The sequence below is a fragment of the Thalassospira sp. HJ genome (genome assembly GCF_000948415.1).
Classification (GTDB): domain Bacteria; phylum Pseudomonadota; class Alphaproteobacteria; order Rhodospirillales; family Thalassospiraceae; genus Thalassospira.
On sequence record NZ_JYII01000003.1, the window covers coordinates 1 to 57,671 of the forward strand.

The 57,671-nt window shown below is 55.4% G+C and carries 55 protein-coding genes; 19 read left to right on the plus strand and 36 right to left on the minus strand.

Going from position 1 to position 57,671, the window contains the following annotated elements:
- Positions 1-185 precede the first annotated feature (185 nt).
- Positions 186-668, minus strand: coding sequence for a flavin reductase family protein (locus UF64_RS00685; RefSeq protein ID WP_044826709.1), 483 nt, complete (start codon positions 666-668; stop codon positions 186-188).
- A gap of 257 nt (positions 669-925) precedes the next feature.
- Between UF64_RS00685 and motA the strand changes: the two genes are divergently transcribed.
- From motA to UF64_RS00705, 4 genes are all read left to right on the plus strand, one after another.
- Positions 926-1,780 carry a flagellar motor stator protein MotA gene (motA, locus tag UF64_RS00690; RefSeq protein WP_044826710.1) on the plus strand — a complete coding sequence of 285 codons (855 nt, stop codon included), beginning with the start codon at positions 926-928 and terminating at the stop codon, positions 1,778-1,780.
- Between the two features lie 40 nt (positions 1,781-1,820).
- Positions 1,821-2,777 (plus strand): flagellar motor protein MotB, encoded by a 957-nt coding sequence (locus UF64_RS00695; protein ID WP_044826711.1) that lies wholly within the window; start codon positions 1,821-1,823, stop codon positions 2,775-2,777.
- A 119-nt stretch (positions 2,778-2,896) separates the two neighbouring features.
- A complete protein-coding gene (locus UF64_RS00700; RefSeq protein ID WP_044826712.1) occupies positions 2,897-3,643 on the plus strand; it encodes an arginyltransferase in 747 nt (248 codons plus the stop codon).
- Between the two features lie 178 nt (positions 3,644-3,821).
- Positions 3,822-4,916: a TRAP transporter substrate-binding protein gene (locus tag UF64_RS00705; protein WP_044826713.1), complete on the plus strand. Its 1,095-nt coding sequence runs from the start codon at positions 3,822-3,824 to the stop codon at positions 4,914-4,916.
- 146 nt (positions 4,917-5,062) lie between these two features.
- On the opposite strand, the gene UF64_RS00710 is transcribed toward UF64_RS00705, so the two are convergent.
- The 15 genes from UF64_RS00710 to folK form a co-directional block, all read right to left on the minus strand.
- Complete coding sequence (locus tag UF64_RS00710) at positions 5,063-6,436, minus strand: TRAP transporter large permease subunit (protein WP_044826714.1); 1,374 nt, start codon at positions 6,434-6,436, stop codon at positions 5,063-5,065.
- The gene (locus UF64_RS00715; RefSeq protein ID WP_044826715.1) at positions 6,436-6,981 is read right to left on the minus strand and encodes a TRAP transporter small permease subunit; all 546 of its coding nucleotides are present in this window, start codon (positions 6,979-6,981) and stop codon (positions 6,436-6,438) included. The genes UF64_RS00710 and UF64_RS00715 overlap by 1 nt, the downstream gene beginning before the upstream one ends.
- A 236-nt stretch (positions 6,982-7,217) precedes the next feature.
- Positions 7,218-9,461, minus strand: coding sequence for a DNA topoisomerase IV subunit A (gene parC / locus UF64_RS00720; protein WP_044826716.1), 2,244 nt, complete (start codon positions 9,459-9,461; stop codon positions 7,218-7,220).
- 136 nt (positions 9,462-9,597) lie between these two features.
- A complete protein-coding gene (recO, locus tag UF64_RS00725; protein WP_044826717.1) occupies positions 9,598-10,347 on the minus strand; it encodes a DNA repair protein RecO in 750 nt (249 codons plus the stop codon).
- A gap of 272 nt (positions 10,348-10,619) precedes the next feature.
- Positions 10,620-10,787: a hypothetical protein gene (locus UF64_RS20480; RefSeq protein ID WP_161794587.1), complete on the minus strand. Its 168-nt coding sequence runs from the start codon at positions 10,785-10,787 to the stop codon at positions 10,620-10,622.
- Positions 10,787-11,017: a hypothetical protein gene (locus UF64_RS00730; RefSeq protein WP_044826718.1), complete on the minus strand. Its 231-nt coding sequence runs from the start codon at positions 11,015-11,017 to the stop codon at positions 10,787-10,789. Before UF64_RS00730 ends, UF64_RS20480 begins: the two co-directional genes overlap by 1 nt.
- A 48-nt stretch (positions 11,018-11,065) precedes the next feature.
- Positions 11,066-12,004 carry a GTPase Era gene (gene era / locus UF64_RS00735; protein ID WP_044826719.1) on the minus strand — a complete coding sequence of 313 codons (939 nt, stop codon included), beginning with the start codon at positions 12,002-12,004 and terminating at the stop codon, positions 11,066-11,068.
- The gene (rnc, locus tag UF64_RS00740) at positions 11,997-12,680 is read right to left on the minus strand and encodes a ribonuclease III (protein WP_044826720.1); all 684 of its coding nucleotides are present in this window, start codon (positions 12,678-12,680) and stop codon (positions 11,997-11,999) included. The genes era and rnc overlap by 8 nt, the downstream gene beginning before the upstream one ends.
- The gene (gene lepB / locus UF64_RS00745; protein ID WP_044826721.1) at positions 12,680-13,426 is read right to left on the minus strand and encodes a signal peptidase I; all 747 of its coding nucleotides are present in this window, start codon (positions 13,424-13,426) and stop codon (positions 12,680-12,682) included. The genes rnc and lepB overlap by 1 nt, the downstream gene beginning before the upstream one ends.
- Positions 13,427-13,454: 28 nt before the next feature.
- The gene (gene acpS / locus UF64_RS00750) at positions 13,455-13,850 is read right to left on the minus strand and encodes a holo-ACP synthase (protein WP_044826722.1); all 396 of its coding nucleotides are present in this window, start codon (positions 13,848-13,850) and stop codon (positions 13,455-13,457) included.
- Positions 13,851-14,600, minus strand: coding sequence for a pyridoxine 5'-phosphate synthase (locus UF64_RS00755; RefSeq protein WP_044826723.1), 750 nt, complete (start codon positions 14,598-14,600; stop codon positions 13,851-13,853).
- Positions 14,597-15,307, minus strand: coding sequence for a DUF2062 domain-containing protein (locus UF64_RS00760; RefSeq protein WP_044826724.1), 711 nt, complete (start codon positions 15,305-15,307; stop codon positions 14,597-14,599). Before UF64_RS00760 ends, UF64_RS00755 begins: the two co-directional genes overlap by 4 nt.
- 131 nt (positions 15,308-15,438) lie before the next feature.
- Entirely contained in the window at positions 15,439-17,583 is a 2,145-nt protein-coding gene (locus tag UF64_RS00765) for a bifunctional (p)ppGpp synthetase/guanosine-3',5'-bis(diphosphate) 3'-pyrophosphohydrolase (RefSeq protein ID WP_044826725.1), read from the minus strand.
- Positions 17,584-17,726: 143 nt separating this feature from the next.
- The gene (gene rpoZ / locus UF64_RS00770) at positions 17,727-18,059 is read right to left on the minus strand and encodes a DNA-directed RNA polymerase subunit omega (RefSeq protein WP_044826726.1); all 333 of its coding nucleotides are present in this window, start codon (positions 18,057-18,059) and stop codon (positions 17,727-17,729) included.
- A 112-nt stretch (positions 18,060-18,171) separates the two neighbouring features.
- A complete protein-coding gene (gene folK, locus UF64_RS00775) occupies positions 18,172-18,720 on the minus strand; it encodes a 2-amino-4-hydroxy-6-hydroxymethyldihydropteridine diphosphokinase (RefSeq protein WP_082049446.1) in 549 nt (182 codons plus the stop codon).
- 201 nt (positions 18,721-18,921) lie between these two features.
- On the opposite strand from folK, the gene UF64_RS00780 reads away from it, so the two are divergent.
- From UF64_RS00780 to recQ, 3 genes are all read left to right on the plus strand, one after another.
- Positions 18,922-19,530, plus strand: coding sequence for an NYN domain-containing protein (locus UF64_RS00780; RefSeq protein WP_044826727.1), 609 nt, complete (start codon positions 18,922-18,924; stop codon positions 19,528-19,530).
- Positions 19,531-19,614: 84 nt separating this feature from the next.
- Positions 19,615-20,256, plus strand: coding sequence for a uracil-DNA glycosylase (locus UF64_RS00785; RefSeq protein WP_044826728.1), 642 nt, complete (start codon positions 19,615-19,617; stop codon positions 20,254-20,256).
- Between the two features lie 19 nt (positions 20,257-20,275).
- Positions 20,276-22,120, plus strand: a complete 1,845-nt coding sequence (recQ, locus tag UF64_RS00790; protein ID WP_235284918.1) for a DNA helicase RecQ — start codon at positions 20,276-20,278, stop codon at positions 22,118-22,120.
- 39 nt (positions 22,121-22,159) lie between these two features.
- On the opposite strand, the gene UF64_RS00795 is transcribed toward recQ, so the two are convergent.
- The 4 genes from UF64_RS00795 to dapA all read right to left on the minus strand — a co-directional run bounded on the left by UF64_RS00795 (position 22,160) and on the right by dapA (position 24,914).
- Positions 22,160-22,651, minus strand: a complete 492-nt coding sequence (locus UF64_RS00795) for a glutathione peroxidase (RefSeq protein ID WP_044826730.1) — start codon at positions 22,649-22,651, stop codon at positions 22,160-22,162.
- Positions 22,652-22,733: 82 nt separating this feature from the next.
- Positions 22,734-23,399 (minus strand): sulfite oxidase-like oxidoreductase, encoded by a 666-nt coding sequence (locus UF64_RS00800; RefSeq protein ID WP_082049448.1) that lies wholly within the window; start codon positions 23,397-23,399, stop codon positions 22,734-22,736.
- A 139-nt stretch (positions 23,400-23,538) separates the two neighbouring features.
- Complete coding sequence (gene smpB, locus UF64_RS00805) at positions 23,539-24,015, minus strand: SsrA-binding protein SmpB (RefSeq protein ID WP_044826732.1); 477 nt, start codon at positions 24,013-24,015, stop codon at positions 23,539-23,541.
- Between the two features lie 17 nt (positions 24,016-24,032).
- A complete protein-coding gene (dapA, locus tag UF64_RS00810; protein ID WP_044826733.1) occupies positions 24,033-24,914 on the minus strand; it encodes a 4-hydroxy-tetrahydrodipicolinate synthase in 882 nt (293 codons plus the stop codon).
- 208 nt (positions 24,915-25,122) lie between these two features.
- Here dapA and UF64_RS00815 point away from each other — a divergent pair, with 208 nt between their 5' ends.
- A complete protein-coding gene (locus tag UF64_RS00815) occupies positions 25,123-27,147 on the plus strand; it encodes a lytic transglycosylase domain-containing protein (RefSeq protein ID WP_044826734.1) in 2,025 nt (674 codons plus the stop codon).
- 98 nt (positions 27,148-27,245) lie between these two features.
- The gene (locus UF64_RS00820) at positions 27,246-27,944 is read left to right on the plus strand and encodes a haloacid dehalogenase type II (protein ID WP_044826735.1); all 699 of its coding nucleotides are present in this window, start codon (positions 27,246-27,248) and stop codon (positions 27,942-27,944) included.
- Positions 27,945-28,068: 124 nt separating this feature from the next.
- On the opposite strand, the gene UF64_RS00825 is transcribed toward UF64_RS00820, so the two are convergent.
- A complete protein-coding gene (locus UF64_RS00825; RefSeq protein ID WP_044826736.1) occupies positions 28,069-28,524 on the minus strand; it encodes a polymer-forming cytoskeletal protein in 456 nt (151 codons plus the stop codon).
- On the minus strand, positions 28,484-29,809 hold the full coding sequence (locus UF64_RS00830) for a M23 family metallopeptidase (RefSeq protein WP_044826737.1): 1,326 nt from the start codon (positions 29,807-29,809) through the stop codon (positions 28,484-28,486). Before UF64_RS00830 ends, UF64_RS00825 begins: the two co-directional genes overlap by 41 nt.
- Positions 29,810-30,031: 222 nt before the next feature.
- Here UF64_RS00830 and UF64_RS00835 point away from each other — a divergent pair, with 222 nt between their 5' ends.
- Both UF64_RS00835 and UF64_RS00840 read left to right on the plus strand, forming a co-directional pair.
- Positions 30,032-30,514, plus strand: coding sequence for a phosphatidylglycerophosphatase A (locus UF64_RS00835; RefSeq protein ID WP_044826890.1), 483 nt, complete (start codon positions 30,032-30,034; stop codon positions 30,512-30,514).
- Positions 30,515-30,522: 8 nt separating this feature from the next.
- Complete coding sequence (locus UF64_RS00840; RefSeq protein WP_200892624.1) at positions 30,523-31,014, plus strand: CinA family protein; 492 nt, start codon at positions 30,523-30,525, stop codon at positions 31,012-31,014.
- Here the strand turns inward: UF64_RS00840 and UF64_RS00845 are convergent, their stop codons facing one another.
- The 12 genes from UF64_RS00845 to tpiA form a co-directional block, all read right to left on the minus strand.
- On the minus strand, positions 31,015-31,479 hold the full coding sequence (locus UF64_RS00845) for a type II toxin-antitoxin system RatA family toxin (protein ID WP_044826738.1): 465 nt from the start codon (positions 31,477-31,479) through the stop codon (positions 31,015-31,017).
- A 49-nt stretch (positions 31,480-31,528) separates the two neighbouring features.
- Positions 31,529-32,527 (minus strand): lipoyl synthase, encoded by a 999-nt coding sequence (gene lipA / locus UF64_RS00850; protein WP_044826739.1) that lies wholly within the window; start codon positions 32,525-32,527, stop codon positions 31,529-31,531.
- 125 nt (positions 32,528-32,652) lie between these two features.
- Entirely contained in the window at positions 32,653-34,050 is a 1,398-nt protein-coding gene (lpdA, locus tag UF64_RS00855) for a dihydrolipoyl dehydrogenase (RefSeq protein WP_044826740.1), read from the minus strand.
- A gap of 95 nt (positions 34,051-34,145) precedes the next feature.
- Complete coding sequence (locus tag UF64_RS00860) at positions 34,146-35,465, minus strand: pyruvate dehydrogenase complex dihydrolipoamide acetyltransferase (protein WP_044826741.1); 1,320 nt, start codon at positions 35,463-35,465, stop codon at positions 34,146-34,148.
- Between the two features lie 64 nt (positions 35,466-35,529).
- Positions 35,530-36,972 (minus strand): pyruvate dehydrogenase complex E1 component subunit beta, encoded by a 1,443-nt coding sequence (locus UF64_RS00865; protein WP_044826742.1) that lies wholly within the window; start codon positions 36,970-36,972, stop codon positions 35,530-35,532.
- A gap of 53 nt (positions 36,973-37,025) precedes the next feature.
- Positions 37,026-38,039 carry a pyruvate dehydrogenase (acetyl-transferring) E1 component subunit alpha gene (pdhA, locus tag UF64_RS00870; RefSeq protein ID WP_044826743.1) on the minus strand — a complete coding sequence of 338 codons (1,014 nt, stop codon included), beginning with the start codon at positions 38,037-38,039 and terminating at the stop codon, positions 37,026-37,028.
- 559 nt (positions 38,040-38,598) lie between these two features.
- Complete coding sequence (locus UF64_RS00875) at positions 38,599-38,961, minus strand: septum formation initiator family protein (protein WP_052657396.1); 363 nt, start codon at positions 38,959-38,961, stop codon at positions 38,599-38,601.
- 330 nt (positions 38,962-39,291) lie between these two features.
- Positions 39,292-40,563, minus strand: a complete 1,272-nt coding sequence (gene eno, locus UF64_RS00880) for a phosphopyruvate hydratase (RefSeq protein ID WP_044826893.1) — start codon at positions 40,561-40,563, stop codon at positions 39,292-39,294.
- 104 nt (positions 40,564-40,667) lie between these two features.
- Positions 40,668-41,525: a 3-deoxy-8-phosphooctulonate synthase gene (gene kdsA / locus UF64_RS00885; protein WP_044826744.1), complete on the minus strand. Its 858-nt coding sequence runs from the start codon at positions 41,523-41,525 to the stop codon at positions 40,668-40,670.
- A 58-nt stretch (positions 41,526-41,583) separates the two neighbouring features.
- Positions 41,584-43,212, minus strand: a complete 1,629-nt coding sequence (locus UF64_RS00890; protein WP_044826745.1) for a CTP synthase — start codon at positions 43,210-43,212, stop codon at positions 41,584-41,586.
- A 121-nt stretch (positions 43,213-43,333) separates the two neighbouring features.
- Positions 43,334-43,672 (minus strand): preprotein translocase subunit SecG, encoded by a 339-nt coding sequence (secG, locus tag UF64_RS00895; protein WP_044826746.1) that lies wholly within the window; start codon positions 43,670-43,672, stop codon positions 43,334-43,336.
- 134 nt (positions 43,673-43,806) lie between these two features.
- Positions 43,807-44,562, minus strand: coding sequence for a triose-phosphate isomerase (gene tpiA / locus UF64_RS00900; RefSeq protein ID WP_044826747.1), 756 nt, complete (start codon positions 44,560-44,562; stop codon positions 43,807-43,809).
- A gap of 341 nt (positions 44,563-44,903) precedes the next feature.
- On the opposite strand from tpiA, the gene UF64_RS00905 reads away from it, so the two are divergent.
- Both UF64_RS00905 and trpE read left to right on the plus strand, forming a co-directional pair.
- Positions 44,904-46,796, plus strand: a complete 1,893-nt coding sequence (locus tag UF64_RS00905) for a SurA N-terminal domain-containing protein (protein WP_044826748.1) — start codon at positions 44,904-44,906, stop codon at positions 46,794-46,796.
- 81 nt (positions 46,797-46,877) lie between these two features.
- Entirely contained in the window at positions 46,878-48,377 is a 1,500-nt protein-coding gene (gene trpE / locus UF64_RS00910; protein WP_044826749.1) for an anthranilate synthase component I, read from the plus strand.
- A 135-nt stretch (positions 48,378-48,512) separates the two neighbouring features.
- On the opposite strand, the gene UF64_RS00915 is transcribed toward trpE, so the two are convergent.
- Positions 48,513-49,751, minus strand: coding sequence for a divergent polysaccharide deacetylase family protein (locus UF64_RS00915; RefSeq protein ID WP_044826750.1), 1,239 nt, complete (start codon positions 49,749-49,751; stop codon positions 48,513-48,515).
- A 272-nt stretch (positions 49,752-50,023) separates the two neighbouring features.
- Here UF64_RS00915 and UF64_RS00920 point away from each other — a divergent pair, with 272 nt between their 5' ends.
- The 5 genes from UF64_RS00920 (at position 50,024) to lexA (ending at position 53,838) form a co-directional block, all read left to right on the plus strand.
- On the plus strand, positions 50,024-50,596 hold the full coding sequence (locus UF64_RS00920) for an aminodeoxychorismate/anthranilate synthase component II (RefSeq protein WP_044826751.1): 573 nt from the start codon (positions 50,024-50,026) through the stop codon (positions 50,594-50,596).
- A 46-nt stretch (positions 50,597-50,642) separates the two neighbouring features.
- A complete protein-coding gene (gene trpD / locus UF64_RS00925; protein WP_044826752.1) occupies positions 50,643-51,677 on the plus strand; it encodes an anthranilate phosphoribosyltransferase in 1,035 nt (344 codons plus the stop codon).
- Positions 51,674-52,471 (plus strand): indole-3-glycerol phosphate synthase TrpC, encoded by a 798-nt coding sequence (trpC, locus tag UF64_RS00930; RefSeq protein WP_044826753.1) that lies wholly within the window; start codon positions 51,674-51,676, stop codon positions 52,469-52,471. Before trpD ends, trpC begins: the two co-directional genes overlap by 4 nt.
- Positions 52,468-52,968, plus strand: coding sequence for a cyclic pyranopterin monophosphate synthase MoaC (gene moaC / locus UF64_RS00935; protein WP_369792932.1), 501 nt, complete (start codon positions 52,468-52,470; stop codon positions 52,966-52,968). The genes trpC and moaC overlap by 4 nt, the downstream gene beginning before the upstream one ends.
- 162 nt (positions 52,969-53,130) lie before the next feature.
- Positions 53,131-53,838 (plus strand): transcriptional repressor LexA, encoded by a 708-nt coding sequence (gene lexA, locus UF64_RS00940; RefSeq protein ID WP_044826755.1) that lies wholly within the window; start codon positions 53,131-53,133, stop codon positions 53,836-53,838.
- Between the two features lie 85 nt (positions 53,839-53,923).
- On the opposite strand, the gene UF64_RS00945 is transcribed toward lexA, so the two are convergent.
- Entirely contained in the window at positions 53,924-55,924 is a 2,001-nt protein-coding gene (locus tag UF64_RS00945; RefSeq protein ID WP_235284919.1) for a ComEC/Rec2 family competence protein, read from the minus strand.
- A 279-nt stretch (positions 55,925-56,203) separates the two neighbouring features.
- On the opposite strand from UF64_RS00945, the gene gltX reads away from it, so the two are divergent.
- Entirely contained in the window at positions 56,204-57,610 is a 1,407-nt protein-coding gene (gltX, locus tag UF64_RS00950) for a glutamate--tRNA ligase (protein ID WP_044826756.1), read from the plus strand.
- Positions 57,611-57,671: the final 61 nt, after the last annotated feature.

The window sequence follows — 57,671 nt, forward strand, 5'->3', positions numbered from 1 at the left end:
TTTACGGACGTAAAAGTCCAAGGCCGCATCAACACCTCACGGATCCGGGAGCCTGCGTATACGCAGGCTCCCAAGTGAAAAGAGGCACGAACATCATAGCAAATGTTCGTGCCTCTCAATGTATAAGAGAGGGCCGCTGGCATATCGCCGCGGCCCTCTCTTTATTTCTAACAGCGTTTTCTCGCTCAGTCACCCAGCGCGCGATAACGGCCACCGTAATAAAGCAACGGCGCGCCGGTTTCCCCCATCACCAGTTCACGGACATGGCCGATGATGATGCTGTGATCGCCACCCTCATGCATCGCATGGCGCTCGCAGGTAAATGCGGCGATGCTTCCGGTCAGGCGCGGCATGCCAAGGCTGTCATCCTCATAGGCAACACGATCCCAGCCATCTTGTCCCGGGGCTGAAAACAGCTCGGACACCTGCTTTTGATCCTGGCTCAGGATATTGATGCAGAACCGCGTCGTCTCGCCGGTGAACAACGCGTGAGTCGCAGCCCGATGATCGACCGAAAACAAAACCAGGGCCGGATCAAGCGATACCGAGGCAAAGCTGTTGATGGTAATGCCCGCTTTTGCACCGTCTGCGGCGCGCGTGGTCACAACGGCAACACCGGTTGTGAACTGACCAAGGCAATCGCGGAAATCACGCGGAGAGAAAGACATATTAAAGGATGCTCTTGTATAGAAAGTCTGATCGATGACGCGCCCGTTAGGTTGGGCTTGGGGAAAATGGCGTCTAATCACTGCGCTGTCAAACCTAACTCGCTGCTAATTTAAACGCGATGTTAATAAGATTAAAACTTAATAAGGGCATATAGATATCAGAAACACGTTCTGCACTGCCGCAGAAGACAGATGTTTCGATGAACTCGGGGTTGATCGTTCAGGTATCTGGCTTGGGGTAGTGGAGAAGAAAAAGAATGTTCTTGATCATTGGCTATATCGTCGTAATCGGCTCTGTCCTGGGTGGCTATTTGCCGCATGGCGACTTCGGAATTCTCGTCCAACCCCTTGAAGTCCTGATCATTTTCGGGGCCGCATTTGGCGCCTATCTCACGGCAAACCCGCTTGGCATTGTGAAGAAGTCTTTCACATATACCCTGCGCGCCATGAAGGGCCCGAAGAAGAAGGCCGCCTATCTGGAACTTCTGATTTGCCTGTACGCGATTTTCCGTCTGGCAAAATCCAAGGGTGATCTTGCCCTTGAAAGCCACGTTGAAAACCCGGAAAGCTCAAGCCTGTTTTCCAACTTCCCGATGCTGATGAAAGATCATCATGCAATGGAATTCATGTGTGATTATCTCCGCCTGCTGACCCTTGGCACCACCAACTCCTATGAACTCGAAGCCGTGATGGATCAGGAACTTGAAACCCATCACGAGGAAGAGCACGCCGTTGCTGCCGCTGTCCAGACCGCAGGTGACGGTCTTCCCGCACTTGGCATTGTTGCCGCGGTTCTTGGTGTTATCGTCACCATGAGCTCGGTGACCGAACCGCCGGAAATTCTCGGCGGCCTGATTGCTGCAGCCCTTGTGGGTACCTTCCTTGGCATTCTTGGTGCCTATGGCTTTGTCGGCCCGACCGCATCGATCATCAAAAACACCGTTGACGCCGATGGCAAATATTTCGGCTGCATCAAGGCCGCATTGATTGGCCACATGCAGGGTTACGCCCCACAGGTTTCGGTGGAATTTGCGCGTAAGACCCTTCCGCATAACCTTCGGCCGAGCTTCAAGGAACTCGACGAGGCGCTCCAGGATGCGCCGACTGCTTAGTTCCAGCAAGCAAGCTCTGGTTTAGAGGACACCGAAGTACATGCCAGATATCGTAATCAAAAAGATCAAAAAAGGCGGCCACGGGCATCATGGTGGTGCGTGGAAAGTGGCCTATGCCGACTTTGTGACTGCGATGATGGCGTTCTTCCTGCTGCTTTGGCTGCTTTCAAGTGCGACCGAGGAACAGCTGCAAGGCGTCTCCATGTACTTCACACCCGAAACCATTTCGCAAAATGAATCGGGTTCTGGCGGATTGCTGGGCGGTACCAGCCTTGCCGAAGAAGGCTCGATGCCTTCCGAATTCGGATCACCCACCATCAGCATGGATATCCCGCCAGTCGAAACGCCCGAGCAACGCGAAGCCATCCGGGTCGCCCAGATGGAAGAGCAGGAATTCAACGAGGCACAGGAAGAACTCCTTAAGGCGATTGAAGCCAACGAGGAACTTCAGGGCCTTGAAAAGAACATCCGTATCGAAAATACCGACGAAGGCCTGCGCATCCAGATCCTTGATGAAGACGGCACCGCCATGTTCCCAAGCGGCAGTGCCGCCATGGCCGAACACACCCGCCTTCTGCTTCAGCAGGTCGCGGCCGTAATCGAAAACATGCCGCAAGACGTTTCGATCGAAGGCCATACCGATGCGGTGCCGTTCAACCGAACAGATGGCTATTCGAACTGGGAACTCTCGGCTGATCGCGCGCTTGCAACCCGCCGCGCGCTTGAAGAAATGGGCCTTCAAACTGCCCGCTTTGCCAAGGTAGCTGGTCTGTCTGATACCGACCCGCTCCTGCCCGAAGCACCGGAAAATGAAAGCAACCGACGCATCAGCATCACCTTGCTGCGTGGTACCGGTGAGCGTTCCGAACTGGCAGGTGACGGCGAAAATGCTCCGGCAGCACCAAACGGTACTGTGCCTGCCGCACCGGCGCAGCCACAAGCACCGCAGGGCGAAAACCAGCGCCGCCCGACCTTCTCGGTTCCGTCGCAACAGTGATTTCGGGCACTGGATGAGAATTCAGTGCCCTTTTCCTTGTCAGGCCTTTAAACTGTCATAAATAGAACCTAATCTCATAAAGTAGTTCTTCTTGATGTGATCGGGACTGATCGGACCAAATGACAGTTAATCAGCGGCGCCTGACCCAGCACTATTTCATGACCGCACCGATGCCGTGCCCCTATCTGCCCGGGCGGTTCGAACGCAAGCTGGTCACAGAACTCCGCGGACCAGAGGCCAACAACGTCCATGATCTTCTGTCGCGCGCTGGCTTCCGTCGCAGCCATTCCATTGCCTATCTTCCGGCGTGCAGTGATTGCAATGCGTGCGTGCCCGTCCGGGTGTGTTGCGAGGAATTCACGCCAAGCCGTTCCTTCCGCCGCATCAAGAACAAGAACAGCGATCTTGTTCGCACCGTGATGCCGCCGACGGCCACACAGGAACAATATCAACTCTTTAGCACCTATCAGGATGCCCGCCACGGCAATGGCGATATGGCACGCATGGATGCGCGTGATTACCGCGCGATGATCGAAGACAGCACGGTGGAAACCTCGATCTTCGAATATCGCCGCGCGGATGACAGCCTGATTGCGGTTGCGCTGGTCGATATTCTCGCCGATGGCTTGTCTGCTGTTTACAGCTTCTTTGATCCGGCCGAAGATCGTCGCGGCCTTGGAACCTACATTGTTCTGGATCTGATCGATGAGGCCAGAATGCTATCCCTGCCGCACATCTATCTCGGTTACTGGGTCGGTGATTGCCGCAAGATGTCTTACAAGATGCGCTTCCAGCCGCTTGAAGGTTTCCGCGATGGCCAGTGGATCCGTATGGAAGACACCGAAAACGACCGCGGATCGGACTGATAGCGTCAAAACGCCGTCAAAATCCGACAGTTACATTTCCCAATTAGACTAAAGTCCAAGAAAACAACTCGATCCTCGGTTGCCTGCCTGTAAAGACGCATATAAGCTGCGGTTCATAGCCGGAAAACCGGCTTTTACAGATAAATCATGTGCTTGCATCTTTGGGAGGTTGTAACCAATGAAACGTCGCCAATTTCTTTCCGGCGCTGCCGTAGCAGGTGCGACTGCTGCCGCCGCGTCAACTTTCGCCAAACCGGCCATTGCACAGGACGTCCGTGAATGGCGCCTTATCACCACCTGGCCGAAAAACTTCCCGGGCCTTGGCACCGGTGCGAACCTTCTCGCTGAATACATCACCAAGGCATCCGAAGGTCGTCTGAAAGTGACCGTTTTCGGCGCTGGTGAAATTGTTCCGGCATTCGAAGCTGTTGACGCTGTTGGCAACGGCACCGTCGAAATGGGTCACGGCGCGCCTTACTACTGGAAAGGCAAGGTTGATGCGACCCAGTATATCGCAGCAATGCCATTCGGCCTGAACGCCCAGGAACAGAACGCATGGTTCCAGTGGGGCGGCGGTCAGGAACTGGCAGACAAGGTCTATGCCGAACTGAACTGTAAGTTCTTCCCGTCGGGCAACACCGGCACCCAGATGGGTGGTTGGTTCAACAAGGAAATGAACACCATTGACGACTATAAAGGTCTGAAAATGCGTATTCCGGGCCTTGGTGGCGAAGTTGTCAAAGCCGCTGGCGCAAACGTTGTGAACCTTCCGGGCGGCGAAATTCCGCCGGCACTGCAGTCGGGCGCGATTGACGCGACCGAATGGGTTGGTCCGTACAACGATCTGGCATTTGGCCTCTATAAATCGGCGAAATACTACTACTACCCGGGCTGGCACGAGCCGGCGACCGTTCTCGACAACTTCATCAACCTTGATGCATGGAATGCACTCCCGGATGATCTGAAAGCCATTGTCGAGCAGGCAAACCGCGCTGTGAACCAGATGGTTCTGTCCGAGTTCACCGCCCGTAACGTTCAGGCACTTGATACCCTGCGCAACAAGCATGGCGTTGATGTCCGTCCGTTCTCTGACGACATTCTGACCAACCTTGGCAAACTGTCCGGTGAAGTTCTGCGTGACCTCGTTGCGTCTAACCCGCTGTCGCAGGAAGTCTTCGAAAGCCTCATCGCATTCCGTACCCAGTCGATCGCTTGGTCGAAATTCTCGGAATCGGCATTCGCACAGGCACGTGTCCTGCCGTTCAAATACTAAGTTCTCCGGGCTCGGAAAACGACAAAGGGCTGGCATCTGCCAGCCCTTTTTATTTGTGCCCTGCCCTAGCCGATCACGGCATCGCACCGATACGAAAAAAGGCACCCGAACCGGGTGCCTTTTTCCTTGAAGCGATGTCGTTCTTCTTAGAACAGGATGCTCGGAAGCCAGGTCGCAAGCCACGGGAAGGCCGCAACAAGGCACAGGCCCAGCATCTGAATGATCACGAACGGAATGATACCGCGATAGATATCAAGCGTCTTGATCGCAGCCGGCGCCACACCGCGCAGATAGAACAGCGCAAAACCAAATGGCGGTGTCAGGAAGCTGGTCTGAAGGTTGATTGCAATCATCACACCCAGCCAGACCGGATCGACATCCAGCTTAAGCAGGATCGGGCCGACAATCGGGATCACAACAAACACGATCTCGATAAAGTCGAGGAAGAAGCCCATGAAGAACATGAGCAACATCACGACCAGCATCGCGCTGAACACACCACCCGGAAGGTTATGCAGAAGCTCCTCAACCAGATGGTCGCCACCAAGGCCACGGAACACCAGCGAGAACACCGACGCACCCAGCAGGATCACAAACACCATCGCGCTGACCTGAACCGTCTGACGCACAACATGGCGCATGACCGCCATATCAAGGCGCTTATAGAACGCTGCCAGGATGGTCGCACCAACCGAACCGAATGCCGCAGATTCCGTCGGGGTTGCAATCCCGGTCAGGATCGAGCCCAGAACCGCCACAATCAGCAACGCCGGCGGCAGCAACGCACGCAGAACTTCGCCCCAAAGACCTTCCGGACGTTTGCCTTCGACCAGTGCCGGTGCAGATTCAGGATCGATCAGCGATTTGATGATGATCCAGCCGATATAAAGCCCGACCAGCATCAGCCCCGGAATGAACGCACCCGCAAACAGGTCCATCACCGAAATCGGCTCCGGTGCCCAGTTGCCCAGCGCACGCTGCGCTTCGGCATAGGCCCCTTGCAGGATATCGCCCAACAGAACCAGAACGATCGACGGCGGAATGATCTGACCAAGTGTTCCCGATGCACAAATCACACCGGTCGACAGTTTGGGATCATAACCGGCCTTCTGCATCGCCGGCAGGCTGAGCAAGCCCATGGTGACAACCGTCGCACCGACAATACCGGTGGAGGCCGCCAGCAACATACCGACAATCACGACCGAAATACCAAGACCGCCACGCATGGTGCCAAACAGCATGCCCATGGTGGTCAGAAGCTTCTCGGCGATCCGCGCGCGTTCAAGCATAACCCCCATGAACACGAACAGCGGGATCGCAACATAAAGCTCGTTGGTCATCACACCGAAATAGCGTGACGGCAAGGAGCCCAGAAGCGGCATATCGAATGTGCCCATGGCATTGCCAATAAGCGCAAAAGCAAGACCGGTGCCCGCAAGCGAGAAGGCAACCGGAAAACCAAGAAGAAGTACGCCGCACGCGACGGCGAACATTACCAGGCTAAGAATTTCCCCCGACATCAGACGCCCTCGTGCTCTTCTTCTTTGATTTCAAATTCTTTGTGACCCGCAAGAACCAGAATGCTGCGCGCTGCCAGTGACAGCCCCTGCAGCAGCATCAGGACACAAAAGACCAGGATCACGGACTTATAAAGAAACAGTCCCGGAAGACCGCCGGTTTCGTGTGACCCTTCCAGACGGTGCCAGCTGGTGACAACGTAGGGATAGCTGTACATCAGGATCATGATGACCACCGGCGCCAGCAGGAAGACGGACCCGAACAGATCCACCCATGCCTTGTAGCGCGGCGAAGCCGGACGATAAAACACGTCAACGCGCACATGACCACCATGCAGCAGCGTATAACCGGCACCAACCATGAACATGATGCCATACAGCCACATATAGCTTTCCTGCATCGATACCCAGCCAACCGCAAAGCCATAACGCAATGTGGCTACCAAGAACGTGATCACCACCATGGGGATCACCAGCCAGGCTATTCCGCGTCCGATCCAGTCATTCAGACCGTCGATCACACGGACGAAATTTCCGAGAAATCTCACTTTTCACTCCCAAGCCCTTTTTGAATCTCACAGGAAAATTGCGGGCTTCCTGCTTAACAGGTTGGGAAGTTACATATTAACCACCTAAAACGCTATATCTTTTGCACCGAAATCCGCCCATTTCTGCCGGGAAATGCAACAAATGGTAGCCCGTGCATCATTTTTCGCCATCCGGGCAATGAAAAAGCCGGATGGCTTCGCACCATCCGGCTTTCACATACGTATGCTAACACCCGTTATTCGAACTTGTTCGATCGCGGGAACCCGTTCGGCGGCAGGCGCCCGGCCCCGGCACGCTTGCCAATCCATTCGGCAAGTTCGGTCACGGTGCGGGTACGTCCTTCGCTGCCCCCCATGGTCCAGCTAAGACCGTCTTCAAGGTTAAACAGCATCAGGTCGGAAAGCCCGCCCTGACGATATTTCTGCAAGATCACACCACGGCCACGCGTCATTTCCGGAATCTCGGAGACCGGATAAATCAGAAGCTTGCGGTTATCGCCCAGAACGGCGACATGATCATGCTCGACCGGCTCAAAGATCTTGGCGACCTCGCCGGTGCCAAGGTTAAGCACCTGCTTGCCATTCTTGGTCTGCGCGACCACTTCTTTCTCGGCCACCAGGAAGCCACGCCCACCGGAACTCGCCACCAGAAGGTTGCGACCATCCTTGTGGATGACCATCGACACGATGTCATGTTCTTGGGGCAGATCGATGGAAAGACGGATCGGCTCGCCATGGCCACGACCACCAGGCAGCTTGTCACACGACATGGTGTAACAACGACCCGCTGTCGACAGGATCAGAAGCTTGTCAGTCGTGAAGCCCTTGATCGCAAAGCGATGTTCGTCACCGTCCTTGAATTTAAGGTCGCTGACATCGGCAACATGGCCCTTAAGCGCACGGACCCAGCCCATTTTCGAACAGATGACCGTAATCGGTTCACGTTCGATCAGCGCTTCAAGCGGCACTTCGATTTCTTCCGGCGCATCGCCAATCTCGGTACGGCGCTTGCCAATGGCGGTCTTCTTGCCAAAGTTTTCGCGCATCTGCTCGATTTCGTCGCGGATTTTCTCCCAACGCAGGCTTTCGCTGGCCAGAAGCGCCTCAAGGCCTTCTTTTTCTTCGGTCAGTTTGGCGTGCTCGTTTTTGATTTCCATCTCTTCGAGCTTACGCAAAGACCGCAGACGCATGTTCAGGATCGCATCGGCCTGCACTTCCGTCAGGTCGAACGCCTTCATCAACGCGTTCTTCGGCTCATCCTCAAAGCGGATGATGCGGATCACTTCATCAAGGTTGAGATAGGCAACAAGATAGCCTTCCAGCACTTCAAGACGATGATTGATCTTGGCCAGTCGATGGTTGGAACGACGGATCAGAACGTCCTGACGGTGCGCAAGGAACGCGCGCAACACTTCGCGCAGGTTCATCACCCGCGGGGTGTTGTCGGCATCCAGAACGTTCATGTTCAAGCCAAACCGGATTTCCAGTTCGGTATTCTTGAACAGCATTTCCATCAGATGTTCCGGCTCGACCGCGCGGGTACGCGGCTCAAGCACAAGACGGATGATATCGGTCGATTCATCGCGCACATCGTTCAAAAGCGGCAATTTCTTTGCCACCATCAGATCGGCGATACGTTCAACCAGCTTGGCTTTCTGAACCTGATAGGGAATTTCAGTGATCACGACCTGATAAAGACCGTGGCTCAGCTTCTCGACTTCCCATTTCGCACGCAGGCGGAATGAACCACGCCCCGTGGCATAGGCTTCAAGAATGTTTTCGCGCGGCTCGACCAGAACACCACCGGTCGGGAAATCCGGGCCCGGCACACACCGCACAAGCTGCGCAATCGAAGTTTCCGGATCATCAATCAGCTTGATCAGGCCCGCACACAGCTCGCCTGCGTTATGCGGCGGAATGTTGGTCGCCATACCCACGGCAATACCGGCCGCACCATTGGCCAGAAGGTTCGGGAAGGCCGCCGGCATGACAACCGGTTCCTTTTCCTCGCCATCATAGGTCGGGCGGAAATCAACGGCATCCTCGTCAAGGCCATCCATAAGTGCTGCGGCAATCGCCGTCATGCGGGCTTCGGTATAACGCATCGCTGCCGCGTTATCGCCGTCAATGTTGCCGAAGTTACCCTGACCATCGACCAGCGGATAACGAACCGCGAAATCCTGCGCCAGACGCACAAGGGCATCGTAAACCGACTGATCACCATGCGGGTGATACTTACCGATCACGTCACCGACCACACGTGCGCACTTCTTGAACCCCTGCTCCGGGTTCAGTTTAAGCTGCCGCATGGCGTAAAGAAGACGACGGTGCACGGGCTTGAGGCCATCACGCACATCAGGCAGGGAACGCGACATGATCGTCGACATCGCATAGGCTAGATATCGCTCGCTTAGCGCGTCGGCAAGGCGGGTTTCCCTGATTTGTCCGGCACCTGCCGGATCGGAAGTCTTGGTGCTCATGAACGATTTTTCTTGTTGCTTGTCAAAATGGACATGTGCAAGTGCGTTCGGAACCGAACACCTTACGTTATTGGCAACATACTACGCCGGGCATGGTCTTGGTCAACATATGGCGCACAAATTGGCGAATTTATTTTTATTCGCCGATATCAGCCCGCCAGACATGACTGACAAGCCGGTCGCGTGCGGCCACGGGTTTAACCCCCTTTGCCTCGAAAATATCGCGATGAATGAAAAACCCGGTCAGCTTCAATCCATCACGAAACTGCTCGCTCAACGGCATTTCCTTGCGCGATGCTGCAGCCCGCCAAGACGCCAGAAAGGCTGGCAATGGCAACATCCGATCGCGATAGGCATTCCCGGATGCCTCCCCCACGGCCCGCCCGCTTTTGGGTGACACATAGGCAAGGTTTTCGGTTTCATCGGTCGCGGCACACCGATCAAGTGCAAGCCCATAGCCGAGCTCTTCAAGCAACCCGACTTCCCATCGGATATAGGCAGGCAACCATTGCTCGCTCTTAAGCGCGCTCATCAGTGCGACTGTGCCGTGATAAAGATCGGGATGGGCTTCGCGTTCGGGTAAGGTTGCATCAAGCATCGCACAGGCCGAACTCATCGCCATCAGCGGACCGGCCTGGAGCAACAAATCGGCGGCATGTGCCCCGGTCAGCTCACAGCGAAATTGCCCCAGATGTTCGGCCAGTCGGGCCGACCACCCCACCCTGACCTCGTTTCCGGGTTCAAGGGTGCCACGCATGGATTTGCTGGTTGCACCGCGCACCAGACCAGCATGGCGGCCATAATCGCGGGTCAGAACGGAAAGACGGACCGAGTTTTCGCCCAGCTTGCGTGTAGAAAGAACGATGCCGTCATCCCGCCAATCCATCAGCGTACCTTAGGTTCAAAATTCACTCACATAATCGTCCCGGTCTCCCGGATTTGTGCGGATATGCGGAGCAAAATCGCAGGAAGATCTATATCTTTCAAGATTTTGCGACAAAATAGCCCGTGCAAATCCGGGGGATCCGAAGGACAACTGATATGAGAGAAAGCCTCTGCGTCAAATCCCTTGAGCGGCGATCACCCCGCTCTGCGGGTTTCTCCTTGCTTTTTCTCTCATATCAGTTGCCGGGCCGGTGATGTGAGTGAAATTTGGCCCTAAAAAAATCCGCTGGGTACGATCAGGCGGGTTACCAAAAAGAAAAACCCAAGCAGGCAGGACGCCAAGCTGAACAAGGCAATCCCGAATACCACCTTGCGCAGGATCGGACGGTTGGGGATTTCGTCGATCGCGTCAGTCAGCGGATCATTCGAATTGTTGGTCATCAGCCGGGGCCTCCACCCGTCATGCGCCAGAACAGGCCCAGCACAAAGACGGCAACTGCGATCAAAAGCGCAATCAGGTTAAGCGGTTTGTGCAAAAAGGACTTTTCGCGTTCGACCGACACATTTGAATTGCGGTTCCGAAACGGGCGTCTGGCGACACGCGCAACAATCATTGCGGCAGCAGCGCCGACAACGATCATGACAATTCCCCAGACTGATCCGATTTCCATTAACTACCCGGCAATTTGTGATCGATCGATTTGCGAACCAGAACACCCTCAGGCGTTGTGATCAAGTCCCCACATGGCAAAGCGATTGGGATCATCGCCCCAGTTTTCGCGGACCTTCACAAACAGGAACAGGTGTACACGGCGCTCAAAAATGGCTTCAAGTTCCTTGCGCGCATCACTGCCCAAGGCCTTGATACGCTTGCCACCCTTGCCAAGAATGATTGCCTTCTGGCCTTCACGTTCGACATAGATCGTCTGTTCAAGCTTGACCGACCCATCCTTGCGCTCTTCCCAAAGCTCGGTCTCGACCGTTGCGGAATAGGGAAGCTCCTGCTGAAGCTGGTAATAAAGCTTCTCACGGGTGATTTCGGCCGCAAGCAATCGCAACGGCATGTCCGAAACATCATCTTCCGGGAACATCCACGGCCCGTCTGGCATTTTCGCTGCCAGGAAGTTCACCAGATCCTGCGTGCCCGCACCCTTCTTGGCCGAAATCATGAAGACATCGGTAAAGACATCATGGGCAAACAGGTCCTGCGACAGACGCAGGAGCTTTTCCTTGTCGGAAACCTTGTCGACCTTGTTCAGCGCCAGGATCGCCTTGCGGTTCTGATCCTTCAGCGTCTTGATAATCGCAAGGTCCTCGTCGGTGATGCCGCTGCCAGCATCAATCACAAGAACAACAAGGTCCGCATCATCCGCACCATTCCAGGCGGCCTTGACCATGGCGCGGTCAAGACGGCGTTTGGGCGCGAAAATACCCGGGGTATCAATGAAAACAATCTGCGCGTCTTCGGTCATGACGATGCCGCGCACACGGGTACGCGTCGTTTGGACCTTCGGCGAGACGATGGACACTTTCGTGCCAACCAGCTGGTTCAAAAGCGTTGATTTGCCAGCATTCGGTGCACCAACGAGGGCCACAAAGCCACAACGTTGCTGATAAGGTAATCTGTCTTCGGCCACCGGTTCGGGAACCTCATTCATCACTAAGTTTTTCCAACATCAATTTGGCGGCGAGCTGTTCCGCCTCGCGTTTCGATTTGCCCTCGGCGCTGACGCTGTCACCGTCGCCGGTGGTCAGTTCGATGGTAAATAACGGCGCGTGCGCCGGGCCTTCGCGCCCGACCATCTCGTATTTCGGTAACGGCTTGCCACGCCCCTGCAGCCATTCCTGCAATTGCGTCTTGGCATCCTGCGGCGGCTTGTTGGCTTCATCCAGAAGCGGCGTCCACAGCTTTTCAATAAAACGCCGTGCCGGTTCAAGACCACCATCAAGATAGAGTGCGGCAATCACCGCCTCCATGCAATCAGATAAAATCGCCGGGTTGGTATCAGCCCCGGCTGCCCGTTCACCCTTGGCCATCTGGATGTGTTCACCCAGTTTGATCTGCTCGGCCACACGAGCAAGGGTTTCACGGCGCACAAGTGCGACAAACCGCTTGGCCATCGCACCCTCGCGCTCGCGGCCAAAGCGGGTATAAAGCATTTCCGCAACGACAAGGCCCAGCACACGGTCGCCAAGGAACTCCAGGCGCTCGTTGCCGCCGCTCAGCATATCCTTGCCCTTGGCCGCACTACGATGGGTCAGTGCGATCCGCAGAAGGTCCGGGTCGGAAAAACCGTGATCAATCTCGGCGATCACCGGCGAGCCGTCGCTCATCAGTTAACCCCCTGAAACAGGCGATCATAGCGGATGCTGCCAAGATCATACACCGGCTGGGAGCTGTCCTTGGAATAGAACAGGAATTCCGCACGACCAACCAGGTTTTCAATCGGCACAAACCGGAAGCGCGACGGGAAGGCACGGCTATCGGCCGAATTGTCGCGGTTATCACCCATCATGAAGAAATGCCCTTCAGGCACGGTGAAGGCTTCGGTGTTGTCGCTCGGCCCCTGATCGCCAAACATCTCAAGGATGCGATGCACACGGCCATTGGGTAGCGTCTCGATATATTGCGGCACGGCCGCAGAACGCCCGCCACCATCGGTCAGGATGTAATCCTCGATGCGCTCGCGCTCGATCATCTTGTTATTGATGTAAAGGCGGCCTTCCTTGACCTGAACCGTATCACCCGGCAGGCCAATCACGCGCTTGATGTAATCCTGCGAGGTATCAGACGGCAGCTTGAAGACGACGACGTCGCCACGCTCCGGCTCGCTCTCGAACACGCGGCCCGGAATGATCGGCAGGCTGAACGGCATGCTGTGCTTCGAATATCCGTACGAGAATTTCGAAACAAACAGGTAATCGCCCACCAGCAAGGTCGGGATCATGGAGCCAGACGGAATATTGAACGGCTCAAAAGCAAAGGTCCGAACCATAAGTGCAATAACAATGGCCCAGAAAACGGTCTTCAAGGTGTCGAGCAAACCACCCGTTTTCTTCTTATGCACAAGCTTTTCCATTCCGTGTTCAACCAATCCATTTTTTTTGTCAATCTGCCGAAATCACCACGACCGCATTGGCCAGCGGATATTCGTCCGTCAGGGTCACATACACAGAGGCAGTTTTCCCATCCGGGGTCAATTCTTCCAGACGTGCTTTCGCACCTTCAATCAGGACCATATCGGGCTTGCCGCTGGGTTGATGTACCACACCCATGGTGTTGTGATAAACACCGCGGCGGAACCCCGTGCCCAGCGCCTTTGAACAGGCTTCCTTGGCGGCAAACGCCATCGCCAGCGAAGAAGCCGTCCGATGTGGCTTGCGTGTGGCACGCGCAATCTCGATATCGGTATAGACGCGCTTCATGAAACGCTCACCATGGCGTTCAAGAGCAGCCTCTATCCGACGGATATCGCATAAATCCGTGCCAATCCCAATGATCATTTACGCATAACCTGCTTGCGTGCGTGCTTCATCCATCAAACGGCGCATTTCAGCAATCGCCGCTTCAAGCCCGACAAACACCGCCTCACCAATCAGGAAGTGGCCGATATTAAGCTCGGCAATCTCCGGCATGGCGGCAATCGGCTTGACGGTTTCAAAGTTCAAACCATGTCCGGCATGAACTTCAAGCCCGATCCCTGCCCCATATTGCACAGCATGGCGGATACGGTCCAGTTCGCGCGCGCGTTCTTCCGGCGTTTCAGCATCGCAATAAGCCCCGGTATGGATTTCCACCACCGGCGCGCCAAGGCTTTTGGCCGCATCAAGCTGCGCTTCGGATGCCTCGATAAACAGCGATACGCGAATGCCCGCATTGCCAAGCTCGGAGACATAATGTTTCAGGTGATTGTGTCCACCAGCAACGTCAAGCCCGCCCTCGGTCGTGCGTTCCTCACGCTTTTCCGGGACAAGGCACACCGCATGCGGCTTGGTTTCAAGCGCGATGGCAAGCATCTCATCGGTCGCCGCCATCTCGAAATTCAACGGCAGATCAACTTCTTCGCGCAGTCTTTTCATGTCCGCATCGCGGATATGGCGGCGATCTTCGCGCAGGTGTGCGGTAATGCCATCTGCCCCCGCGGCCTTGGCAAGGGCTGCTGCACGCACCGGGTCGGGCAGCTCGCCGCCACGGGCATTTCGAATGGTCGCAACATGGTCAATATTGACCCCGAGGCGGAGCTTCGCACTCATGATCTTTCATCCTGCTTTTTGGTGGCGTGTTTTGCAGCCGTTCCGATCTTTTCCTTGGCACTTTCAAGCATGGGGCCCAGGCCATGGCGATCGGTCTTTTTCATACGGCGCAAGATGCGGTTATGGCGATAGATCACAACCGCGCGGCGGATCGGGAAGTAAAACAGCATCCAGACGACGATGGTTGTCGGAATACACCCGACCACCATCGGCCAGATGATATCAACAATACTGGCCCACAGAACGGCAAGCGATTGATGATCGGCCGGATCCCAGTTCCCGAAAATCAGCCCGCCGCCAACATAATTCAGGCCAAGAACAACAAATTCCCACAGCACGGCCATATCGAAATGCACCGCCGAGCTTGCTGAATGCGTTCCAAGGATCCAGTTGCCGCAGGTGTAAAGCCACAGCCAGATAAACGGGAATGTCCACGGATTGCCAACCACGGTTCCAAGGATCGACGCCACAACGTTGCTGCGCGTCAAAAGGCTGAGTAAGGCCGATATCACAAAATGGAAACCGATAAACGGCGAGAATGATACTGCCGCCCCGATGGCAAAACCCGATGCGATGCTATAGGGCGATCCGGGCAGACGGGCGACCCGATGGGCAAAATATTGCGACGAACGGCGCCAGCCACCCCGTGGCCAGACCACGTTGCGTACACGCTGGAAAGATGATGGTTTGATACGGCGCCGAAACATGCGGGGTCAGTTCTGGAACAAATCAGGTAACGCAATAAAAACTAGAGGCATATGCGTAAGTGCTGACTGCGCGCTTGGCAAGGCTTTTGCACCAAATTAACCTAAAAGGTGAAGGCGTTTACAGTCCGCGCTTACCCGCGCGCACGTTCAACCGCATTGACCACAGGGGTCGCACGCAAGGCGGCAATGATGTTGGTCAGATGTTTGACATCGACCACATCGATATCGATCAGCATTTCAAAGAAATCTGTCGTGCGGTTGGTAAAGCGCAGATTGGTGATATTGCCATGGTTCTTGGCAATCACGCTGGTGATCGAACTAAGTGCGCCCTGCTCATGCCCCACGGTCAATCCAAGACGGCCGATGAAGTGTTCCGGTTCGCCCTCATTGTCCCAACCGACATCAAGCCAGCGTTCCGGCTGCTCGGTGAAAGTTTCCAGCGTATCACAGTCAATCGTATGGATTGTAACGCCCTTGCCGGTTGTAACAATCCCGACAATCCGGTCACCCGGCAGCGGGTGACAGCAGCCGGCATAATGCACAGCCATGCCCGGAATAAGGCCCTTGATCGGGATGGCATGCTCGTGCTTGCGCGCCCGAACTTTATCAAGCGGCACGACTTTCCGCGCAGTTTCCTTGTCCTTGGTGCCCGGAAAGACCGCATGAACAACTTCGCGCCCGGTATGATGGCCTGCACCCACAAGGGTCAAAAGTGCCTCGACCGAGGGCTGCTTGAAAATCTTGAGAACCCCTTCAAGCGCCTTGTCGGAATAGTCATAGCCTTCCTGACGGAACGCCTTTTGCAAGATCGCCTTGCCAAGGTCCTTGTACTGGTCTTCCTGCTGCTGGCGGATGAAGCGGCGAATTCTTGCACGCGCTTTGCCGCTAACAACGAACCGTTCCCAGGTCGGATTCGGCGTTTGCGCCTTCGATGTAACGATCTCGACCTGATCACCGTTATTCAAAACGGTTCTGAGCGGCACCATTGCACCATTGACCTTGGCCCCGACACAGGTATCGCCAATGTGGGTATGGATCATATAGGCGAAATCAACCGGGGTCGCGCGCGCCGGAAGTGCGATCACATCGCCCTTCGGGCTAAAGCAGAACACCTGATCCTGGAACATCGCAAGCTTGGTATGTTCAAGGAATTCTTCCGGCTCGGACGCGTGTTCAAGAATATCCAAAAGGTCGCGCAGCCAGCGATACTGAACACCTTCTTTCTGCTCACCGGTCGGTGTTTCCTGTTTATAGGCCCAGTGGGCCGCCACACCATTTTCGTTGACCTCGTGCATCTGACGGGTTCGGATCTGGACCTCGATCCGGTGGTTTTCCGGGCCCAGCACCGTGGTATGGATCGACCGATAGCCGTTCGGCTTCGGCGTCGAGATGTAATCCTTGAACCGACCCGGCACGACTTTGTAATTTGCGTGCAGATAGCCCAGAACCTCGTAACATTGCGGCATGTCTTCGACGAGAACACGAAACGCCATGATGTCCGAGAGCTCACCAAAGGTGATGTTCTTGCGCTGCATCTTCTGCCAGATCGAATAAGGCCGCTTCTCACGCCCGTAAATATCGACCTTGAGCCCCTGTCGCGAAACAACATCGGTCAGTTCCGAAACAATCCGGCTGACAACGTTGTCGTCCTTCTGGCGCAGGAATTCCAGACGCGCCAAAATCGAATCCCTCGCTTCGGGATTGATATGCTGGAAGGCAAGATCTTCAAGCTCTTCCTTGATGTCATGCATACCGATGCGCTCGGCAAGCGGGGCATAAATCTCAAGCGTTTCAGCAGCGATCCGCACGCGCTTTTCAGGCTTGGAGATATAATGCAGCGTCCGCATGTTATGCAGACGGTCGGCCAGCTTCACCAGCAGCACGCGAATATCTTCGGACATCGCCAAAAGCAGCTTGCGGAAGTTTTCCGCCTGCTTGGAATCTGCTGATTTAAGTTCGATCTGGGTCAGCTTGGTCACACCATCGACCAGCTTCATGATGTTCGACCCGAAAAGCTTGGTGATCTCTTCGGGGGTCGCATCGGTATCTTCGATGGTGTCGTGCAGCAGCGCCGTGATGATCGTGTCGCAATCAAGCTTGTAGTTCGTCAGAATGCCTGCGACTTCGATCGGATGGGAAAAATACGGGTCACCGGATGCGCGCTTTTGCGAACCATGTTTCTGGGTTGCATAGACATAGGCCCGGTTCAGCGTGGTTTCACACGCGTCGGGGTCATATGCCTTAACCCGTTCAACAAGTTCGTATTGGCGCATCATTCAGGGGCGTCTCCGCAATTATCCAATGGGAACAGTCTGGGTCCCCATTTCTTAAGATAGTACGATCTGGACAAAAAAAAGCCACGGAAGATAAACACCGTGGCTCTTCTTTTGGAAAGGTTCAGATCAAAACCGGTCTGACCTTATTCTTCTTCCGACGGAGCAACTACACCAGCAGATGCGTCTTCAACGGCTTCGGCAACCAGTTTCGGACCGAAATCGTCTTCTGCTTCTTCCGGCTCGTCGGTTTCAACATGCCGCTGCAGACCCTGCACCATGCCATTGCGCAGATCGTCGAAATCAACCTTTACTTCGGCGATTTCGCGCAGCGCAACAACCGGGTTCTTGTCGTTGTCACGATCAATGGTCAGTTCTGCACCGGCCGAGATGTTCCGTGCACGCTGAGCAGCAAGCATTACAAGCTCAAAGCGGTTCGGAATCTTGTCAACGCAATCTTCGACGGTAACGCGCGCCATAAATGTCTCCAGAAATACTTTTGGGGTGTCCAGACCGAGCTTTATAGCGCCGGATCACTTGTGTTGCAACAGCGAAACCACTCTTTCGATCAGGTTTTCTTGTGCTTTTTTTTCAGCTTTCCGCCTGTTTGCGAATCTGTTGATCCGCTGGCAGATCGGAAATCAGATCTTCGACATTGCGCGCCAGCACCGGATGGACCCAGTCCGCCACCACATCGCGTAGCGGCAACAACACAAATGCACGCTCGGCCATGCGCGGATGGGGCACCTGAATGCCGCCCTCTTCGCGCACCAGCTCCCGACCATAGGCAATAAGATCAAGGTCAATGACGCGTGCGGCATTGCGTTCGCGGCGCACACGGCCAAATTCGGCCTCGACTTCATGCAACCGCTCCAGAAGATCATGCGCTGAAAGATCGGTCGAAATCCGCGCAACGCCGTTCACGTACCAGGGCTGATCAGAAATCGGCACCGGTGCGGTTTCATAAAAGGATGACACCAGATCAATCGAAATATCGCCATTCTCGGCCAAACGACGCAGGGCGGCTTTCAATGTCTGTGCAGGCGCACCATATTCTTCGGTAGGCAAATTTGCACCGAAAGCAATCAGGATAGCGTCATCCGCGATCATGCTGGTGTCTGACGGTGAAGAATTGCGCACAAAGAAGACCTTCGGTTCGGTGTCTGGACGGCGAAACAAGTTCGGAAAGACGGCATATCTAAGGGAGCCATCATACTCTGTCCACGATATTTTCGCCTTTCTTTGTCCCGCAGGCCACGGTAAAGATTGAAGGTCTGTTTTTAAAAAGTTCCGTTTTTAAGGAACTCCGATAATTAAATTTGATGTTTGAGGAATTTAACGATGATTTTTTACCCGCAGGAACGCATCGGGTTGTTTATTGACGGCTCGAACCTTTATGCCGCCGCCCGCGCCCTTGGTTTTGACATTGATTACAAACGCCTTCTGGAACTGTTTTCCCAAAAAGGTCAGCTTATCCGGGCCTTCTATTACACAGCCCTCATCGAGGATCAGGAATATTCCCCCATCCGCCCGCTTGTCGACTGGCTGGACTATAACGGCTACACCATGGTCACCAAACCGACCAAGGAATTCACCGATGCCGCCGGTCGCCGCAAGATCAAGGGCAACATGGATATCGAGTTGGCAATTGACGTCATGGAAATGGCGCAACACCTTGATCATGTTGTTATTTTCTCGGGCGATGGCGATTTCCGCCGTCTGGTCGATGCCATCCAGCGCAAGGGTGTTCGCGTCACGGTCGTCTCGACGGTCAAATCCAACCCGCCGATGGTGGCCGATGAACTGCGCCGTCAGGCCGATAACTTCATCGAACTGACCGAACTTGAAGGCACCATCGCGCGCAAGGTTCAGCAACGCCGCGATGACGATCATCCCGAACTCGACGATCACCCGGAACATCCGGATCTCGACGAATTCGATTACGATTGATCGACTGACCGCGTCGCCCATCACCCTGCCCTGATCACCACCGGTCACAGCCCGCACTGTGACCGGCAAAAAGTCAGACATGCCATGACCGCCTATCAGCAACCCGATATCGATTGTCAGCTTTGCCCGCGTCTTGTCGAATTCCGGCGCAAAAATCAGGAAAAGTTTCCCGACTTTTATAACGGCCCCGTGCGTCCGTTTGGCCCGCTTGATGCGCGCCTTCTGATTGTCGGTCTTGCACCGGGGCTTAAGGGGGCAAATGCCACCGGCCGCCCGTTTACCGGCGACTATGCTGGTGACCTTCTTTATGACACGCTGAAAAAGTTCGGCTTTGCCACCGGCACCTACGCCAAACGTCCCGATGACGGGCTGGAACTGGTTGATTGTCGCATCACCAACGCGGTCAAATGTGTGCCGCCGGAAAACAAGCCAACCGGGCCCGAAGCCAATACCTGCCGCCCGTTTCTGATCAGTGAATTTGATGCGATGAAGAACCTCTCAGCCATCTTGTGCCTTGGTCAGGTCGCCCATCAGGCCATGCTGCGCACCTTCGGGCTTAAGCTGTCATCGCTGAAATTTGGCCACGGCGCATCACACAAGATGGAAAATGGCATCACTTTGTTTGATAGCTATCACTGTTCGCGCTACAACACCCAGACCTATCGCCTGACGCCAGAGATGTTTGAAAACGTCTTTGCCGGAATTCGCGCACATCTGGACGGTTAATTTGCCTGATACATCGCCTATGCCCGAGCCCATGTCTGACCTGCTCGACCGACCTGCACAACGTCAGCCAATTGACGTGCTGCAAGAAGTCTTCGGCTATGACAGCTTTCGCGGCCAACAGGCAGAAATCATTGATCATGTTATCGCAGGCAACGACGCACTCGTCCTGATGCCGACCGGCGGCGGCAAGTCACTTTGCTATCAGGTCCCTGCCCTTTGCCGTCCGGGAACGGCGGTTGTCGTATCACCGCTGATTGCATTGATGAAGGATCAGGTCGATGCGCTGAACCAGCTGGGTGTGAAGGCCGCCTTTATCAATTCGACCCTCGCCCCCGATGCCGCGCGCGAAATCGAAACGCGTGCCGTTGATGGCGATATTGATCTGCTTTATGTCGCCCCGGAACGCTTTGCCTCTGACCGGTTCCTGAATTTGCTGGACCGGATCAGCATTTCACTGTTTGCCATTGATGAAGCCCACTGCGTATCACAATGGGGCCATGATTTCCGCCCGGAATATCGTCGTCTTGATCTGCTGCCAACCCGCTTTTCGCATGTTCCGCGCATCGCACTGACCGCAACGGCCGATACGCCTACCCGCAAAGACATTGCCGAAAACCTCCATCTGACCGATGCCCAATGCTTTATTACCGGTTTTGATCGCCCGAATATCACCTATCGCATCGAAACCAAGGGCAATGCCAAGCAGCGCCTGCTGTCGTTCCTCAACCGTGAACATGCCGAAGATGCTGGCATTGTTTACTGCCTGTCGCGACGCAAAACCGAAGATGTCGCGCAATGGCTTTCCGATAATGGCCGTCCGGCACTCCCCTATCACGCTGGCCTGACACAGGAAACGCGCCAACTACATCAGGACCGCTTCCTGCGCGAAGACGGCCTGATCATTTGCGCGACCGTCGCCTTTGGCATGGGAATCGACAAACCCAACGTGCGTTTTGTCGCCCATCTCAACCTGCCCAAAAGCATGGAAGCCTATTATCAGGAAACCGGTCGTGCCGGGCGTGATGGCCTGCCCGCCAATGCCTGGATGAATTACGATCTCTCTGACATCGTTTCAATCCGCAGCATGGTCGCAAGTTCCGAGGCACCCGAGGCACAAAAACGCATTGAATCGCGCAAGCTCGATGCGTTGGTCGGCTTGGCCGAAACCACCAAATGCCGCCGTCAGGTGATCCTGTCCTATTTCGGCGACGATCAGCATCAACCTTGCGGAAACTGCGACACCTGCCTTGAGCCGGTCGACACCTGGGATGCAACACAGGCATCGCGCAAGGCACTTTCGGCGGTCTATCGCACCGGTCAACGCTTTGGCCCGGCACATGTCATCGAAGTCCTGATGGGCCGTAAAACCGAAAAAATCCGCCAGAACGGACATGACAAGCTGTCGGTCTATGCGATTGGCAAGGATATCGCCCAGCCACAATGGCGATCCGTATTTCGCCAACTCCTTGCCATGGGCTACCTTCAGGTCGATGTCGAAGGCCATGGTGGCGTTTACCTGACCGAGGAATCCCGACCGGTTCTGCGCGGTGAGAAAGTCGTCGAAATGCGCAAGGATCCCGGCGAAAGCAAGCGCGCGATGACCAAGCGCCTGCGCGATTTCGATACCGAATTCGAAAACGAAGAAGACCGCGATCTTTGGGAACGCCTGCGCACCCTGCGTCGCGAACTGGCCACCAGCCAGAACGTCCCGCCCTATGTGATCTTTAGCGACCGCACACTTTGGGAAATGGTACGTTTCAAGCCCCGCACCCTTGAAGACATGGCGTCCATCAACGGTGTCGGCGTCAAGAAGCTTGATCAGTACGGATTGGCATTTCTCGATGTCATGGACGGACGGCGGTAGACCGCCGTCCTGTCAGATGTTCCGGCAGTGCCACCTGACTTAGAGGCTTGCGCGAATGGCGCTGACAATTTCCTCGTCTTCCGGCTTGGTCCGGCTATCAAAGCTTTGAACAAGCTCGCCGTCACGGCCAATCAGATATTTGTGGAAATTCCATTGCGGAGCATTGTCCGCGCCCAGTTCCTGCTCCGCCCACTTATAGAACGGATGCGCATCCGGGCCTTTGACCGTGGTTTTTGATGTCAGCGGGAAGTCGACATCAAAATTGACCTCGCAGAAATCAAGGATATCGGCATCCTCGCTATATTCCTGCCCGCCGAAATCAGCCGACGGCACGCCAAGGACAACAAGCCCTTCGTCGCGGTAATCTTCCCACAGTTTTTGCAGGCCCGTATATTGGGGCGTAAACCCGCACATCGAGGCGGTATTTACCAGCAGAACGACCTTGTCGTTATACTCTGAAAGATGGATTTCACCGGCATCAATCGCCGGGAAAGAAAAATCATATGCCGATGGTGCATCATCCGATGCCATTGTCTCCCTCCAGGACAAACTCGCGACAAAAACAGTAAAGACAGAGAATACAACGAATTGAAGGCATTTTCCATTCCATCGATTAATCTGTGTCATATCGCTCCTCCGTCCATGGGTCGGCATTGTTATGATAACCACGCTCTTCCCAGAAACCCGGGCGGTCATCCCGCGCAAAAGTGATCTTGCGCACCCACTTTGCACTCTTCCAGAAATAAAGCTTCGGGATCACAACGCGCAGCGGCCCGCCATGCTCTTCGCTCAGAGGCTCACCCTCCCAATGATGGGCCAACAACACATCATCATCAAGAAACTGCTCAATCCGCACATTGGTCGTGTAACCATCATGGGCGGTAAACAACACATGGCGCGCAGCCGGTAATGGACCGACCATTTCTGCCAAGGTTGTTGCCAAAACGCCCTGCCAGTGATTGTCATAGCGCGACCAGCTGGTCACACAGTGAATATCGTTCTTTGCGGTGACATGCGGCAGATCAAGCAGATCGGAAAAGCTCAATGTCATGGGCTTTTTGACCTGCCCGTTGATTTCAAGCTGATAGTCATCGGCTGTGACATGCGGCGTGATACCCAAATCAAGCACTGGCCAATCGGTGACAAGGCGCTGGCCCGGCGGCAACCGGTTTTCGCGCGCAGTGTCCGGCGCACCCGTCATCAGGCGCCCGTCTTCGGCCCATTTGCGTTTGGCCGCAATCAGCTTGTCCTTGATCTTGCCTGAAAAGCTTTCTGTCACCGGGGTATCCTTTGTTGCCAAACCTTGGCTTTACCAGTCTTGATACGAAAAATGGCGCCAACATGTTCACCATGTCCGCGCCATTTAATCTCTTTTCCCAAGGCCTCAGCAAATCACATCGCTGCGACCGATATCCCAATCAGCCATGATCGCGCAGGATGCGTGCCTTGTCGCGCTGCCAATCGCGTTCCTTGACGGTTTCGCGTTTGTCGGCCTTCTTCTTGCCCTCGGCAATGGCGAGTTCAAGTTTCGCAATACCGCGTTCATTGAAATACAGTTTGACCGGAACAAGGGTGAAACCCTTCTTGTTCAGGGCATCATGCATCTTGCTGATTTCGCGCTTGTGCAAAAGCAATTTGCGCGGACGGCGTTCTTCGTGACCGAACGGCATTTTGCTTTGATATTCAGGAATATAGGCGTTGATCAGCCACACTTCGCCGTTCTTCGCTTCGGCGTAGGACTCCTGAATGTTGCCCTTGCCGTCGCGCAGCGATTTGACTTCAGTACCGCGCAGGGCGATACCCGCTTCAAACGTTTCCGTCAGGAAAAAGTCAAAGCGGGCCCGCCTGTTCTGCGCGACAACCTTGTTGGTACTTGTTTCTTTCTTGGGTGCCATAAGACGCTTGTTATCGCTTAATGGCCGAGAATACCGGCATTTTTGAGCGCGGTTTCGACCTTGCGTTTTGTTTCTTCGGCTATCTCGACCATCGGCAGGCGCATATGGCTGCCGCACAGACCAAGAAGCTCGGCGGCGTATTTCACCGGTCCGGGGCTGGATTCACAGAACATCGCCTTGTGAACCGGCATCAGTCGATAATTCAACTCCTGAGCCTTGGAAATGTTCCCCGCAGCCCAGGCCGCATGCAGATCAGCGCAAAGTTTCGGTGCGATGTTCGACGTCACCGAAATACAGCCGTGACCACCCTGTGCCAGGAACGGAACGATCGTGCCGTCTTCACCCGACAGCTGGCAGAAATCCGCACCTGCTGCCAAACGGGTCAGTGCCGGACGCTCCAGATCACTGGTGGCATCTTTCACACCAACAATGCGCGGCAATTTCGCCAGTTCCGCCATGGTGTCGACATTCATGTCGACGATCGAACGGCCCGGAATGTTGTAAATCACAATCGGGATATCGGTCGCGTCGTGAATGGCTTTGTAATGCGCATACAGCCCCTTCTGGGTCGGCTTGTTGTAATACGGTGTCACAACAAGTGCGGCATCCGCACCGGCATTCTGCGCATGGCGGGTCAGCGACAAGGCTTCTGCGGTCGAATTCGAACCGGTACCGGCGATTACCGGACCACGGCCCTTGGCAACTTCAAGTGCCAGTTCGACAACGCGATGATGCTCGGCATGGCTAAGGGTCGGAGATTCACCAGTGGTTCCGACTGGCACAACACCAGTCGTGCCCTGTTTAAGCTGCCAATCCACAAAAGACTGGAACGCCTTTTCATCAATCGCACCATCTTTCGTGAATGGCGTGATCAAAGCTGTGATTGAACCCTTAAACATAGAGATCTCCAAATTCGGGATATATTGAAAGCGGTCGCGAAAATAGCCGCTGTTGGGGTTTCCCGCAAGCACTGTATACGATAATCCGGGCGATCCGGGACGATGGGCAAAAATTCCCGTCAGGACTGTTTGGCTTTTATCGATTTCACTGCCATAATGCCCGGCTCGAGAGAGCATTCGTTGCCGTAAGGCACAAGGGGAACATCACATGGCGCAAGCGTCTTTCCGCAAGATCTCGGTCTGCGCATTGGCACTGGGCTTATCGATACTGATACCAGGTAGTTATCAGGTGCAGGCCGCAACGAATGAAGACAGTGTTCTTCACACGCAGCCGCCCTCACCGCTTTATTCTGCTGTCAGTCGTGCCCGTCTGAACGCGTTTCTGGACGCTGTTGAAGACGGCAAGACCGATACCTTCAAGCAACTCCTGACCAACTTTGATGATCCCCTGCTGCAAAAGGCAGCGGAATGGATGCTGCTGACCGCGCCCAATTCCGATCACAGCTTCGAAGAAATCACCGCCTTCATTGACGCCCATCCGAAATGGCCCAGTCAGGCGCTGCTCCGTCAGCGCGCCGAAGAAGCCATGACCGATGCCGTGCCCGATGAAGAAATCCTTGCATGGTTCAAACGTTCTGCCCCCGTCACCGCCGATGGTGCAACCCGCCAGATAAAGGCGTTGCTTGGTGCTGGTCAGGAGTCTGCGGCCATAGCGCTGATACGCCACAGCTGGATTAACGAGAATTTCGGTCGCGGTCAGGAACGCCGCTTCCTGGATCGTTACGGCGAATATATTGATGAAGAAACCCACGAACAGCGTCTTGATCGCCTGTTGTGGGAAGGTCGCCTGACGACGGCTGCGCGCATGATGAAATATGTCAGCGACGATTACCGTCGTCTGGCCGAAGCCCGCGCGTCGCTGCGTGCCATGCGTGGTGGTGTTGATGGTGCGATTAATCGCGTACCGGAAAAATACGTTGATGATCCCGGCCTGATTTACGAACGCGTCCGCTGGCGCCGTAAAAAGGACCGCGATCAGGATGCCCGCGACCTTTTGCTCTCGCAGGCCAATGACCTCGCCTATATTTCGATCCGTCCGCAATACTGGTGGCTGGAAAAGGCCATTCTGGCCCGCCGCGCCCTGCAAAAGGGCCATATCACCGATGCCTATCGCCTTGTTGCCAACCATGGTCAGGTTGATGCCGGCGATATCGCCGAGGCCGAATGGTATGCAGGCTGGATCGCGCTGGAATTCCTCGGTGATGCCGACATCGCGCTGACCCACTTCCAGAACCTCTATGACGTGGTGCAATACCCGATCAGTCTGGCGCGTGGCGCCTATTGGGCCGGGCGCGCCAATGAGAAGCTTGGCGATGAAAAACGCGCCAAGGAATGGTACACAATTGCTGCCGACCACGCCCACACCTTCTATGGACAGCTTGCCATCGACCGTCTCGGCACAAAACCATCCTATTCCGTCGAACAACCGGTTCCGACACCGGAACAGCGTGCCGAGTTCGAGGCACAGGAACTGACCCAGGTCGTGCGCAAGCTTGGCGAAATGGGGCTTGGCAACATCATCCGTCCGTTCATCATGGCGCTCGTTTATGAGCATGATGAGCCGGAATACCTTGCCATGGCGACCGATCTGGCGCGTGAATATGGCCGCACCGACCTTGGTATCCTTGCTGCCAAACGCAGCATCCGTACCGGCAGTGGCTATCTTGATGCCGCCTACCCGATCCATGAACAGGTTCCGCTTGGCCGGGCACCCGATCCGGCACTGGTGCATGCCATCATGCGTCAGGAAAGTCTGTTTAACCCGCAGGCGATTTCGTCTGCTGGTGCGCGTGGTCTGATGCAGCTGATGCCCGCCACGGCCAAACGCATGGCGCAGTCACTCAAACTCGATTACGACACCGACCGTTTGACCGAGGACCCGTCCTTTAACATCGCGGTTGGTCGTGCCTATATCCGGCGGTTGCTGGACCGCTGGGATGGTCAGGAAGTCCTGACAATCGCCAGCTACAATGCCGGTCCGACCCGGGTGCGCCAATGGATCAACGAATATGGTGATCCGCGCGATCCCGAGGTTGATCTGGTCGACTGGATCGAAATGATCCCCTATAGCGAGACCCGAAATTACGTTCAGCGCGTAATGGAAGGAACTTATGTCTATCGCCGGCGTTTTGCCCGGGACGAGATCGCAATGGGTCAAGGCGACGCCGAATAACGTGGCTTCAGGGGGCTCTGTCTTGGGCACCCTGATTTGCGCTTGCGCGCAATCACCCCATATTTGATCAACACTGCTTGTCAGAAGAGGTCAGCAATATGTCCGATAATGCACTGTCTTCCTGCCGTGCTTTTGTTTTCGATGCCTATGGCACCCTGTTTGACGTTGGATCGGCCGTCGCCAAGCTGCGCGACAGTGTCGGTGACGAGGCAGACCGCCTGTCATCGCTCTGGCGTCAGAAACAGCTGGAATATACCTGGCTGCGCAGCCTGATGGGCGATTTTGCCGATTTCTGGACGGTGACCGGGGATGCACTTGATTACGCGCTTGATCAGATTGGCAAAAGGGACCCGGTCCTGCGTGCCAAGCTGATGGAAACCTATCTGTCGCTTGATACTTTCCCGGAAGTGGTCGAAACCCTGAAATCGCTGAAAGATCAGGGACACAAGCTTGCCATCCTGTCCAACGGTGCCAAGCACATGCTGATCTCGGCGGCGAAGACATCCGGCATCCTGACGCTGTTTGATCACATCATCTGTGTTGATGATCTCAAAACCTACAAGCCGCATCCGGATGTCTATCAGCTCGCTGTCGACAAGCTTGAAGTCGAACCGGCCGAGATTTCCTTCCAGTCGTCAAACGGCTGGGATATTGCCGGTGCCGGTCATTTCGGTTTCCGCACCGCTTGGATCAACCGGGCACACAATCCGGCCGAACGCCTGTCACACAGCGCAGATGTGGTTCTGAACGGCCTGGATGAATTGCTGCCACTGGTTGGCGAACCGCAAAAGGCTTGATCGGCACATACCCACAAAGAAAAAGGCAGGTTCCGAATTTGGAACCTGCCTTTTTTTGTTTCTGCATCCGATTGGTGAAATGGCCGGACCCGCCATTCAAAACCGGAAGAAATCACTTAAGCGATTATTTGTTTTCTTTCTTCACGTTGGCGGCAACCACCTGGCCCGCCTGAATAACCGTCAGACCGCCTTCTTCCACACCTTCGATGCGGCGGCAATGGCCTTCGATATGTGCGCCTGGCTCGATCGACAGGCTTTCATGAAGAATGTCACCGATCATGCGCGCGGTATCGGAAAGAGATACATCCTTTGCACGGACCTGACCGATAACGGTGCCGCAAATGCGAATTTTCTCGGCAACGATTTCGCCGCGGACTTCGCCGCTTTGGCCGATCGTCAGGGTCCGGGTGCGAATATCGCCATTGACCGAACCATCCACCTGAACATCGGATTCCGAAATCAGATCACCGGTAACACGGAGATCAGCATTGATGACCGACAGGCCACCCTTTTTCTCAGCAGTCGTGTTGCCGCTGCTTTTATTCGTCGTTTGTGTCGTCTTGCTCGCTTTTGAAAACATAACGTCCCGCCTCAATAAATTTCACAGGATTGACCGGCTTATCATGAACCCGAACTTCGTAGTGCACATGGCTACCGGTGCTTCGTCCGGTACTGCCCATCAGCGCTATTTCGTCCTGGTACTGCACTTCGTCGCCCTTCTTTACGAGGACCTTGTAAAGGTGGCCATAACGGGTGTGGATACCATTCCCATGGTCGATTTCGACCATCTTCCCGTATTTGCCACTCCATCCCGCATGCACCACTTTACCCGGTGCTGTTGCAAGAATTGGTGTCTTGATCGGTCCGGCAAGATCAACACCGGAATGAAAAGCCCAGCGACCATTGATCGGGTCTTTCCGTTTACCGAACGAGCTCGATAGATAGTATTTCGCCGCCGGTTCCCCGATTGGCGTCTTCTTTATCCTGTCATGCAGATTGGCCAGATGATCCATGCGATCATTAAGCGCCACTGCCGTATTGACAAATTCTTCGTCCTGCGGGTGCTCGGGCTCAAAGGCCACGAACGGGCCACCAACGCCCGGCTGCTGCGGTTTCATCGGCGGCAGGATGAAGGCTTCCGGCTGCAGGCCGGTCATCTCAAGCACATTCTCAAGTTCGAGAATGGTGCTATCTGCCGTCTGGGCAACGCGCTGCATCGCCTGCTGCTGGATCGAATGCAGATCCGCAATACGCTGACGCGCTTCGCTTAGCTCACCCTGAAGCTTTTTGGAACGCTGCAACGCCTGATCGCGCTCGCGCATGACCCGCGACATCACGGTCTCAACAGTTTCAAGCTCATCGCGCAGTGCAAGGTTGCGGTTGGTAATCCCGTCAATCTGCCCCTGCAGCGCATTCATCTGGTTATCCATCGATGTGCGAATGGCTGAAATCTGGACTTTCTCCTTCTCGCTGGTCGCAAGTTTGGAGGTATAATCCTGGACCCGCGCCTGAAGCTGCAGGTTCTTCTCAGCCATCGACAACAGATTGCGATGGGTGTCTTCCATCTGGGCGGTAATCTCGCCAAACCGGCGCTGGCTTTCGGTTACACGGGCAATCAGACGGTTATAGGAAAGCTCGCTTCTGAAAAGCTGCTCTTCACGCATTGCAAGACGCTGATCAAGGTACCAGCTATAACCTGTAACGCCGACCGTCCAGGTAATAACTGCGGCCCCAAAAGAGGCCAACGCGACCTGCGCGTATTTTCCAAGCCGAAGCTGGTAAACAGAATCATTTGACCGGATAAGCAATTGCCGATCCGGAAACCATTTATCCACCAACCGACGAATGCGTTCAAACGCCGACATATTCAGTGTCTAACCCCTAGTTGCCCGTATGCACGTCCGGTTTGCCCGGTTGTGAAGAGTTTCTTTGACCCCGCCAGAGACTTTTTTGTCTTTTCTTTACGCTACCTTTAACTCGGCCTCCAAGCAAGCATGTTAACACATCCTTAATTGCAAAATTTTCACATAGCAGCCCGACCCTGTGATAGGTATCACCATCTTTCACATCATATGCGTTTGCTGCAAATGGCCTTTTCCCGATTTCTGATCACATTCGCTGCCACCTGGTGCTATAGCGGCAAAAGCCCGAAAGCCCCCGGCACAGCCGGATCATTTGCCGCCCTGCCCTTTGGTTGGCTGATCTGGGCGTATGGTGGCAACACTGCGCTGATTCTTGCCAGCATCGCGGTTTTTGCCATCGGGATCTGGGTCGCCCATCTTTACAGCCATATGCTTGGCATTCATGACGCCGGTGAAATCGTGATTGATGAGGTCGTCGGTCAATGGATGTGCCTGCTTGTTGTGCCACTCGCCGGTGTCTGGATGGATGTCGCATGGCTCTTCATCGCCTTTGTGGCATTCCGAATATTTGACGTGATCAAGCCCTGGCCGATACGCTGGGTAGACCGTCGGGTTGGTGGCGGCTTTGGCATCATGTTTGATGATGTGCTGGCCGGCGTCTTTGCCATGATTTCGCTGGTCATCATTGTTCACCTGACCGTGGGATGAGCCTGATGATGAATGATACCGACCTTCTAAACGCTGCAAGCGCCCTGATCGCCAAGTGCAAGGCCAAGGGCGAAATGATCGCAACGGCCGAATCCTGTACCGGTGGCCTGATCACCGGCACGCTGACCGGCGTTGATGGCAGTTCATCGGTCGTCGATTGCGGCTTTGTCACCTATTCGAACGAAGCCAAGCACAGCCTGATTGGTGTCGGCAACGACCTGCTGGCGGAATTCGGCGCTGTCTCGGAACCGGTGGCGCGCGCTATGTGCGAGGGCGCACTCGATCGTGCCCCCAATGCCACCATCGCCGTCTCTGTTACCGGTATTGCCGGTCCGGGCGGCGGCACGGATACCAAGCCTGTCGGGTTGGTTCATTTCGGCTGTGCGGCCAAGGGACGGGACACCATCACGACCCATGTCGTGTTTCCCGGTGATCGCCATGCTGTGCGCAAGGCAACCGTCCTAAGAGCATTCGCTTTGATTGAGGAAATTCTGGGCTGATCAGCCCTGATTTTTCGGGTCCGGCAATGTCGGCGTGCCGTAAACTTCGCGTGCGCGGGTTTCAAACGCGCCGACCATCAGCTTGACGGCCTCGTTAAACACGACACCGATCATTTTCTGCAACAGGGCTGAGCGGAACTCGAAATCGACAAAGAAATCAAGCCAGGTGCCGCCGTCTTCATCCTCTTCAAACACCCAGTGATTATTGAGGTACTTGAACGGCCCCTGCAGATATTCTACATCGACCCGATCCGGGCGCTGCAGGGTGACCTTGGATGTATATTTCTCGCGAAACATCTTAAACCCGATCACCAGATCAGCCTGAAGCACATTCCCATCGCGCTTGCGCACGCGTGATGCGACACACCACGGCAGAAATTCCGAGTAGGAATCGATATCCGCGACGAGATCAAAGAGTTGTTCCGGCGTATAGGGCAGTTTCCTGCGCTCTGCATGCGTCGGCACTCGATATCTCCCCTGATCGTCGTGGTCTGCGGTAAAACTGCTAAGCGGATTACTGTGCCGCGGTCACGGCCTGCTCTGCCTTGGCTTTGGCTGCTTCTGCGGCGGCAAGCTTCTTCTCACGTGCTTCGCGCAACTGTTCAAAGTCGCGGTCCGCGTGATAGCTCGACCGCGTCAGCGGCGTTGCCGAAACCATCAGGAAACCCTTGCCACGCGCCATCGATGCATAATCGTTAAATTCGTCAGGCGTGACGAATTTGTGCACCGGTTCGTGCTTAAGGGTCGGCTGCAGATACTGGCCAATCGTCAGGAAGTCGACATCTGCAACACGCAGATCATCCATCACCTGTGCCAGTTCCTTGCGCTCTTCGCCCAGACCGACCATCAGGCCGGATTTGGTGAAGATCGTCGGGTCAATCTGTTTGACCCGGTCCAGAATGCGCAGCGACTGATAGTAACGTGCGCCCGGACGGATGTTGGTATAAAGCCGCGGAACCGTTTCAAGGTTGTGGTTGAACACATCCGGACGGGCCTTGGCAACGATTTCGACCGCACCGGGCTTGTCACGGAAGTCCGGGGTCAGGATTTCAATCGTCGTTTCCGGCGACTTGTGACGGATCGCTTCAATCACGCGGGCAAAATGCGCGGCCCCGCCATCGGCCAGATCATCACGGTCAACCGAGGTGATCACAACATGCTTGAGCTGCATGTCAGCAACCGCCATCGCCAAGTTTTCCGGCTCGAACGGATCAAGCGCGTTCGGCATGCCGGTCTTGACGTTGCAGAACGAACAGGCACGCGTGCAGGTGTCGCCCATGATCATGAAGGATGCGTGTTTTTTCTGCCAGCATTCGCCGATATTCGGGCATGCGGCTTCTTCACACACGGTATGAAGGTTCAGGCCACGCGCAAGGTCGCGGGTTTCCTGATAGCCCTTGGAGGTCGGAGCCTTGACCCTGATCCAGGACGGTTTGCGCCCCGATGGGCGATCTGGCCGTTTCTGTTTTTCCGGGTGACGAACTGTTTTCTGTTCGCTGGGCGCCGTCGACATAGAGTTACCTCCGAAGGATTGGACGGGCGGCAATTTGCCGCCACGCCGCGCATTTGTCAAACCGACATTCGTCAAAAGTGATCATACCGGGCATGTCTGCCCGGCACGACACAATGTCTCAAGCTTTAGAAGTGGATCGCACGGCCATAGGCGTCAAGGACCGACTCATGCATCATTTCCGAAAGCGTCGGATGCGGGAAGACCGTATGCATCAGATCTTCCTCGGTCGTTTCAAGACCCATCGCAACCACAAAGCCCTGGATCAGCTCGGTCACTTCGGCACCAACCATGTGCGCGCCAAGCAATTCACCGGTCTTGGCATCAAACACGGTTTTCACCAGACCTTCGGCCTCGCCAAGGGCAACCGCCTTGCCATTGCCGATGAACGGGAACTTGCCAACCTTGACTTCATAGCCGGCATCTTTCGCCTTGGCTTCGGTCAGGCCAACACTTGCGACCTGCGGATGGCAATAGGTGCAACCCGGGATCTTGCGCGGATCAAGCGGATGAACGCCTTTGACACCGGCAATCTTTTCAATGCAGATCACGCCTTCATGCTCTGCCTTGTGGGCCAGCATCGGCGGGCCTGCAACGTCACCAATGGCGTAAATGCCCGGCTCTGCGGTTGCCGAATATTCATCGGTGCCAATCACGTTGCGATCAACCTTGACCTTGGTGGTTTCAAGACCAAGACCCTCGGTATTGCCAATGACGCCAACTGCGGAAATCACGCGATCAACGGTGAGTTCCTGCTTCTTGCCGTCCTTGGTTTCAACCGTGACGACAACATTGTCGGCATTGCGCTTGAGATTGGCGACCTTGGCTTCGGTCAGAATCTTCATCCCGTCCTTGGTCATCATCTTCTGTGCAAGGCCGGCGACTTCCTTGTCCTCGACCGGCATGATCTGCGGCATGATTTCAACCACGGTCACATCGGCACCCATGGTGTGATAGAAGCTGGCAAATTCGATGCCGATGGCACCGGAACCGACCACAACAAGGCTTTTGGGCATCTTGTCCGGCGTCATCGCCTTCTTGTAATCCCAAACCACCTTGCCATCGGCCTCAAGCCCCGGAAGCGAGCGTGCACGCGCACCGGTCGCAATGATGTAATTCTTGGCGGTATAGGTGCCCTTGTCCTTGCCTTCGACCACGATCTTTTTCGGGCCGTCGAACTTGGCTTCACCCGTGATCACGGTGACCTTGTTCTTTTTGAGCAAATGACCAACACCACCCGCCAGCTGCTTGGACACACCACGCGAACGCTGGATCACGGCATCAAGGTCAAAGGCCGGCTTTTCGCACGAAAGGCCATAATCCTTTGCATGATGCATGTTGCGATAAACTTCCGCCGAACGCAGCAGCGCCTTGGTCGGGATACAGCCCCAGTTCAGGCAAATGCCACCAACATGTTCACGCTCGACAACAGCCGTTTTCAGGCCAAGCTGGGCCGCACGGATTGCGGTTACATAACCACCCGGGCCAGCACCAATCACGATTACGTCGAAATTGCTATCCGCCATCGTAGGATCTCCTTTGCCTGCCCATTAATGGTCACAGGTCTTGAAATTCAAATGCTTGCGGGGACTTGTTAAAGCCCCCGCGCAACTTTGGACCCTCAGAGCAGCATGCTCAGCGGATCTTCAATAAGCTTTTTGAATTCGGCCATGAACTCTGCACCGACCGCGCCGTCGACCGCACGGTGGTCAACAGAAAGGGTGCAGCTCATGACAGTGGCGATTGCCAGCGCGCCGTCCTTGACGACCGGACGCTGTTCACCCGCACCAACGGCCAGGATGCAGCCCTGCGGCGGGTTAATGATCGCGGAGAATTCCTTGATACCGAACATGCCAAGGTTGGATACAGAGAACGTCCCACCCTGATAATCTTCCGGCATCAGTTTGCCGTCGCGTGCCTTGCCAGCCAGCGTCTTCATCTCGGTCGAGATTTCCGCAAGGCCTTTGGACCCAGCATCACGAACCACAGGCGTGATCAGGCCACCTTCGATGGCAACCGCCACCGAGATATCCTGTTTCTTGCACTGAAGGGTCGCCTTGTCGGTCCAGATGGAGTTCGCAGCCGGAACCTTTTTCAGTGCCAGCGAAACCGCACGGATGATGAAGTCATTGACCGAAATCTTGACACCCTCGCCCGCCTTTTCATTCAGCTGCTTGCGGGTTGCCAACAGATTGTCGAGTTCGCAATCCACCGTCAGATAGAAATGCGGAACCTGCTGCTTGGACTCGGTCAGGCGACGCGCGATGGTTTTGCGCATGCCGCTGTTCGGAATTTCTTCGTATTCCGGAAGACCGGTAAGATCCGGGTTCCAGCCAGATGCGGCCGGTGCAGAAGCTGCTGCCGGTGCGGCATCGGATTTCTTGTCCTCGGACGCGGCTGATTTCTCTGCCGGTTTGGACGACATTGCGGCTTCCACGTCACGTTTGACGATACGACCACGCGGGCCCGAACCGGAAACGCCGGAAAGCTCAACACCTTCATTCGCAGCAATACGACGCGCAAGCGGGCTTGCCTTGATACGCTCGCCACCGGAAACCGGTGCAGCCGGGGCCGGCTTGTCGCCACCCGATGCTGCCGGTGCTTTTTCCTCTTTGGCATCGCTTGCGGTCGGGGCGCTGTCGCCACCACCCGTGCTTGCTGCCGAGGTATCCGCACCTTCAAGCGCGCTTTCGTCTTCGTCTTCTTCCAAAAGCAATGCGATGACTTCGTTCACCGCAACATTTTCACTGCCTTCGGAAACAAGGATTTTACCGATTTTGCCTTCGTCGACAGCTTCGACTTCCATGGTGGCTTTATCGGTTTCGATTTCGGCGATGACGTCACCCGACTCAACGGTGTCGCCTTCCTTGACGTGCCATTTCGCCAAGGTGCCTTCGGTCATGGTCGGCGACAGGGCCGGCATCAATACTTTTACAGGCATGAACGCATTCTCCCGGTAACGGGGCGGCGCGGTTTGACCCGCGACCTGCCCCTGTCCGTCTTACTTAGCGATAGCAAACGGCCTTGGCCGCGGCGACGATGTGGCTGTCCTGCGGAAGCGCAAGCGCCTCCAGGTTGGCAGCATACGGCATCGGAACGTCTTCGCCGGTTACACGGGCAACCGGTGCATCGAGGTAATCAAATGCATGTTCCATCACAACAGACGCGATTTCCGCACCAATACCCGAGAAGTGCCAGCCTTCTTCGACAGTCACCAGACGGTTGGTCTTCATCACCGAACGCACGATGGTGTTCACGTCCAGCGGACGGATGGTGCGCAGGTTGATGACCTCTGCCGAGATGCCCTGCTCTGCCAGCTGTTCAGCTGCTTTAAGCGCCTTGCCAACCATGATCGAGAAAGCAACGATGGTGACATCGGTCCCTTCGCGTTCGATCTTGGCCTGACCGATCGGCAGGACGAAATCATCATCATCAGGCACTTCGAAGCTCTGACCGTACATGATTTCGTTTTCAAGGAAGACAATCGGGTTCGGATCGCGGATGGCTGCCTTAAGCAGGCCTTTGGCATCTGCTGCCGACCACGGTGCAACAACCTTCAGGCCCGGGCAATGTGCATACCAAGATGCATAGCACTGCGAGTGCTGGGCACCGACGCGCGACGCAGCACCGTTCGGGCCACGGAACACGATCGGGCAACCAAGCTGGCCACCGGACATATAAAGGGTTTTCGCAGCAGAGTTGATGATCTGGTCGATCGCCTGCATTGCGAAGTTAAAGGTCATGAATTCCAGAACCGGCTTCAGCCCCATAAAGGCAGAACCGGTTGCAAGGCCGGTGAAGCCATGCTCGGTGATCGGGGTATCGATCACACGCTTGTCACCGAACTCGTCCAGAAGACCCTGGGTAACCTTGTAGGCACCCTGATACTGAGCAACTTCTTCACCCATGACGAAAACATTCTCGTCGGTGCGCATTTCTTCGGCCATTGCATCACGCAGGGCTTCACGCACGGTCTGGGTTTTAAAGCTGGTATAGGTCTTTTCGTCCTGAGTGCTGTTCATCACGCTCATTGCGCGCGGCTCAGCTTCCGAACGTTCAATCGCACCACTGGCCGAAACCGGCGCAGCGCTTGACGACGCAGCAGCCGGGGCTTCGTCAGAAGATGCTTCTTCTTCCTTGGCCGGTGCGGCCTCTGCTTTCGGTGCGGACGATGCGGACACGTTATCGAGTGCGGACGCGTCTTCATCTTCTTCGAGGATATAGGCAATCACCTGATTGACCGCGACATTCTCGGTACCGGCATCAACAACGAGCTTACCAATGGTGCCCTCGTCTACGGCCTCGACTTCCATCGTGGCTTTGTCGGTTTCGATTTCTGCGATCACGTCACCGGATGCGACAGTATCGCCTTCCTTGACGTTCCATTTGGCAAGTGTGCCTTCGGTCATGGTCGGCGACAGGGCCGGCATCAAAACTTCAATCGGCATTGTTCCCTCTCTCCCGGGAAATATCGTTCAAAAGCGGTTCGCAGTCTTTGCGATCACGCGTCGATCAGAATGTCGGTAAACAGTTCGGAAACATCCGGTTCCGGGCTGTTTTGCGCGAACTCGGCCGCTTTTGCGACTTCGGCCTTAACTTCCTTGTCGATGTCTTTCAGACCGGCTTCATCAACGATGTTGCCGTCGATCAGGAGCTTTTTGACCATATCGATCGGATCGTGCTCTTTACGCATTTTGTCGAGCTCGTCCTTGGTCCGGTATTTCGCCGGGTCGGACATGGAATGCCCGCGATAACGATAGGTTTTAAGTTCCAGGATGTAAGGCCCCTTGCCTTCACGGCAATGCGCCACAGCACGTTCACCAGCAGCCTTCACCGCCAGAACGTCCATACCGTCAACCTGTTCACCGGGGATGCCATAGGCCTTGCCGCGTTCATACAGGTCCGGGCTGGACGAGTGACGCTGGGTCGAGGTGCCCATCGCATACTGGTTGTTCTCGATGCAGTAGATTACCGGAAGCTGCCAAAGCGCTGCCATGTTGAAGGCTTCATAGACCTGACCCTGGTTGACAGCACCGTCACCAAGATAGGTCATGCAGACCCGGTTCTCACCGCGATATTTGTAGCTGAAAGCAATACCGGTTCCGAGCGGAACCTGCGCACCCACGATACCGTGCCCACCATAGAAATTCTTTTCCTTGGAGAACATGTGCATCGAGCCGCCTTTACCGCGGGAATAACCGCCTTCGCGGCCCGTCAGTTCGGCCATGACACCGGCTGCATCCATGCCTGTTGCAAGCATGTGGCCGTGATCACGATAGCTGGTGATAACACCGTCTTCGTCCGATGCTGCGGCCTGCATGCCGACAACAACGGCTTCCTGCCCAATATAAAGGTGGCAGAAACCACCGATGAGCCCCATGCCATACAGCTGACCGGCTTTTTCTTCAAAGCGGCGGATCAGAAGCATTTCACGGTAATATTTGAGGAGATCGTCACTGCTCGCCTGGTTGTCAGCGCGCGTAGTGCCGCGTTTACGTTTTGGTGTGGTCGCCATGTTTCCTCCCGGTGGATGGCTATCGCTTAAGCATCATGTATGAGCGCTTAATTCGGTACTGGACCACCGAAATGACTACCGAAAACAGACCACAAGGGCAAGCAATCTAACCTCGATTAAACTGTTGTTTTGCAACGCACAATCACAAATAAACCCGTTTTTGGTTAATTTGTGTATTTACGCGTTTTTGCAGAGTTGTAGGGTTTTCAGCGACTTGGAAGAATGCCTTAAAACTCGTTCATTCCCCTGCGTCACAAATGCTATGCTTTCGTGAGGATAATTCCGCATAGCAGCGCACAATGGAAAACAACCGCAAGAATGCATTGATTATCAATGCCCTCTACTGGTTTCGCGCAAAACGGTTCGTAAACCGGAACTCAGTTTAAACAACAACTTACCTGAATGCGATCATTCCTGAACACATTTCACAACCGGGAATTTCTTGATCAACACGCAAGTTCAGGCCGCCCGAGGTCAATTTCACGGCCAAAATCTGAACACACTCTTCGACGGATTCTTTCTGGTCGGAATTTCGGTTGGGTGGCACCCTGCCCGACGCTTAGTTGGCGTCGGCAGCAATCGTGGTTGCGGCAGTCACGTCGCTATATCCATCGTGATGGAAAATGATGACGTCATCCGGGTGGGCTGCATTAAGCATCGCACGCGCGCGCTCATCAAGCAGATCCGGATCAAGGTGCTTTGCACGCAGCGACACAACATGCTGTTCAAGCGACTTGCGCTGGTCTGTTGTTTCTTCCAGCACGCGGGCAATCTCGCTCACCCGGTCCTGCATCGACCAATAGGTCAGCAGACCGCGCTCCCCTTCCACGCTGTGGAAGATGAAATACGCCATCACTGTAAATGCGATTACCGGCGCGACAGCCTGTTTCAGGCGACGAAAGACCGGCGAATTGGACGCCATTTACCCTATGCCCCTTGCACACTTGTGCGACTTGGCAACAAAACACACCATTCCGGGTTCACAACGTAAAAACAACATGCGTTATTTCGCTTGTCTGACAGTGACTTACCATCAAACAAGGCGACAAACCCGGCAACATTAGCCTTAAACTTGCGCATAAGCGGGTAAAAATAGAGTTAAGCGAGCAGCGCAAATGGGTGCGATTACGCTCAATTCAATAATCCTGATATTCGACTTTTCTCATCCGAAACAATCCGCTCAGAACGCAAAACAGGCCGCCTCCCCATCGGAAAGCGGCCTGCTGGCACATCTTAAATGTGGTGGTCGGTGTTACTTCAGGATCGAACGACCCGGGAAGTATGCACCGGCATCAAGAAGTTCCTCGATGCGGATCAGCTGGTTGTATTTTGCCATACGGTCAGAACGCGACAGCGAGCCGGTTTTGATCTGACCACAGTTGGTGGCAACTGCCAGATCAGCAATGGTCGAATCTTCGGTTTCGCCCGAACGGTGTGACATCACGGCGGTGTAACCGGCACGGTGTGCCATTTCGACCGCCTCAAGGGTTTCAGACAGCGTACCGATCTGGTTGACCTTCACCAGGATCGAGTTGGCGACGCCCTTCTTGATACCATCTGCCAGACGTTTCGGGTTGGTGACAAACAGGTCATCACCGACCAGCTGGGTTTTGGCACCAATGGCAGCCGTCAGCTCTGCCCAGCCATCCCAATCGTCTTCGGCCATGCCGTCTTCGATGGAGAAGATCGGGTATTTGCCAACAAGATCGGCCCAGTATTTGACCATCTCGCTCGGATCAAGGGACTTGCCCTCACCGGCCAGCACGTATTTGCCGCCTTTGAAGAACTCGGTCGATGCCGCGTCAAGGGCCAGCACAACGTCTTCTTCCGGGCGATAGCCGGCAGCTTCGATCGATTTCATGACATAGCTGATGGCAGCTTCGGTCGATGCGATGTTCGGCGCAAAGCCGCCCTCGTCACCAACGTTGGTGTTCAGACCATCTGCCGACAAAGCCTTTTTCAGGTTGTGGAATATCTCGGCCCCCATGCGGATCGCATCCGAGCAGGTCTCGGCCGATACCGGCATGATCATGAATTCCTGAACGTCGATCGGGTTGTCGGCATGCTCGCCGCCATTGATGATGTTCATCATCGGCACCGGAAGCGAACGGGCAAACGACCCACCGACATAACGATAAAGCGGCAGGCCAGCATCTTCGGCGGCGGCCTTTGCAGTTGCCAGCGACACGCCAAGAATGGCGTTGGCACCAAGGCGGCCTTTGTTTTCGGTGCCATCAAGCTCGATCATGGCGTTATCGATGGCGATCTGGTCTTCGGCATCCATGCCGGCCAATGCTTCAAAGATTTCACCGTTAACGGATGCAACCGCCTTGGTCACACCTTTGCCCAGATAGCGGTCTTCCTTGTCGCGCAGTTCGACGGCTTCGTGTGCACCGGTGGATGCGCCCGAAGGAACGGCAGCACGACCAAAGGCGCCATTTTCCAGGGTGACATCAACTTCGACCGTCGGGTTACCACGGCTGTCAAGGATTTCGCGGCCGCGAATATCAATAATAGCGGTCATGACAGAAACGTTCTCCTCACTGGTAGGAACCATACCTGTTTATCAGGCATGCAGGTTACAGCAAAAAAGAATGCCGCCAATCACTGACTGGCGGCATTTTGTATTTACGCGTCAAACATATCCAGGCGAACCGGATTGGCTTTCGTCACTTTATCCAGTTCCATCAGAACCGAAAGCACTTCGGGAAGCTTGTTTAACGGGATCTGGTTCGGGCCATCGGAAATGGCCGTCGCCGGGTTATCGTGGGTTTCGATAAACAGTGCTGCGATGCCAACTGCAACGGCCGCACGGGCCAGAACAGGCGCGAATTCGCGCTGGCCACCTGATGAGGTGCCCTGTCCGCCCGGCTGCTGAACCGAATGGGTGGCATCGAAGACAACCGGATAGCCCTGACGGGCCATGGTGGGAAGTCCACGGAAGTCCGTGACAAGCGTGTTATAGCCAAAGCTGGTCCCACGGTCACAGAGCATAATATTGTCATTGCCGGTCGCAGCCAGGTTATTGGCCACATTGGCCATGTCCCAAGGTGCCAGGAACTGACCCTTTTTGACATTGACCACACGGCCAGTCTTGCCCGCTGCCTGCAGAAGATCTGCCTGACGGCACAGGAATGCCGGGATCTGCAGGATATCGGCAACCTCGGCCACCGCTGCACACTGATCAGGCAGATGCACGTCGGTCACGATCGGAAGCCCGGTGGTTTCCTTGACTTCGGCCAGAATATCAAGCCCTTCCTGCAGGCCGACACCACGTTTGGACGTCGTGCTGGTGCGGTTGGCCTTGTCAAACGAGCTTTTATACACAAGCCCGATGCCAAGCCCTTCGGACAGTTCCTTAAGGGCGGTCGCCATTTCAAGCGCGTGCTGACGGCTTTCGATCGCGCACGGGCCGGCCAGAACGGCAAACGGCTTGTCGTTGGCGATTTCGATATTGCCGACTTTGACGGTTTTAATTTCGGTCATTGCTATGACTTTCAGTCGATCACGTGTCTGTTGCTGTCACATAGTCCGACAGGCGCGATTACACCAGACGGCTGCGTTCTTTTGCAGCCTTGATGTAGGAAACAAACAGCGGATGCGGATCGAGCGGACGCGAACGCAGTTCCGGGTGGAACTGAACGCCGATGAACCACGGATGATCCGGATATTCGACGATTTCCGGCAAACGACCATCCGGCGACAGACCAGAGAATTTCAGGCCTTTTTCCTCAAGCTGCGACATGAAGTTGACGTTCACTTCATAACGATGGCGGTGACGTTCCAGAACGGTTTCGCTGCCATAAATGTCGCGCGCATGGGTGCCATCAACAAGTTTGCACTCATAGTTACCAAGGCGCATGGTGCCGCCAAGATCATCCTCATCCGAACGACGTTCGACCGAACCACCATCTTTCGCCCATTCGGTCATCAGACCAACAAGCGGGGTTTTGGTCGGGCCAAACTCGGACGAGGACGCATCCTTAAGCCCCGCAAGGTTACGGGCCGCTTCAAGAACCGCCATCTGCATGCCAAAGCAAATCCCGAAATACGGAACCTTGTTTTCACGCGCATAACGGGCTGCGGCAATCTTGCCTTCGGTCCCACGTTCGCCAAAGCCACCCGGCACCATGATCGCATCAAGCTTGGACAGGATTTCGTTGACGTTGCCGTCTTTTTCCAGCTCGTCAGATGCAATCCATTCAAGCTTCACACGCACCTTGTTGGCGATCCCGCCATGGGTCAGCGCTTCGGTCAGCGACTTGTAGGCATCAGGAAGCTGGATGTATTTGCCAACGATACCGATGGTAACTTCACCTTCCGGGTTACGGATGGTGTTGCAGATATCTTCCCACGGCTGAAGGTCCGGTTCCTGCGCCTGCAGGCCGAAGTGATAAAGCACTTCGTTATCCAGACCATACTGGTGATAGCTGATCGGCACCTGATAGATGTTGTCAACGTCATAGGCCGGAATAACAGCCGCTTCACGGACATTACAGAAACGCGCAATCTTGCGGCGTTCATTGATCGGAATTTCACGATCGCAACGGCACAGAAGAATATCAGGCTGAATACCAACACTCTGCAGTTCCTTGACGGAATGCTGGGTCGGCTTGGTTTTAAGCTCACCGGCCGAGGAAATATACGGCACCAGCGTCAGGTGCATGAACAGCGCGCGGCCATCGCCAAGGTCGTTGCCCATCTGACGGATCGCTTCAAGGAACGGAAGACTTTCGATGTCGCCAACCGTGCCGCCGATTTCAACCAGGACAAAGTCCTCGGTCGCATCCGACATGACGAATTCCTTGATCGCATCGGTGATGTGCGGAATGACCTGCACAGTCCCGCCAAGGTAATCACCACGACGTTCGCGCGCGATCACGTTGGAATAGATACGACCGGTGGTGACGTTATCGGAACGGCGCGAAGAAACACCGGTGAAACGTTCATAGTGGCCAAGATCAAGGTCGGTCTCCGCCCCGTCTTCGGTCACATAGCATTCGCCATGCTGGTACGGGCTCATGGTGCCCGGATCGACGTTAATATACGGATCAAGTTTACGCAGACGAACTGTAAAGCCGCGTGCCTGCAGGGACGCACCCAAAGCAGCGGAAGCCAGGCCTTTGCCCAGCGAAGAAACAACGCCACCGGTAATAAAGATAAAACGAGTCATTATCTTGGCCTCATCTCAAAGCACAAAGCCTCGGTTCAGTGCAGTGCACCACGAACCGGGGAATTCAACAATCAAAAATTGAGGCGGCAAGTTTGCCGCCTCAGGTCGTCGGTTAATTTGTTTATCGGGTCGGAGCCGCGGGCCCGGTGTCCTCGGCGGGCTCGGTGACCGCAGGGGCCGGTTCCGGAGCCTGATCAAGGATCGAAGCCGGCTGGGTATGGGTATTCGACTGAAGGGCAAGGATGATGCTGGTGATCATGAATGCGCCTGCCAGAATCGCAGTAGTACGGGTCAGCAGGTTCGCAGCGCCGCGTGAGCTCATCACGCCGAAGCCACCGCCGCCTCCGCCGCCGCTATTACCACCGATACCAAGCCCACCGCCCTCGCTGCGCTGCACGAGAATCACGGCGATCAGGCCGAGCGCAAGAAGAAGGTGGATTACCAGAATGACTGTTTGCATGGTGTCGAAACTCTTGTCCTAATCTACCGATCCAAACGCAATTCGGCCCGGATCGGGCATAAATTTGATGCGTATTTAACGCGTTTTATGGCTGTTGGCTAGACCATATTGAACAAAATCTGCAGCACTATCCGTTAGGCGCAGGATTCAATAATCTGCCAGAAATCTTCAACCTTGAGGCTCGCCCCGCCGACAAGCGCACCGTCGACATCTTCAACGCCCAGCAATTCCTTGGCATTGGACGGTTTGACCGAACCACCATACAGAATGCGGAACTCATTGCCATCCTCGAACCGTTTGACCAGTTCGGCACGGATTGCCGCATGAACCTCGGCAACTTCGGCAACACTTGCCGTACGGCCCGTCCCAATCGCCCAGACCGGCTCATAGGCCACAACGGTGTTTTTCGCAGTTGCCCCTTCGGGAAGCGACACAGCCACCTGCCCGTTCACAACCGAAAGCGTCGCACCCAGATCTCGTTCTTCTTCGGTTTCACCGACACAGACAACGGCGATCAAACCGGCATCATGGGCGGCAATCGCCTTTTTACGAATATCGGTCGAGCTTTCACCATGATCCGCGCGGCGCTCGGAATGGCCGACCAGAACATATTGCGCACCAATATCGGCAAGCATCGTCGCTGCAACATCACCGGTATGCGCACCCGATACCGCAGCATGACAATCCTGCCCGCCAACGGCAACGGCGCTCCCATGGGTAACACCGACCACGTCCGAAAGAAGTGTCGCCGGCGGGCAGACCAGAACGTCACAGCCAAGCGCCCCTTTTTCTTTCGCCTTTGCCGCCAGGCTTGACGCCAGCGCAAGACCGTCTGCACGCAAACAGTTCATTTTCCAGTTTCCGGCAATCAGGGGACGGCGTTGGGTCATGGGAGCTACCTCGTGCTGATCAGGTTCACATTCTGTCCGTGTATCAAGGCCATAACAGCCATTTTGCGGCTGATACGATTTGTTACAGGACCTGTTTCGACGCGGGTTTTAGCATGCCATGCCACCGGGGCCAAGTACCCGAAAACGTCCCTGACGGGATTTGTGATGTGATTGCAGTCATCTTCTATACAATCGCCTGTTGCCGCTGATAACACTCGCCATTAAGATGCGCGGCAAATTTGCTCGGCTCGCGTCATCTGGCGCGTCGCTTGGGCGATCAATAATGAAACGACGTCAAAGCACGTTTTTGGCGTCAAACCACGGATTGTTAGGCTTATCATATGCTTGCTGGCATTCGCACATTTTCGAAATCAATCTTCGCCAAGATCATCTTCGGCGTGATTGCACTGAGCTTCGTGATCTGGGGCCTGAACGCATCGATGCTCAATCTGGGCACCTCGCGTGAAGTTGCCGAAATCGGCAGCCAGAAAATCACCCCGGTCGAACTGGACCGCGCGTTTCAGCGCAGCGTTCAGAATATGCGGAGCATGTTCGGACCGTCCTTCAACCAGCAACAGGCCGTTCAGATGGGCCTTCTGAACAACACGGTGCAGTCGCTCGTCTCCCAGAAGATCCTGCGTGAAGACGCCAAGAATATCGGTATCGGCATCAGTGACGAAAAAGTCCGTGATCAGATTTTTGAATCTGACAACTTCAAGGACCCGGCCACCGGCCAGTTCAGCCGCGACCGCTTCATGCAGGCTCTCTATCAGGCCGGCTACACCGAAAACGAATTCATCAACGGTGTCCGAGGTGACCTGATGAGCCATCAGGTTGTTGGCAGCCTGACGGGCGCAGCACTTGTGCCCGAAATCATGGCACAGCAGATCGTAGCTTATCGCAATGAACAGCGCAGCGGTTCGTTCTTCACCCTGAACACCGCCGAATTCGCTGACATTCCGGCTGCTGATGACGCGACCCTTCGTGCCTATCACGAAGACAACGCTGCCCAGTTCACCGCACCGGAAAGCCGCGATGTTACCTTGGCCACCCTGAGTGCCGCGGATCTGATCCCGACCATCACCGTGACCGAGGAAGAAATCGCTGAGTCCTATGCCCAGCGTGAACCGGAATTCCAGACCCCGGAAAAACGTACCGTCGAACAGATCCTGTTTGCCCCGAACGATGAACAGACCGCCCGTGACGCCTATAACCGTCTCCAGGAAGGTGCTGACTTCATGGCCGTTGCCGCAGATGCCGGCATGGACGAAGCCATGGTCAAACTTGGTGAGTTCACCGCAAATGACATCCTTCCGGATCTGAGCGAAGCCACCTTCTCCCTTGAAGAAGGCGGCATTTCCGAGCCGGTTGAAACCGCGCTCGGCTGGCACATCATCCGCGTTCCGTCAGTCACCCCGGGCAGCACGCAAAGCCTTGATGAAGTGCGCGACATCATTGTCGATGGTCTTAAGCAGTTCAAAGCCGAAGACGCGATCTATGATCTTGCCGCCACCTTTGACGAGGAACTCGGCGCAGGCACCCCGATCGAAGACGCCGCACGCGATGTTGGCGCAAAGACCTACAAGCTTGACGGCGTTGTCGCAGGCGAAGGCCTTGCCGGTCAGAACGTTGATGGCGCAGGTGAAATCAACGCCAAGATCTTCGAACTTGAAAACGGCGAGGAAAGCTTCCTCGAAGAAACCGCATCAGGCACCCGCTATGTGGTTCGCGTTGAAAACGTAACCCCGTCGGCCCTCCGTCCGTTTGACGAAGTCCGTGACGACGTGCTTGCCGCCTGGACCGCCGAAGAACGTCAGCGCCTGATGATGGCAAAGGCCGAAGAACTGGCTGGCAACATCAACAATAGCGGTGCTGATATCGCAACGCTGGCGTCTGAAGACGGTGCCGAACTTCGCGAAACCGGCATGACCCGCCGTACCGGTCGTGGTCTTGCTGATGATGTAAACCCGGCCGTTGCCGCTGCCCTCTTCACCCTCGAAGACGGCAAGGCCAAGGCTGTTCAGACCGGCGAAAACGTGGTGGTTGTTGCGCTTGATGACATTCAGGCTGCCGACATCAACACCGCTGATGCCGCCCCGGTAAATGACGAGCTCAAGGACGCACTCAACGAAGACATCCTTGCGCAGTATCTCAATTACCTGAACGAGGAAATCTCGGTCACGGTAAACAATACTGTGATCAACGAGCTCTATCAGCCGACTGCTGCAAACTGATAAGCTTACAAGGGCGATCGGAAACATCCGGTCGCCCTTTTTCTATCCTGACAACGCCATAGACTAAACATCGGACAGATCATGGAAATCAAACCGGATTTCACCAGTTTCAAGCAAAACTACGATAACGGCATTTCGCAGGTTCTCTGGACCTCGCTGACCGCTGATCTTGATACACCGGTCTCGGCCTTTCTCAAGATCGCCGAAGGCATGCCAAACACCTATTTGCTTGAATCTGTTGAAGGCGGATCGGTCCGCGGTCGCTATTCCTTCCTGGGTCTCAAACCCGATCTGATCTGGCGCTGCTTTGGCGACAAGGCCGAACTCAATCGCCGTGCCATGGCCGATGCCGACGCCTTCGTGGCCGAGGCTGACGCACCGCTTGATAGCCTCAAGAAACTGATCGCTGAAAGCTATATCGAACTGCCCGACAACCTGCCGCCGATGAGTGCCGGTCTGGTTGGCTATATGGGCTATGACACCGTCCGTCTGATGGAAAAGCTTCCTGACAGCAACAAGGATGAACTTGATGTGCCCGATGGCATTTTCATCCGCCCGACCGTAACAGCAAGCTTTGATACCATCGAAGACACCGTCACCGTCGTCACCCCGGTCCGCCCGGAAAACGGTATCTCGGCGGATGCGGCCTATGATCTGGCCTGTGCGCGTCTCAATGACGTGGTCCAGCAGTTCCAGCGTAACCTGTTTATCGACCGTCGCTCCAAATCCGTGCCCGACACCCTGCCCGACCCAAAAGTCAGCGTGACCGAGGCCGGCTTCCACGACATGGTCGAAAAGGCCAAGGATTATATCCGCGCGGGCGATATCTTTCAGGTGGTCCTCTCGCAGCGCTACACGCTGCCCTATCAGCTGCCACCCTTTGCCTTTTACCGCGCCCTTCGCCGGATCAATCCGTCGCCTTTCATGTTCTATCTTGATATCGGCGGCTTTCAGGTCGTCGGGGCCAGCCCGGAAATCCTTGTCCGTCTGCGTGACGGCGAAGTCACCATTCGCCCGATTGCCGGCACCCGTCGTCGCGGCAAAACGCCCGATGATGACAAGATCATGGCCCACGACCTGCTTGACGATCCCAAGGAACGCTCGGAACATCTGATGCTGCTCGATCTTGGCCGCAACGATGTCGGGCGCGTTTCCAAACCGGGCACCGTGCGTGTCACCGACCGCGAACAGATCGAATACTATTCCCACGTCATGCATATCGTTTCCAACGTGGTCGGCCAGATCGACGAAACCAAATATGACGCCATGGATGCGCTCAAGGCCGGCTTCCCGGCCGGAACCGTTTCGGGTGCCCCCAAAGTCCGCGCGATGGAAATCATCGATGAACTGGAATCGGTCCGTCGTGGCATCTATGCCGGCTGCATCGGCTATATCTCGGCCGACGGTTCGATGGATACCTGCATCGCACTGCGTACCGCCGTCATCAAGGACGAGAAAATCCACATTCAGGCCGGTGCCGGTGTCGTCGTCGACAGCAAACCGGAACTCGAACACAAGGAATGCCAGAACAAGGCCGGCGCGCTCATGGCCGCCGCCCGCGAAGCCCATCGCTTCGCCTGACGGCAACAAACCACAACATATATGAAAATCGTCATTCCGGGCGAAGCGAAGCGTAGACCCGGAATCCATGCCACCCGGCACCAACAGATTCCCGCCTTCGCGGGAATGACGATCTTTTTATTATAACGGGTTCGATTAACCGGTCACACTCTGCATCGACCGGCGCAAAACATCGGTAATCGGCACCAGTACAAAGCCCTTGGCCTGAATTTCGGGGATCCATGTTTTAAGCGCGCCGATTGTCAGATCGCGCGGATGGCCGATTGCGATGGCAAAGCCCTGCTTGCGCGCGACATTTTCGGTCCGCGCCAGCATATCGGCGATCTTGGCGGCATCATCGGCATCATCGATAAAGATATCGCGGGTAATCGCCGGAACGCCGAAATTATTCGCCGTTGAATAGCCGACCGAGTCTGCACTGGTGCGGCTATCAAGGAACATCAAGCCGCGTGACTTCATCACTTCCATGACGACACGCATGCGTTCCGGATCGGCGGTAAACTTGCTGCCCATGTGGTTGTTCACACCGACATAGCCATCAAAACGATCCAGCATCCAGTCCATCTCGTTAAGGATCGTCTGGCGATCATAGCTTGCCAGCAACGCATGCGGTCCCGGATCAACAGCGGCCGAGGATGGCTCCATCGGCATATGCAACATCACCTCATGCCCGGCCTTGCGCGCCGCATTGACCTGCGGCTGCAAATCACGGGCATAAGGCAGATAGGAAATCGTAATCGGGCCCGGCAGTTCCACCGTGCGCGCAGTTCGCGGCTGATCAAGCCCCGCATCATCAATCACAATCGCGATCACCGGCTTGTCACCGGTATCCTGTGTCAGGGCGGCATATTTCCGCCATGGCTGATCCATGGCCGCAATCGAGGCACTCGGTACATCATTGCCGCTATCACCCGGAAGAATATCGCCCCCTTGGGTGGGCTTGCGCGATGCCGGTGCCGGAACATAGTCCGTCAGCCCCTGCTGACCTTGCGTGTTTTGTCCTGTCGAGGCGCTGGAACCGTCGCTCTCGCCAACGAGATATCCGGTACGACCTCGCTCGGAAATCGATGCGTTGTCCGAAAGCTTGTAATCCTTGCGCAGCATTGGGGTCGGTTCGGGATCGGGATCAGCAAGTGCATAATTCGGTGCCTTCTGATCCGCAGCACGGCCAAATTCGTCTGACGCGCGATCAAGTTCAAGCATGCTGCCGACCGCAATGATCGCAGATAGCGTACCCGCAACAAAGGCCCCGCCCAGCATCAGGCGACCAATGCCACCCGATTTCTTTTTCGGGGCGGTCTTTTTACGATTGGATTTCTTGGGTGCCGCCTTTTTACGTTTGGCGGTCGTTGCCCGGGTTGCCCGGCGTGCCACGCTGTGGTCTCCAGTATTCGTTTGCTGGGATGCTCGTAGCGGCTGTTTCGTTGATTGAACAGCCCCTTCCCATATGGTGATTATACACCGATCCTGTCGGCGGTTCTTTTGATCTTTTTAAAACGGCTCTGGTTAGCGCACAGTTAAAGGATCGCACCTCGCGTGATCGGGGATGCACCTGATACCCGAAAAGCCTTGCTCTGCTTCTGCTTGACGTAGCGACAATGGCGTTTATTCTCTGCCGACCTTAATGTGCGTGAGCCTGCTTTTTTATGTATCTCCTCATTGATAATTACGACAGTTTCACATTCAATCTGTGGCACTATCTGCGCGAACTCGGCCCCGAGGTCGAAGTGCGCCGCAATGATGAGGTGAGCGTGCAAGAAGCGCTCGCACTTAATCCCGAAGGCATTGTGATCTCACCGGGCCCTTGCGACCCGGAACGCGCCGGTATCTGCCTTGATCTGATCAAGGCGGCCGCGGGCAAGGTCAAGCTGCTTGGAGTGTGTCTTGGCCATCAATCGATCGGTCAGGCCTTTGGCGGCAAGGTCATCCGCGCGCCCGAATGCATGCACGGCAAGACCGATGCGATGACCCATTCGGGGCAAAGCGTCTTTGCCGGCCTTCCCAGCCCGTTTGAAGCCACCCGTTATCATTCATTGGTGATCGAGCGCGAAACTTTGCCCGACAGCCTTGAAATCACCGCAGAAAGCGGAGATGGTCTGATTATGGGCGTGCGTCACAAAACCCATCAGATTCACGGCGTTCAGTTCCATCCCGAAAGCATCGCTTCGGAACATGGCCACGCCCTATTGAAGAATTTTATCGACTATACCAGTGCCTGACCGATAGTGCGTTGCGTGCACTGGACCGCAAACCAAGGAAGACCCGATGTCGACTGATAATGATCTGAAGCCAATTCTGGCCAAAGTCGCAGATGGCGAAAAACTGACCGAAAGCATGGCCGAAGGCGCCTTTAACGTGCTGATGTCCGGTCAGGCGACGCCGTCGCAGATGGGGGCTTTCCTGATGGGGTTGCGCCTGCGCGGTGAAACCATCGATGAAATCACCGGTGCGGCGCGTGTCATGCGCGAAAAGGCCACCGGAATAATTGCCCCGGAAAACGCGGTTGATACCTGCGGCACGGGTGGTGATGGCAGCGGCACCTATAACATCTCGACCGGGGCGGCCATTGTGGCAGCCGCCGCTGGCGCCACCGTTGCCAAGCACGGCAACCGCGCGGCTTCGTCGAAATCGGGGTCTGCCGATGTTCTGATGGCGCTCGGTGTCAATCTTGATGCCGATATGAAGCTTCTTGAAAAGGCGCTTCGGGAAATCAATCTCTGCTTCATGATGGCAACCCGTCACCATTCGGCGATGCGCCATGTCATGCCGACCCGCGTTGAAATGGGCACGCGCACGATCTTTAACCTGCTTGGTCCGCTGGCCAACCCGGCCAAAACCAAGCGTCAGGTTCTCGGCGTCTTTGCCAAACAGTGGGTTGAACCGATTGCCCATGTGCTGAACCGTCTGGGCTCGGTCCATGCCTGGGTTGTCCATGGTCATAGCGGCCTTGATGAAATCTCGACCACCGGCCCGACCTTTGTCGCCGAGGTCAAGGATGGCACCGTCACCACCTTTGAAATCAATCCGGGCGATTTCGGCCTTGAAACCGCAACGCTTGACGACCTCAAGGGCGGCGATGCCGATGTCAATGCCAAGGCGATTACTGACCTGCTCGCCGCCAAGAAAGGCCCGTACCGTGATATCGTTCTGATGAATGCCGGTGCGGCCCTTGTCGTGACCGGCATTGCCAGCGATCTGGCCGATGGCATCAAAAAGGCTGCAGACGCCATTGATAGCGGCAAGGCTGCCAAAACCCTTCAGGGCCTTGTAGACATCACCAACGAAGGAAACGCGGCGTGAGCGACGTACTGACCAAAATCTGCAACGACAAGCGCGAACATGTCGCAGCCTGCAAGGCGCGCACCTCGCTTGGTACACTTGAGGCCGAGGCAAAAGAACAATCCGCACCGCGCGGCTTTATCAATGCGCTCGAAACCAGCGTTGCCGATGGCCGTTATGGCCTGATTGCCGAAATCAAGAAGGCCTCCCCGTCAAAAGGCCTGATCCGCCCGGACTTCAATCCGCCGGAACTGGCCAAGGCCTATAAGGCTGGCGGGGCTAGTTGCCTGTCAGTTCTGACCGACATCCCCTATTTCCAGGGCGATGACAGCTATCTGGTCGCTGCCCGTGCGGCCGTCGACCTTCCGGCCCTTCGCAAGGATTTCATGGTTGATCCCTATCAGATCACCGAGGCCCGCGCGCTTGGTGCTGACTGCATCCTTCTGATTATGGCGGCCCTTGAAGACAGCCTGGCGACTGAGCTTGAAGATGCCGCGCACAGCCTTGGCATGGATGTGCTCATTGAGGTGCATAATGCCCCGGAACTTGAACGGGCGCTCAAGCTGAAATCGCGTTTGCTCGGCATCAACAACCGCAACCTCAAGACCATGGAGACCAGCCTCACCACGACCGAGGAACTGGCAAGCATGGTTGGTGATGATCGCCTGCTGGTCGCTGAAAGCGGCCTGTTTACCCCCGATGACCTGGCCCGCATGGCAAAGGTTGGCGCGCAGTGCTTCCTGATCGGTGAAAGCCTGATGCGTCAGGACGACGTCGCAACCGCCACCCGCAACCTGCTCGGCCTTGCGGCCTGACCCATACTGGACCGAAAATGGCAGACAAGCTTTCCCATATTGATGCCGGTGGCAATGCGGTGATGGTCGATATCTCGGCCAAGGCGGAAACCGCGCGCATTGCGATTGCCAAGGCCCGGGTTCTGATGTCTTCCGAAACGGCAAAGCTGATTGCGGATCGCGGCCACAAGAAGGGTGATGTTCTTGGCATCGCCCAGCTGGCCGGGATCATGGGGGCGAAAAAGACCCCCGATCTGATCCCGCTCTGTCATCCCCTGCCCCTGACCTCGGTTACGGTCGATCTGGAGCTTGCCAGCGACGCTGATGCGGTCGATATCACCGCCACCTGCAAGACAACCGGCAAGACCGGTGTCGAGATGGAAGCCCTCACCGCGGCCTCGGTTTCGGCCCTGACGGTTTTTGACATGTGCAAGGCGGTTGATAAAAGTATGAGGATTACCGATTTACGTGTCACCCGGAAAGAAGGCGGCAAGTCGGGGACCTTCGTTGCGGACTAACATCCTGTCCCGAATAACGGCCCAATATTCACATTTTTTGAAAAGTTGTCGCGATTATTCGGTTTTTCCGTTTAATCGTACAGACGCGCTTGACCCGAGAAAAGAACTAAAGTAGAACATTTATGTATCCTTTTTGTTCTTTTTACAGGTTCGGGAAATATCATGCTGACGCGCAAGCAATATGAGTTGCTGGTCTATATAGACAATTACCTTCGCGATCACGGGATTTCGCCCTCTTTCGACGAAATGAAAGAGGCCCTGAACCTTAAATCCAAATCCGGTATCCATCGCCTGATCACAGGCCTTGAGGAACGCGGTTTCATCCGCCGCCTCGCCCATCGGGCACGCGCACTTGAAGTGGTCCGCCTGCCCGAAAACAGCGACGATGACACGCCTGAAAAACCAAACAACGTCACCTCGATTGCCAGTGCGCGAAAGGCACCGCACCGGCCAGCGACCGTGCCAACCGCCTTCTCAGAAGCCGGGGAATCCATTGGTTTGCCGCTTTATGGCCGGATTGCTGCGGGTACACCGATCGAGGCGCTTCGTGATCAAAGCACCATGGTGCAGGTCCCAGCCGCCCTTCTGGGCACCGGTGATCACTATGCGCTTGAAGTTTCAGGTGATTCGATGGTCGAGGCCGGCATTCTGGATGGCGACACCGTCCTGATCCAGCGTTGCGAACAGGCCCATGACGGTACCATCGTGGTAGCCCTTGTCGATGACAGCGAAGCCACCCTCAAACGCCTCAAACGCGGCCGTGGCGAGGTCCTTTTGGAACCGGCCAATGCACGCTATGAAACCCGCGCCCTGTCGCCGGATCGCGTCCGCATTCAGGGCCGCCTGGTCGGGCTGCTGCGCCAGTACTGATCGTTCGCCTGCATTCTGAACATGAAACGTCCGGTGCTATTGCCCGGGCGTTTTGTTTTGCGCGGCTAATCCGTTGGTTCGGCCCCTATCGCCCTGCTCTGCCGCCGATAATGATCCACGGCCAGTTGCCGGTTTCTGAGCGGACAGTGTTGATGGTGGGTGATGCAGTCGCAGTTTCGGGCAGCTTGATGGCCACACCGCCCTGCCACCACAGGACATCATCATCAATGATCGCACGTGTACCGGATGCCTGACAGTTGGTTGGCAGATCTGTTTGCTGGCTAACAACGATATCGGCATTACGACAGGCGTAAAACGGGTTGGTGATGCGGCTGGCGACAATGATGCGTGAGGGCACGTTGTTAGCGCTAACAGCTACATAACACGGGTCGTTTTGGCAGGGTTTTACGCGGTTTGTTTCCTGTTCCGGGCGAATGCCAAAGCGATTCATCCAGATGTCTTTCTGGAAGTCATTCAATCGGGATGATGTGTGCAGGATGCCCGCATCCGGATCATAGATCGCCCAACTTTCACGGTCGCCGGAAATGAGGATTTCCGGTTCTTGATGCGTTAGCTGAAAAATGAAGGCTGCCGCGATCACAGGGATCACCGGGATAATCATCACCTTGTCCCGCCAGATGACGATCAATGCCAGGGCCAGCAAACCCAAAGCAACCGCCCACATATCAAGGCCCGCGACATACCAAAGCCCCCAGTTTTGGGCTGCAACCAGATCGGCGGTTTCCAGCAAAGCAGTCAGCCCGGGCTTCATTGCCGCCAAGGACAGTCCGGCAAGCCCGAGCGGGACAAGTGCGAGTGTCACGACAATCCACGGCATCACCCAGAAGGCCATCACCGGAATGGCGATCAGATTGGCAAGCACGCCAAGCATGGAAATGCGCCCGAAATGATAGCCAATGATCGGGGCAGTCACGGCAGTGACAATCAGGCTGGTCAGCAGCAAACCGGCAAGATAAAGACCGCCGCGCTCATACCAGGACAGCATGCCTTGCCGGTCCAGCCAACGACGCCCCGGCCCGTCACAAAAGGCGACAAGTGCGCCAACGGCGGCAAAGGATAACTGGAAGCTTGCCCCCAGCACGGCATCAGGCCGCAGGACCAGAACAACAATGGCGGCCACACCCACCAGCCGCAGGGATATGGCCCGTCGATCCAACAGCAATGCCAACCAGACAACCAGTAACATGACAAAGGCACGCTGGGTCGGGATGGTCGCCCCCGACAAGCCTAGATACACAAGTCCGGCCAGCATCGTGGCCATTGCGGCCCATTTCTTGATGGGATAGCGCAAGGCAATTGCCGGAATGGCAGCCAGTCCGAAGCGGATTAGGAAAAACACCGTCCCGCAGAGCAATCCCATATGCAGTCCCGAAATCGCCAACAGGTGGGCCAAGCCCGACTTACGAAGGTTATCAGCAATTTCGGGGGTGACTTCGCCCCGCTCGCCAATGATCAGAGCCTTGGCAATTCCGGTTTCAAGTCCGGTCATTTCATTGCTAATAGCAGCCGAGATATGCTGCCGCGCACTTTCAACATAAGCCACCAATGCATTGTTATTGTGTAATTTCCCCCCTCCAACAACTTCGAACTGTCGACCAAAGACAAATCCGGATGCGCCAATATTGCTGAAATAGAGATTACGTGAAAAATCCGGATCACCAGGCACGGATGGTGGCCGCAATGGAAAGAGGCGTGCGTTTGCGCGGACCTGATCACCGATCGAAAGCCGACTGTCGCCCAAAAAACTGAGCCTGACATTCCAGTTCAGTTGGTCTTCGGGGATACCATCAATTTTGCTGGGTTGAACCGTTGCCCGGATCCGCCCGTTACGGGGTTCCAGCCCGATGATGGTGCCGGTGACTTCAGTCGCATAAAGCGTTTTTGTCGGAATATCAGTTGGGCCCAGTTCGGTATGAACCGCACTCGTCAAAGCCCCGAAAGCCATGCTGGCAAGCAGTTGAAACACAAAGGCGAGAAAAGCAATGCGCCGCGACATCCAGAATGCGCAGGCCAAAAGAATCACAGTCAGGGCAATCTCGGCAGCATCAATGCGCGCAGGGAGCAAGAAATACCCGGCACAGCCCAACCCAAAGAATATAACAGAAGTCAGAAACCACTTATTTCTTTGGCTTGTTACAACAAAATTAATTTGCGAGAGAACATTCGCAAATATCTGAATTAATTGAATTTTACCTGCCGCCCTACGACGAATGTCCAATAGCCCGCCTGCCGCATTGTTTCTATCTAACATCCGCTGTGGTGCAACAGCGTGTCATTTGTGCTATAGCCTGCACGCCAAAAGTCCCCAGGACAAGCGACAACATCCAAATAACGGATAGAGTGAATGACGGTTGTTACCCGTTTTGCCCCGTCTCCGACCGGGTTTCTACATATCGGCGGCGCACGCACCGCACTTTATAACTGGCTGTATGCCAAACATACCGGGGGCAAGTTCCTGCTCCGGATTGAAGATACCGACCGTGAACGTTCAACGCCCGAGGCTGTCGATGCCATTTTTGACGGCTTGAACTGGCTTGGCCTGACCGCAGACGAAGAGCCGACTTTCCAGTTTGCCCGTCGCGACCGCCATGCAGAAGTCGCCCAACAGCTGCTGGACGCCGGCAAAGCGTATTATTGCTATTGCTCGCCCGAAGAGCTGACCGCCATGCGCGAGAAAGCCCGCGCAGAAGGTCGCCCGATGAAATATGACGGCACCTGGCGTGATCGTGATGCATCCGAGGCCCCAGAAGGCGTCAAGCCGGTTGTGCGCGTCAAAGCGCCGCTGGAAGGCGATGGGGTGATCAATGATCAGGTTCAGGGCGAAGTTCGTGTCGGTAACGAGCAGCTGGATGATTACGTGATCCTGCGCGGTGATGGCACGCCGACCTATATGCTGTCTGTTGTGGTTGATGACCATGACATGGGTGTGACCAACGTTATCCGTGGTGATGATCACCTGACCAACGCGTTCCGACAGAAAGTCATTTATGACGCGATGGGGTGGGATGTACCGACCTTTGCGCATATCCCGCTGATCCATGGTCCGGACGGTGCAAAACTGTCGAAACGTCATGGTGCGCTGGGTGTTGATGCCTATCGCGATGAAATGGGCTTCCTGCCCGAGGCGCTGAATAACTATCTGCTGCGTCTTGGCTGGGGCCATGGTGATGATGAAGTCATTTCTGCCGAGCAGGCCATTGAGTGGTTTGACATCACCGATGTCGGTAAAGGGGCAGCACGCTTTGACTTTGCGAAGCTGACCAACCTGAATGGTATTTACCTGCGTCAGGCCGATGACAAGCGCCTTGTAGACGAGATCGCACCGCTGATTGCCAAGCAAATTGGCGTGGACGGTCTTGATGCATCGCAAAAAGAAATCTTGATCAACGGCATGGCAGGCCTTAAAGAAAGGGCCAAGACTCTTATTGAGCTCGCCGACTCTTCGGCCTTCTACGTTACTGACGGCGTCAATTCCGTTAACGAGAAAGCCCAGTCCCTGATTGATGGTGCACCTGAAGGTCTGTTCAAGGAACTGGCCAACAGTCTTGAAGCGCTTGATAGCTGGACTGAAGAGGACGTTGACGCAAGTGTTCGCGCTATCGCCGAGAAATTCGAGTTAAAGCTTGGCAAAGTTGCGCAGCCCTTGCGGGCGGTGCTTACAGGCTCCAACTCTTCACCAGGCATCTTCGAAGTAATGATTGTGCTTGGAAAGACACAAACGCTGAAACGCATTCGCCATTTCGATGCATAACAACAGCGAATTAAGAAAAACTAATAACCCGTTTGCGCTTGGTGCGCCGCAGCATTATGCT

Bases quoted from the DNA above. Each gene is read 5' to 3' on its own strand.
- UF64_RS00685 (WP_044826709.1), bottom strand. From the start codon at position 668: ATGTCTTTCTCTCCGCGTGATTTCCGCGATTGCCTTGGTCAGTTCACA.
- motA (WP_044826710.1), top strand. From the start codon at position 926: ATGTTCTTGATCATTGGCTATATCGTCGTAATCGGCTCTGTCCTGGGT.
- UF64_RS00695 (WP_044826711.1), top strand. From the start codon at position 1,821: ATGCCAGATATCGTAATCAAAAAGATCAAAAAAGGCGGCCACGGGCAT.
- UF64_RS00700 (WP_044826712.1), top strand. From the start codon at position 2,897: ATGACAGTTAATCAGCGGCGCCTGACCCAGCACTATTTCATGACCGCA.
- UF64_RS00705 (WP_044826713.1), top strand. From the start codon at position 3,822: ATGAAACGTCGCCAATTTCTTTCCGGCGCTGCCGTAGCAGGTGCGACT.
- UF64_RS00710 (WP_044826714.1), bottom strand. From the start codon at position 6,436: ATGTCGGGGGAAATTCTTAGCCTGGTAATGTTCGCCGTCGCGTGCGGC.
- parC (WP_044826716.1), bottom strand. From the start codon at position 9,461: ATGAGCACCAAGACTTCCGATCCGGCAGGTGCCGGACAAATCAGGGAA.
- recO (WP_044826717.1), bottom strand. From the start codon at position 10,347: ATGGATTGGCGGGATGACGGCATCGTTCTTTCTACACGCAAGCTGGGC.
- UF64_RS20480 (WP_161794587.1), bottom strand. From the start codon at position 10,787: ATGACCAACAATTCGAATGATCCGCTGACTGACGCGATCGACGAAATC.
- UF64_RS00730 (WP_044826718.1), bottom strand. From the start codon at position 11,017: ATGGAAATCGGATCAGTCTGGGGAATTGTCATGATCGTTGTCGGCGCT.
- era (WP_044826719.1), bottom strand. From the start codon at position 12,004: ATGAATGAGGTTCCCGAACCGGTGGCCGAAGACAGATTACCTTATCAG.
- rnc (WP_044826720.1), bottom strand. From the start codon at position 12,680: ATGAGCGACGGCTCGCCGGTGATCGCCGAGATTGATCACGGTTTTTCC.
- lepB (WP_044826721.1), bottom strand. From the start codon at position 13,426: ATGGAAAAGCTTGTGCATAAGAAGAAAACGGGTGGTTTGCTCGACACC.
- acpS (WP_044826722.1), bottom strand. From the start codon at position 13,850: ATGATCATTGGGATTGGCACGGATTTATGCGATATCCGTCGGATAGAG.
- UF64_RS00755 (WP_044826723.1), bottom strand. From the start codon at position 14,600: ATGAGTGCGAAGCTCCGCCTCGGGGTCAATATTGACCATGTTGCGACC.
- UF64_RS00760 (WP_044826724.1), bottom strand. From the start codon at position 15,307: ATGTTTCGGCGCCGTATCAAACCATCATCTTTCCAGCGTGTACGCAAC.
- UF64_RS00765 (WP_044826725.1), bottom strand. From the start codon at position 17,583: ATGATGCGCCAATACGAACTTGTTGAACGGGTTAAGGCATATGACCCC.
- rpoZ (WP_044826726.1), bottom strand. From the start codon at position 18,059: ATGGCGCGCGTTACCGTCGAAGATTGCGTTGACAAGATTCCGAACCGC.
- UF64_RS00780 (WP_044826727.1), top strand. From the start codon at position 18,922: ATGATTTTTTACCCGCAGGAACGCATCGGGTTGTTTATTGACGGCTCG.
- UF64_RS00785 (WP_044826728.1), top strand. From the start codon at position 19,615: ATGACCGCCTATCAGCAACCCGATATCGATTGTCAGCTTTGCCCGCGT.
- recQ (WP_235284918.1), top strand. From the start codon at position 20,276: ATGCCCGAGCCCATGTCTGACCTGCTCGACCGACCTGCACAACGTCAG.
- UF64_RS00795 (WP_044826730.1), bottom strand. From the start codon at position 22,651: ATGGCATCGGATGATGCACCATCGGCATATGATTTTTCTTTCCCGGCG.
- smpB (WP_044826732.1), bottom strand. From the start codon at position 24,015: ATGGCACCCAAGAAAGAAACAAGTACCAACAAGGTTGTCGCGCAGAAC.
- dapA (WP_044826733.1), bottom strand. From the start codon at position 24,914: ATGTTTAAGGGTTCAATCACAGCTTTGATCACGCCATTCACGAAAGAT.
- UF64_RS00815 (WP_044826734.1), top strand. From the start codon at position 25,123: ATGGCGCAAGCGTCTTTCCGCAAGATCTCGGTCTGCGCATTGGCACTG.
- UF64_RS00820 (WP_044826735.1), top strand. From the start codon at position 27,246: ATGTCCGATAATGCACTGTCTTCCTGCCGTGCTTTTGTTTTCGATGCC.
- UF64_RS00825 (WP_044826736.1), bottom strand. From the start codon at position 28,524: ATGTTTTCAAAAGCGAGCAAGACGACACAAACGACGAATAAAAGCAGC.
- UF64_RS00830 (WP_044826737.1), bottom strand. From the start codon at position 29,809: ATGTCGGCGTTTGAACGCATTCGTCGGTTGGTGGATAAATGGTTTCCG.
- UF64_RS00835 (WP_044826890.1), top strand. From the start codon at position 30,032: ATGGCCTTTTCCCGATTTCTGATCACATTCGCTGCCACCTGGTGCTAT.
- UF64_RS00840 (WP_200892624.1), top strand. From the start codon at position 30,523: ATGAATGATACCGACCTTCTAAACGCTGCAAGCGCCCTGATCGCCAAG.
- lipA (WP_044826739.1), bottom strand. From the start codon at position 32,527: ATGTCGACGGCGCCCAGCGAACAGAAAACAGTTCGTCACCCGGAAAAA.
- lpdA (WP_044826740.1), bottom strand. From the start codon at position 34,050: ATGGCGGATAGCAATTTCGACGTAATCGTGATTGGTGCTGGCCCGGGT.
- UF64_RS00860 (WP_044826741.1), bottom strand. From the start codon at position 35,465: ATGCCTGTAAAAGTATTGATGCCGGCCCTGTCGCCGACCATGACCGAA.
- UF64_RS00865 (WP_044826742.1), bottom strand. From the start codon at position 36,972: ATGCCGATTGAAGTTTTGATGCCGGCCCTGTCGCCGACCATGACCGAA.
- pdhA (WP_044826743.1), bottom strand. From the start codon at position 38,039: ATGGCGACCACACCAAAACGTAAACGCGGCACTACGCGCGCTGACAAC.
- UF64_RS00875 (WP_052657396.1), bottom strand. From the start codon at position 38,961: ATGGCGTCCAATTCGCCGGTCTTTCGTCGCCTGAAACAGGCTGTCGCG.
- eno (WP_044826893.1), bottom strand. From the start codon at position 40,563: ATGACCGCTATTATTGATATTCGCGGCCGCGAAATCCTTGACAGCCGT.
- kdsA (WP_044826744.1), bottom strand. From the start codon at position 41,525: ATGACCGAAATTAAAACCGTCAAAGTCGGCAATATCGAAATCGCCAAC.
- UF64_RS00890 (WP_044826745.1), bottom strand. From the start codon at position 43,212: ATGACTCGTTTTATCTTTATTACCGGTGGCGTTGTTTCTTCGCTGGGC.
- secG (WP_044826746.1), bottom strand. From the start codon at position 43,672: ATGCAAACAGTCATTCTGGTAATCCACCTTCTTCTTGCGCTCGGCCTG.
- tpiA (WP_044826747.1), bottom strand. From the start codon at position 44,562: ATGACCCAACGCCGTCCCCTGATTGCCGGAAACTGGAAAATGAACTGT.
- UF64_RS00905 (WP_044826748.1), top strand. From the start codon at position 44,904: ATGCTTGCTGGCATTCGCACATTTTCGAAATCAATCTTCGCCAAGATC.
- trpE (WP_044826749.1), top strand. From the start codon at position 46,878: ATGGAAATCAAACCGGATTTCACCAGTTTCAAGCAAAACTACGATAAC.
- UF64_RS00920 (WP_044826751.1), top strand. From the start codon at position 50,024: ATGTATCTCCTCATTGATAATTACGACAGTTTCACATTCAATCTGTGG.
- trpD (WP_044826752.1), top strand. From the start codon at position 50,643: ATGTCGACTGATAATGATCTGAAGCCAATTCTGGCCAAAGTCGCAGAT.
- lexA (WP_044826755.1), top strand. From the start codon at position 53,131: ATGCTGACGCGCAAGCAATATGAGTTGCTGGTCTATATAGACAATTAC.
- gltX (WP_044826756.1), top strand. From the start codon at position 56,204: ATGACGGTTGTTACCCGTTTTGCCCCGTCTCCGACCGGGTTTCTACAT.